This is a genomic window from Pedobacter frigidisoli (genome assembly GCF_032678525.1).
Taxonomy (GTDB): domain Bacteria; phylum Bacteroidota; class Bacteroidia; order Sphingobacteriales; family Sphingobacteriaceae; genus Pedobacter; species Pedobacter frigidisoli_A.
The window spans coordinates 57,672-115,342 of sequence record NZ_JAVTSE010000007.1 but is presented as its reverse complement, the minus strand read 5'-3'; the positions used below and the strand labels follow the sequence as shown (position 1 = coordinate 115,342).

The 57,671-nt window shown below is 40.0% G+C and carries 39 protein-coding genes (2 of these 39 cut by a window edge); 8 read left to right on the top strand and 31 right to left on the bottom strand.

Annotation, left to right across the window (positions count from 1 at the left end; genetic code table 11):
- Together R2Q80_RS18355 and R2Q80_RS18350 are read left to right on the top strand one after the other, a co-directional pair.
- Positions 1-700 carry the 3' portion of an FKBP-type peptidyl-prolyl cis-trans isomerase gene (locus R2Q80_RS18355; RefSeq protein ID WP_316801002.1) on the top strand. Its footprint begins 74 nt before the window's first position, so only the last 700 of its 774 coding nucleotides appear in the window; its start codon lies beyond the left edge, outside the window; it ends in the stop codon at positions 698-700.
- A gap of 60 nt (positions 701-760) precedes the next feature.
- The gene (locus R2Q80_RS18350; RefSeq protein WP_316801001.1) at positions 761-937 is read left to right on the top strand and encodes a hypothetical protein; all 177 of its coding nucleotides are present in this window, start codon (positions 761-763) and stop codon (positions 935-937) included.
- Between the two features lie 88 nt (positions 938-1,025).
- Here the strand turns inward: R2Q80_RS18350 and R2Q80_RS18345 are convergent, their stop codons facing one another.
- Both R2Q80_RS18345 and recF read right to left on the bottom strand, forming a co-directional pair.
- Positions 1,026-1,316, bottom strand: a complete 291-nt coding sequence (locus tag R2Q80_RS18345; RefSeq protein ID WP_316801000.1) for a DUF721 domain-containing protein — start codon at positions 1,314-1,316, stop codon at positions 1,026-1,028.
- The gene (recF, locus tag R2Q80_RS18340) at positions 1,309-2,412 is read right to left on the bottom strand and encodes a DNA replication/repair protein RecF (RefSeq protein WP_316800999.1); all 1,104 of its coding nucleotides are present in this window, start codon (positions 2,410-2,412) and stop codon (positions 1,309-1,311) included. Before recF ends, R2Q80_RS18345 begins: the two co-directional genes overlap by 8 nt.
- Positions 2,413-2,455: 43 nt before the next feature.
- Here recF and R2Q80_RS18335 point away from each other — a divergent pair, with 43 nt between their 5' ends.
- Together R2Q80_RS18335 and R2Q80_RS18330 are read left to right on the top strand one after the other, a co-directional pair.
- On the top strand, positions 2,456-2,929 hold the full coding sequence (locus R2Q80_RS18335) for a hypothetical protein (RefSeq protein ID WP_316800998.1): 474 nt from the start codon (positions 2,456-2,458) through the stop codon (positions 2,927-2,929).
- A 121-nt stretch (positions 2,930-3,050) separates the two neighbouring features.
- A complete protein-coding gene (locus tag R2Q80_RS18330) occupies positions 3,051-3,716 on the top strand; it encodes a tetratricopeptide repeat protein (RefSeq protein WP_316800997.1) in 666 nt (221 codons plus the stop codon).
- 113 nt (positions 3,717-3,829) lie between these two features.
- Here the strand turns inward: R2Q80_RS18330 and pth are convergent, their stop codons facing one another.
- The 3 genes from pth to R2Q80_RS18315 form a co-directional block, all read right to left on the bottom strand.
- Entirely contained in the window at positions 3,830-4,390 is a 561-nt protein-coding gene (pth, locus tag R2Q80_RS18325; RefSeq protein WP_316800996.1) for an aminoacyl-tRNA hydrolase, read from the bottom strand.
- 79 nt (positions 4,391-4,469) lie between these two features.
- Entirely contained in the window at positions 4,470-5,054 is a 585-nt protein-coding gene (locus R2Q80_RS18320; protein ID WP_316800995.1) for a 50S ribosomal protein L25/general stress protein Ctc, read from the bottom strand.
- Between the two features lie 84 nt (positions 5,055-5,138).
- Entirely contained in the window at positions 5,139-6,080 is a 942-nt protein-coding gene (locus tag R2Q80_RS18315) for a ribose-phosphate pyrophosphokinase (protein WP_316800994.1), read from the bottom strand.
- Positions 6,081-6,425: 345 nt separating this feature from the next.
- Between R2Q80_RS18315 and R2Q80_RS18310 the strand changes: the two genes are divergently transcribed.
- Entirely contained in the window at positions 6,426-9,452 is a 3,027-nt protein-coding gene (locus tag R2Q80_RS18310; RefSeq protein WP_316800993.1) for a DUF2723 domain-containing protein, read from the top strand.
- Positions 9,453-9,678: 226 nt separating this feature from the next.
- Complete coding sequence (locus R2Q80_RS18305; RefSeq protein WP_316800992.1) at positions 9,679-12,720, top strand: DUF2723 domain-containing protein; 3,042 nt, start codon at positions 9,679-9,681, stop codon at positions 12,718-12,720.
- A 90-nt stretch (positions 12,721-12,810) separates the two neighbouring features.
- On the opposite strand, the gene R2Q80_RS18300 is transcribed toward R2Q80_RS18305, so the two are convergent.
- From R2Q80_RS18300 to R2Q80_RS18240, 13 genes are all read right to left on the bottom strand, one after another.
- Positions 12,811-13,629: a hypothetical protein gene (locus R2Q80_RS18300; protein WP_316800991.1), complete on the bottom strand. Its 819-nt coding sequence runs from the start codon at positions 13,627-13,629 to the stop codon at positions 12,811-12,813.
- Between the two features lie 430 nt (positions 13,630-14,059).
- The gene (locus tag R2Q80_RS18295) at positions 14,060-15,022 is read right to left on the bottom strand and encodes an acetyl-CoA carboxylase carboxyltransferase subunit alpha (protein WP_316800990.1); all 963 of its coding nucleotides are present in this window, start codon (positions 15,020-15,022) and stop codon (positions 14,060-14,062) included.
- Between the two features lie 115 nt (positions 15,023-15,137).
- On the bottom strand, positions 15,138-16,697 hold the full coding sequence (locus R2Q80_RS18290; protein WP_316800989.1) for a S10 family serine carboxypeptidase-like protein: 1,560 nt from the start codon (positions 16,695-16,697) through the stop codon (positions 15,138-15,140).
- 117 nt (positions 16,698-16,814) lie between these two features.
- Entirely contained in the window at positions 16,815-18,695 is a 1,881-nt protein-coding gene (locus R2Q80_RS18285; protein WP_316800988.1) for an alpha-amylase family glycosyl hydrolase, read from the bottom strand.
- Positions 18,696-18,806: 111 nt separating this feature from the next.
- Positions 18,807-20,183 (bottom strand): MFS transporter, encoded by a 1,377-nt coding sequence (locus tag R2Q80_RS18280; protein ID WP_316800987.1) that lies wholly within the window; start codon positions 20,181-20,183, stop codon positions 18,807-18,809.
- A 114-nt stretch (positions 20,184-20,297) separates the two neighbouring features.
- Positions 20,298-22,163 (bottom strand): alpha-amylase family protein, encoded by a 1,866-nt coding sequence (locus tag R2Q80_RS18275; RefSeq protein ID WP_316800986.1) that lies wholly within the window; start codon positions 22,161-22,163, stop codon positions 20,298-20,300.
- Entirely contained in the window at positions 22,160-24,478 is a 2,319-nt protein-coding gene (locus R2Q80_RS18270; protein ID WP_316800985.1) for a glycoside hydrolase family 65 protein, read from the bottom strand. Before R2Q80_RS18270 ends, R2Q80_RS18275 begins: the two co-directional genes overlap by 4 nt.
- Before the next feature lie 116 nt (positions 24,479-24,594).
- Positions 24,595-25,281 (bottom strand): beta-phosphoglucomutase, encoded by a 687-nt coding sequence (pgmB, locus tag R2Q80_RS18265; protein WP_316800984.1) that lies wholly within the window; start codon positions 25,279-25,281, stop codon positions 24,595-24,597.
- A 44-nt stretch (positions 25,282-25,325) separates the two neighbouring features.
- Positions 25,326-27,245, bottom strand: coding sequence for a glycoside hydrolase family 13 protein (locus tag R2Q80_RS18260; RefSeq protein ID WP_316800983.1), 1,920 nt, complete (start codon positions 27,243-27,245; stop codon positions 25,326-25,328).
- 62 nt (positions 27,246-27,307) lie between these two features.
- Complete coding sequence (locus R2Q80_RS18255; RefSeq protein WP_316800982.1) at positions 27,308-28,315, bottom strand: SusE domain-containing protein; 1,008 nt, start codon at positions 28,313-28,315, stop codon at positions 27,308-27,310.
- 17 nt (positions 28,316-28,332) lie between these two features.
- On the bottom strand, positions 28,333-29,922 hold the full coding sequence (locus R2Q80_RS18250) for a RagB/SusD family nutrient uptake outer membrane protein (RefSeq protein ID WP_316800981.1): 1,590 nt from the start codon (positions 29,920-29,922) through the stop codon (positions 28,333-28,335).
- A 54-nt stretch (positions 29,923-29,976) separates the two neighbouring features.
- Positions 29,977-32,958: a TonB-dependent receptor gene (locus tag R2Q80_RS18245; protein ID WP_316800980.1), complete on the bottom strand. Its 2,982-nt coding sequence runs from the start codon at positions 32,956-32,958 to the stop codon at positions 29,977-29,979.
- Positions 32,959-33,407: 449 nt separating this feature from the next.
- Positions 33,408-34,418, bottom strand: a complete 1,011-nt coding sequence (locus R2Q80_RS18240) for a LacI family DNA-binding transcriptional regulator (protein ID WP_316800979.1) — start codon at positions 34,416-34,418, stop codon at positions 33,408-33,410.
- 344 nt (positions 34,419-34,762) lie between these two features.
- On the opposite strand from R2Q80_RS18240, the gene R2Q80_RS18235 reads away from it, so the two are divergent.
- Together R2Q80_RS18235 and dinB are read left to right on the top strand one after the other, a co-directional pair.
- Entirely contained in the window at positions 34,763-35,122 is a 360-nt protein-coding gene (locus R2Q80_RS18235; protein ID WP_316800978.1) for a PleD family two-component system response regulator, read from the top strand.
- 118 nt (positions 35,123-35,240) lie between these two features.
- On the top strand, positions 35,241-36,341 hold the full coding sequence (gene dinB, locus R2Q80_RS18230; protein WP_316800977.1) for a DNA polymerase IV: 1,101 nt from the start codon (positions 35,241-35,243) through the stop codon (positions 36,339-36,341).
- Positions 36,342-36,399: 58 nt separating this feature from the next.
- Here the strand turns inward: dinB and R2Q80_RS18225 are convergent, their stop codons facing one another.
- The 13 genes from R2Q80_RS18225 to R2Q80_RS18165 form a co-directional block, all read right to left on the bottom strand.
- On the bottom strand, positions 36,400-38,874 hold the full coding sequence (locus tag R2Q80_RS18225; RefSeq protein ID WP_316800976.1) for a glutaminase family protein: 2,475 nt from the start codon (positions 38,872-38,874) through the stop codon (positions 36,400-36,402).
- A gap of 165 nt (positions 38,875-39,039) precedes the next feature.
- Positions 39,040-39,885, bottom strand: a complete 846-nt coding sequence (locus tag R2Q80_RS18220) for a PKD domain-containing protein (RefSeq protein WP_316800975.1) — start codon at positions 39,883-39,885, stop codon at positions 39,040-39,042.
- A 12-nt stretch (positions 39,886-39,897) separates the two neighbouring features.
- Complete coding sequence (locus tag R2Q80_RS18215) at positions 39,898-41,337, bottom strand: PA14 domain-containing protein (RefSeq protein WP_316800974.1); 1,440 nt, start codon at positions 41,335-41,337, stop codon at positions 39,898-39,900.
- Between the two features lie 28 nt (positions 41,338-41,365).
- On the bottom strand, positions 41,366-43,012 hold the full coding sequence (locus tag R2Q80_RS18210; RefSeq protein ID WP_316800973.1) for an alkaline phosphatase family protein: 1,647 nt from the start codon (positions 43,010-43,012) through the stop codon (positions 41,366-41,368).
- Positions 43,013-43,099: 87 nt separating this feature from the next.
- Positions 43,100-44,719 (bottom strand): DUF5008 domain-containing protein, encoded by a 1,620-nt coding sequence (locus R2Q80_RS18205; protein WP_316800972.1) that lies wholly within the window; start codon positions 44,717-44,719, stop codon positions 43,100-43,102.
- Between the two features lie 28 nt (positions 44,720-44,747).
- Positions 44,748-45,473: a hypothetical protein gene (locus R2Q80_RS18200; protein ID WP_316800971.1), complete on the bottom strand. Its 726-nt coding sequence runs from the start codon at positions 45,471-45,473 to the stop codon at positions 44,748-44,750.
- A gap of 21 nt (positions 45,474-45,494) precedes the next feature.
- Complete coding sequence (locus R2Q80_RS18195; protein WP_316800970.1) at positions 45,495-47,027, bottom strand: RagB/SusD family nutrient uptake outer membrane protein; 1,533 nt, start codon at positions 47,025-47,027, stop codon at positions 45,495-45,497.
- A gap of 12 nt (positions 47,028-47,039) precedes the next feature.
- The gene (locus R2Q80_RS18190) at positions 47,040-50,189 is read right to left on the bottom strand and encodes a SusC/RagA family TonB-linked outer membrane protein (RefSeq protein ID WP_316800969.1); all 3,150 of its coding nucleotides are present in this window, start codon (positions 50,187-50,189) and stop codon (positions 47,040-47,042) included.
- Positions 50,190-50,212: 23 nt separating this feature from the next.
- Positions 50,213-51,301 (bottom strand): DUF5007 domain-containing protein, encoded by a 1,089-nt coding sequence (locus R2Q80_RS18185; RefSeq protein WP_316800968.1) that lies wholly within the window; start codon positions 51,299-51,301, stop codon positions 50,213-50,215.
- Between the two features lie 36 nt (positions 51,302-51,337).
- Positions 51,338-52,447: a fasciclin domain-containing protein gene (locus R2Q80_RS18180; protein WP_316800967.1), complete on the bottom strand. Its 1,110-nt coding sequence runs from the start codon at positions 52,445-52,447 to the stop codon at positions 51,338-51,340.
- Between the two features lie 11 nt (positions 52,448-52,458).
- The gene (locus tag R2Q80_RS18175; RefSeq protein WP_316800966.1) at positions 52,459-53,970 is read right to left on the bottom strand and encodes a RagB/SusD family nutrient uptake outer membrane protein; all 1,512 of its coding nucleotides are present in this window, start codon (positions 53,968-53,970) and stop codon (positions 52,459-52,461) included.
- A 31-nt stretch (positions 53,971-54,001) separates the two neighbouring features.
- Complete coding sequence (locus R2Q80_RS18170; protein WP_316800965.1) at positions 54,002-57,016, bottom strand: SusC/RagA family TonB-linked outer membrane protein; 3,015 nt, start codon at positions 57,014-57,016, stop codon at positions 54,002-54,004.
- Between the two features lie 430 nt (positions 57,017-57,446).
- Positions 57,447-57,671, bottom strand: partial view of a SulP family inorganic anion transporter gene (locus R2Q80_RS18165; protein WP_316800964.1) — the end only. It continues 1,305 nt past the right edge of the window; only the last 225 of its 1,530 coding nucleotides appear in the window; its start codon lies beyond the right edge, outside the window; it ends in the stop codon at positions 57,447-57,449.

Below are 57,671 nucleotides of genomic sequence, written 5' to 3'. Positions count from 1 at the left end.
AAAAAAACCTGTTGCAAAAAAAACCAGCCTGGCAACGAAAGCTAAACCTGCCGCCACTCTTGGATTAAAATCAGGTCTTGACTCTACAAGTTATGCTTTTGGAACATCCATAGGATCAAGCCTTAAATCAACAGGCCTCTCCACATTAAATTATGATCTTTTACTAAAAGGATTAAAAGATGCATTCAATGGCGCAAAGACTACCCTTACGCAGGAGCAGGCACAACAATGCATCAATGAAGCCATCTCAAAAGCATCTTTTGTAAAAAACAAGGCTGAAGCCGAAGCAAATAAAATTAAATATGCACCCATGATAAAAGAAGGACAAACATTTTTAGAGGAAAACAAAAAACGCGCTGGTGTTCACACTACTGCAAGCGGGTTACAATATGAAGTTTTAACTCAGGGAACAGGAATTAAGCCTGCAGCTACTGATTCAGTTCTTGTACACTATAAAGGTACTTTATTGAATGGTAAACAGTTCGATAGCTCTTATGATAGAGGCGAGCCAATCAGCTTTCCGTTAAACAGGGTAATTGCGGGATGGACCGAAGGAGTTCAATTAATGCCTGCTGGTTCCAAATACAAATTCTTTATCCCATACAACCTGGCTTATGGCGAACGTGGCGCTGGTGCAGATATTCCACCATACAGCGCGCTGATATTTGAGGTTGAGTTATTGAAGGTTAACGGCAAATAATACGCCTATTAAAACTTTTTTCTGACACTAATGTTAGGACTATACAAATTGACATTAATTATGAAAAGAGTATTACCTTTAGCACTGATCGCATTTTTATGCACTACCTTATCAAGTTGTGAACTTGTAGGAGGTATTTTTAAAGCCGGCGTTTGGTCGGGTATTATTATAGTTGTAGTAGTGGTTGCATTACTGATATGGATTCTTGCAAAAGTTTTCGGAGGCGGTAAAAGCTAGTTTGAGATCATTCAATACAAACAATTACAAGATATAAGTACAAAAAGTAAAGGGGCTGATAAATTATTCATTTATCAGCCCCTTTTTATTAAAGAAAAATCATTTCCACAATTACCTCGCTGCCTGCATGCTCATTAAGCTTTTGGATAATCCCCTGCCGCACCATAACCAGTTCGTTTTTAATCACTGATGATTCTATTCTGATAAACAACTTCTTATCACGAATATAAATTTGGGTAGTTCGGTTAGCAATTGCGGTCCCCATAATTTCCGGCCAAATCGCAACAATTGATGTTTCATCGAATTTTCGACGCAGTCGGTACACGTCCAGCATCTTGCTAACGGCATCTTTCATGGTAATATCATTTGGTTTACGCATTTTTTATCTGTCCTTCTGTTACTTCGAATATAGTCACTTGTACTGCAATCTCTTCAAAAATAGATTTAACTCTTTCCATCCCGGTATCTGTAATAAATATTTGCCCAAAATCATGGTGAGATACCATCTGCATTAACTTCTGTACCCTTTTATCGTCAAGCTTGTCAAAAATATCATCAAGCAAAAGAATAGGCTTGAAACCCTTGTTTTTCGACAAATAAGCATATTGCGCAAGCTTTAAAGCGATAAGGAAGGATTTCTGTTGCCCCTGCGAACCAAATTTCTTAAGCGGCATTTCGCTAATGGTAAAAACCAGCTCATCTTTATGTATCCCTGTAGTAGTACGCTCCAGAACACGATCCTTTTCAACAGCTTTTTTTAACAGCTCCTCAAAAGCAGTGTCATTCAGCTGAGATTGATACAGAACTTCTACAAGTTCTTTACTTTCGGTAAGGTAGTTATAATATTGGCTAAACAATGGAATAAATTCATCCATGAAAGCTTTTCTTGTCGCAAAAATCCTTTTGCCGGCCACTACCAGTTGTTCATCCAGTATTTCCAGCAACGTCGGATCATACCTGCGCGTGATAGCAACCTGCTTCAGGAATGAATTCCTGTTTTGAAGGATACGGTTATAAATAATTAACTGATCCAGGTATTGTGAATCAGTTTGCGAAATTACATTGTCAATAAATTTCCGGCGCTCCTCACTGCCCTCCATAATCAGGTTAACATCATACGGAGAAACCATTACAACAGGGAAAAGTCCTATATGATCAGCCAGCTTTTCATATTCCTTTTTATTCCGCTTGAATTGTTTTTTCTGATTCCGCTTTACACCACAACTGATCTTGTCATTCTTTTCGTTACGATCAAAATCTCCCTGAATCATAAAAACCTCTTCGCCGGTTTTAATCTGTTGGGTATCGATAGGGTTAAAGTAACTTTTACACAAACAGAGATAATGAATCGCATCAAGCATATTGGTTTTGCCTGATCCATTGTCTCCGGTAAAAACGTTTACGGTTTCTGAGAAACGAACATCCGCGTCACCATAATTCTTGAAATTTAAAAGGGTAAGATTCTTTAACCACATAGATATGTCACAAATTTACCGTTTTTTAACCTGTTAATATCCAATGTTAAAAATTAAGGTTGATAAGACTAAAAAAAATTGTACTTTCATTGCAAGTATAAACGATATGGTTGCACAAAAAATGCTCGAGGGTAACGTTCTTTGGTCATACGATCATGAGCTTACTGAAGATAAAAGCTTAAACTGGTACGAAAAAATTGCAGGTCTCTTTTCATTTTTAAAACCCATACATAAACATGAAGGAAATATCCTGCTGGCGTCCAATGGTATTTTTATTACCGGTGATAAACAACTGGAATTGCCCATATCGCACATCGAGGAAGTTTACATGGGTTTCGATGAACTTTTCCCTCCTTCTGCCGTAAAAAACTTTGGCTTATTCTGGCAACCCCTACGCATCAGGTCAACCATAAGCCGTTCTGAAAGTCAGACTGTATACCTGGTCATTAATCATTCGGGCATATTCAGCGATAATCAAACCTGGTTTAATGCACTCATCAGCTTGCTGCGCAAATAATCTTTTATTATTTGATTTTCACACCACGCTAATCCATTAACGATTAATTAAATACTTCAAAATAAAGGTTGATACTTTGATTGAAAAATGTATTTTTGCAATCTTAATTTTTTAAACAAACATGTCTACAACAGATAATCAGACAATTCAACCCGTTAAAAAAGGTTCTTTCTTACAGGAAAATAACAAGAGCATATTGTTCATTACAGGTGCTGTAGTTTTATTAATCTTAGTATATCTTTGGTATCAGGGTGTATATTTAAAAGGCCGTGCTGAAGAGGCTGCCAGCAAAATGTACAAAGCCGAGCAATATATTGGTGTAGACTCATTATCTAATAAAGCCATCAAAGGTGGAAGCGGATATGAAGGCTTAGAGCAAATTGCCAAAGAATACGACAATACTAAATCAGCAAACTTAGCTAACTTATACCTTGGGGGCATTTACTTACGTAAAGGTGAATACAAACAGGCTGTAGATGCATTAAGCAAATATAGTGCTACAGGTAGCCCTGTTGCTGATCCATTGGCTTTAGGTTTATTAGGTGATGCTTACAGCGAATTAAAAGATTTTAAACAAGCAGCAACTTACTATAAGAAGGCCGCTGATAAAGCGAGTAAGTTTACTTCCCCTATGTTCCTTAAAAAATTAGGCCTGGTAAACGAAAACCTTAAAGATTTTAACGGAGCAGTTGATGCTTATACTAAAATCAAAACACAATACCCTGAAAGTGCCGAAGCTCAGTTAGTTGATGCTTACATCGCACGGGCACAGGAACAAGTTAAATAATCATTAACTCACTATAATACTGGAAGACCATCGGAAGATGGTCTTTTTTTTGTTTATAAGCTCAGCTAATCGCCATTTCCCTTTCTAAAAAGCCTGGCTAGGCACTTTCTGATTTACTTATTGAAAGCAGTCATCGTATGTGCCGGCCCTACAGTAACAAAGCTTTTAATCAGGTCAACACTCTTATCAATCAATGCCGGAAGTTCCGGTTCTTCATTTTTATCAAACAGTCCTAATACGAAGTCTACCTGCCGGCCTTTAGGATAGTCGTTACCAATGCCGAAACGCAAACGTGCATAATTTTGCCCCCCACAAACTTCCTCGATGCTCTTAAGACCATTATGACCAGCACTCGAGCCCTGCAGTTTCAACCGAAGCTTACCAAGCGGCAATGCCAGATCATCAACAATAACCAAAACATGCTCTGGTGCAATCTTAAGCTCCTTCATCCAGTAATTCACAGCCTTCCCACTCAAATTCATAAATGTAGTGGGCTTAATCACATGCAGCTTTTTACCTTTATAACTCACTTCAGCATAATAAGCCAAACGAACATTATCAAAGCTTCCGTTTAAACCTTTAACCAATTCATCCGCAATATCGAAGCCAATATTGTGACGGGTATGTGCATAATCAGGGCCAATATTACCTAAGCCAACTATAAGATACTTCATGCCGCAAAGGTAAAAAAAAACGGTGCAAAATTCATTTTGCACCGTTTAATCCTGTAAACAGGAATACTTAAAAAGCTAACTATTTCTTTCCTTTAGCAGCTTCAGTTTCTGCTTGTTTTAATGCTCTTGACATTGCAACGGAAACGATAGTATCTTCAGGAGTGTTGGTAACTGTATAACCTTCAACTTTAAGGTCACGAACGCGGAATAAATTTCCAACTTCTAACTTCTCTAAGCTCACTTCAACATTTTGTGGCATGTTTGCAGGTAAAGCTTTAACACGAAGTTTACGTAATTTCTGAATTAATTTACCCCCCATTTTAACACCTGGAGAAGTTCCTGTTAATTTAACCGGAATTTCCATGATGATTTCTTTGTCATCAAATAACTGAAGAAAATCGATGTGCAATAATACATCAGTCAATGGGTGATATTGAGTGTCTTTTACGATAGCTTTAGTTTTAGCTCCGTTAACATCAATCTCAACAAAGTTTACTTCCGGAGTGTAAATAACATCTCTTAAATCAGCAATAACCACAGATAAGTGTTTTTGCTCTGTTCCACCATACAATACCGCAGGAACCTTACCTTCGTAACGAAGTTCCTTGGCATCGCGTTTCCCTACGTTCTCTCTTGGAGAACCGCTAATAGCGATTGTTTTCATTTTATATATATTTATTTATTAGTAATAAGCATTGCGTTCGGGTATCAGGCCTAAACCTTTTAACCTTAACGTTCTGCCTAAATATTAAACTCTAAACAGGTCACTGATCGAACCGTGCTCATTCACATTGGCAATTGCCCTCGCAAATAAATTCGCGGTACTCAAAACCCTGATTTTTCCACTCTCCCGTTTTAAAGGTATTGTATCTGTAACAATCAATTCAGTTAAAACCGAATTTTCAACCGTTTCAATTGCCTTACCCGATAATACAGCATGTGTACAAACCGCTCTCACACTGGCTGCACCATTCTCCATAATCAAAGCTGCCGCTTTTGATAATGTACCCGCAGTGTCGCAAATATCGTCAATTAAAACCACATCCTGCCCTGTCACATCGCCAATGATCGACATCGACTCAATTTCATTCGCGCGCTTACGGCGTTTATCACAAATAATCACCTCTGCGTTGAAAAATTTCGCAAAGGTACGGGCCCTGTACGAACCACCCATATCCGGAGAGGCAATCGTTAAATTTTTTAACCCCAGGCTCTTGATGTAAGGGACAAATATAACCGATCCATCTAAGTGATCTACCGGTATATCAAAAAACCCCTGAATCTGGGCTGCATGCAAATCCATCGTCATAATACGGTGAATACCAGCAGACTTCAATAAATTAGCAACTAACTTAGCACCTATCGCCACACGTGGCTTATCCTTTCTATCCTGACGGGCCAAACCATAATAAGGAACAACTGCAGTAATGTAATGTGCCGACGCGCGTTTAGCTGCATCAACCATCAACAAAAGCTCCATTAAATTATCACTTGGCTGGTAAGTAGACTGGATAAGAAAAACATCGCAGCCGCGTATAGATTCATCAAAAGAAGGTTGAAACTCACCATCACTGAATTTGTGGATGGTTACATCACCAAGTGGTTTACCGTATTGCTCGGCAATTTTAAGTGATAGTCCTCTTGAACCTGTTCCGGAGAATAATTTTACCGGGTTAAACTGCAATGGCATGATCCGTGTAGTTTACGGTTAAAAAAAATCGGATCATATCTGTTAAGATACGATCCGAACTAAAATTTAGTTGTCCGACCTGGATTCGAACCAAGACAAACGGTACCAAAAACCGTTGTACTACCCTTATACTATCGGACAAACTTTCAAATTTTCTTTTGAGATTACCTCCTCAAAAGCGAATGCAAATGTAGGCAGCATATTTTAATTATGCAAGAGTGTATTTAAAAAAAATTAAAATTTATTGCTAACTGATTGAAGATCAAAAAATATTTTTTCTTCCATGCAACGCTGCGTTTCAAATTCCGACTATTAACAATAACCTATAACTGATTAACTGAAACTATGACTTATTCTAAAATTAATAACCTCGCCGGATGGATTTGTTTCTTCATCGCCGCAATAACCTACACCCTCACCATGGATCAATCGGTAAGTTTTTGGGATTGTGGTGAATTTATCGCCTCAGCCTTCCGGTTGCAGGTGGTACACCAGCCCGGAGCCCCCATTGTCTCCATGATCCAGCGAATTTTCTCTACCCTTGCACTAGGAGACAAAACCATGGTCGCATATTTTATCAACCTCTCCTCGGCATTGGCAAGTGCCGCCACCATATTATTCCTGTTCTGGACAATTACCGCACTGGCAAAAAAAACAATCCTTAAACCAGATGAAAAGCTAAGTAACGCACAAATAACCGGCATCATTGCTTCAGGATTGGTAGGTGCCCTGGCTTATGCATTTTCAGATAGCTTCTGGTTCTCCGCTGTTGAAGCAGAGGTATACGCCATATCCTCATTATTTACAGCCGTCACTTTCTGGGCGATTTTGAAATGGGAATCCCAGGCAAATGAGCCACAAGCAGATCGATGGCTGCTTTTCGTCGCTTATTTAACTGGCTTATCCATTGGCGTACATTTACTGAACCTCCTGGTCATTCCAGCCATCATTTTTGTTTACTATTTCAAAAAAACAGCTTCAGTAAGCTGGCAAAGTATTTTAAAAACATTTCTTTTATCTATCGCCGCACTTGCATTCGTTCAGTTCGGCGTAATACAATTTCTGATTTCGCTGGCCGCCGGCTTCGACTACTTCTTTGTGAATTCAATGAACTTCGCCTTCGGCACGGGAATAATATTTTATTCCCTGTTAGTAGTAGGCGGGCTATTTTATGGCATCAGATATTCCATCATTAAAAACAAACGTACGCTAAATCTGCTACTGCTCTCCGTTTCTCTTATCATTTTCGGATACAGCTCTTTTGCATTACTCATCATCAGGGCGCAGGCGAAGCCTAACCTCAACAATTACAACGTAGACAATGTCTACTCATTTTTAAGGTATGTAGGCCGTGATCAGTACGGCGACCGCCCCTTACTTTACGGTCAAAACTATAACTCACCAAAAACAGATATTCAAACCACAGGACAAATTCTCCGTAAAGGAAAAAACAGATATGAATCAGCGGGAATTAAATCAGAGTATGTATATGCCGACAAAACCCTCGCGCCTAGAATGTATAGCGATAAACCTGAACACATCAGCTTTTATAAAAACTACATGGGCTTCGATGATGAACATAAACCAACCCTTTTAGACAACCTGAAATATATGTTCTCCTTTCAAACTGGACAAATGTACATGCGCTATTTCATGTGGAATTTTGCCGGCAGACAAGACAACCAAGACGGACAACGCGGTGGCCGCGATGGACAATGGTTAAGTGGCATTAAGCCCATTGATGCCTTACGACTGGGAAATCAAAATAACCTACCCCCTTCAATCACCGAAAATAAAGCCTATAACAGATTCTTTTTTCTACCCCTCATCATGGGGATTATTGGTGCACTCTGGCATTTTAAACGCAACCAGAAAGACGCCGGCGTAATTGGCTTACTCTTTGTATTTACAGGGGTAGCCATTGTAGTGTACCTGAATTCTGTTCCCGTAGAACCGCGCGAAAGAGATTATGCTTATGTCGGCTCTTTTTACGCTTTCGCCATATGGATCGGACTGGGCGTTTTAGGCTTGAAAGAATTGGCATCCCGGAAGCTTAAGCCGATGAGAGCAAGCCTTGTTGCCGCCAGCATCGCCTTACTTGCCGCGCCAGTAATCATGGCTAGCCAGGGATGGGATGACCATAATCGTTCTGACAGTCACCTCGCCCACGACATGTCTGTAAATTATCTGAAATCCTGCGCACCGAACGCTATTCTCTTCACTTATGGCGACAACGATACCTATCCTGTTTGGTACGCGCAGGAAGTCGAAAACATTCGTCCGGATGTACGCGTGGTCAATCTGAGTCTTTTTACAGCCGACTGGTATATCGACGGAATGAAAAAGAAACAAAATGCCTCCGCCCCGCTACCCATTTCCATGAAACCCGAACAATATGTGGAAGGTACCAGGGATATCATCTATTACCAGGACTATAAAATTAACCAGCATATAGAACTCAAAGAAATTCTGGATATTTTATTATCAGATAACGATGAAGATAAAGTGGTGATGAACGATGGGTCAAAATACAACGTTCTGCCGACAAAAAAACTGAAAATAACGGTAAACCCGAAACAGGTGCTCGATACCGGCACAGTACCCAAAGAAGATGCAGGCAAGATCGCAGATAGCATCCAATGGACATACGATAGCGACTACGTAACTAAAGGTACGCTGGCCCTGTTTGACATCCTGACACACAATAACTGGAAAAGACCAATCTATTTTACAGGTGCCATGCCCGATGCACAGTATATCGGACTAACGAAGTACCTGTATACTGAAGGACTTAATAAAAGATTATTGCCCCTAAAACCCAATCCCACCATTACCGAAGATTTTGACAGGGTGAATACAAAACCACTTTACAAGAACCTGATGCAGGTATATAGCTATGGCAATATGAAATATGCCAATCATTTAGACAGGCAATCGGCCGACGATGTAAACTACATTTCGACCATGTTTAACAGCTTGTTAACAGGTTTAATAAATGAAGGAAAACTGTCGGAAAGTAAAAAAGTCGCCCGTAAATACTTTGAAGTTATTCCGGATAAGTTCTACACCATGCGCCAGGTCATGAGCACTTACTATTTCACAGAAAATCTCTATCGGATGAATGACCTTAACGGCGCAAATGCCTTGATTAATAAATCGGCGGAACACATCAACAAAGAACTAAATTACCTAACCGAATCCTCAGAAACCAACAAACGCCTCGTATCTGAACAGAATATTCGCTTTTACCTGGCCTACCTTGGTCAAATGGTAAAGCTAACCGAAGCATTTAAACAGAATGAAATGAGTAAAAAACTCGAAGAACAGTATAACGGATTCATCACTCGCCTTACACCTTTTGCCGGATCATAGTGCTTAAAACATTTTCACTTCAGCCCACAGGTATGTTTTTAAACTTCACCTGTGGGTTTCCCCGTTTCGTCAAATTAAAATCGCCTTAAATCTTGTGTATTAACCACTAATTGCAGTTAAATTTTGTTAAATCAATCTAAAAAATTACCTGTTTTATCGACTAGAATAGTTAATTTCGGCAGCATTTTTATGTGAACTTTATTTTTTAATATCATTATACAAACCAATGAATTATTCAAAAGTCAATAATATAGTAGGCTGGATCTGCTTTTTAATTGCAACAATAACTTACGTTTTAACTTTAGAGCCATCTGCTAGTTTTTGGGATTGTGGTGAATTTATTGCCTCAGCATTCAGAATGCAGGTTGTACACCAGCCAGGAGCACCACTGTTTTTGATGCTTCAACGCTTCTTCTCTATCTTCGCAGCAGGCGACTTAACCAGAATCGCCTACTGGATGAACGTGGGTTCTGCCGTGTCAAGTGGAGCAACTATTTTATTTCTATTTTGGACAATTACCGCCCTGGCTAAAAAAACCCTTGTTAAAGCTGGAGAAGAGCTTACAACAGCTAAATTAATCAGCATCATGGGTGCGGGAGCTGTAGGTGCTCTCGCTTATACCTATTCCGACAGTTTTTGGTTTTCAGCTGTAGAATCTGAGGTTTACGCGCAATCATCTCTATTTACTGCTATTGTATTTTGGGCAATATTAAAATGGGAAGCACATGCAGATGAGCCACGAGCTGATCGTTGGTTGTTGTTCATAGCCTACATCATGGGACTATCAATTGGTATCCACTTACTAAACTTATTGACTATTCCGGCATTAGCCTTTGTTTATTATTTCAAAAGAACTGAAAAAGCCACCGCTACCGGTGTAATTAAAACCCTGATCGTAGGAATATTAATACTGGCGGTTATCCAGTACGGTATCATTCAGTACCTGGTTTCATTCGGCGCTTACTTTGATTTATTCTTTGTAAACACATTAGGAATGGGCTTCGGAACAGGGGTACTATTCTTCGCCATACTGCTTATCGCCGCATTAGTATTCGGAATTAAATATTCAATAAAACACCAGAAGAAACTTTTAAACTTAGGTTTAATTTCTACCGTTTTAATCATTTTCGGATATGCTTCTTTCTCCATGATTATCATTAGGGCTAAGGCAGATCCAAATCTAAATAACAGTGCACCTAAAGATGCTTTTTCATTTTTAAGCTACCTGAACCGTGAGCAATATGGCGACAGACCTTTGCTGTTCGGGCCAAACTATAACTCTGAACGCGTAGGCGTTACTGACGATGGTAAAACTATCTGGAGAAAAGGTAAAGACAAATACGAAGTTGCAGGCAAGAAAACAGATTACGAGTATAACAACAATACGTTATTACCACGTATGTATAGTGACGATGCCCGCCACGCCGGCTTCTACAAAGAATGGATGCACTTAGATGATGCCAAAAATCCAAATCTGGTTGATAATGTTGGATTTTTATTCAGCTATCAGATCGGCTACATGTACATGCGTTATTTCATGTGGAATTTTGCTGGCCGCCAGAATGATGAGCAAGGTCAGGGAAGTGGTTACGAAGGCGAATGGATCAGCGGTATCAAGCCAATCGATGCCCTTCGTCAGGGATCTCAGGCAAATCTGCCGCCCTCAACGGTCGACAATAATGCTTACAACCGCTTCTTTTTCTTACCATTGATTATCGGCTTACTTGGAGCTGTTTGGCACTTCAAACGCAACCAGAAAGATGCGGGTGTGGTTGCCTTATTATTCTTCTTTACGGGTATAGCCATTGTATTGTACCTCAACCAAAAGCCATTGGAACCACGCGAGCGTGATTACGCTTATGTAGGATCATTTTATGCCTTTGCCATCTGGATTGGTTTAGGCGTTCTTGCAATTTCTGACTGGCTTTTCAAAAAATTAACTCCTACAACCGGTGCGATAGGTGCAACGGTTTTAGGCTTATTAGCCGCTCCGGTGATTATGGCCGAGCAAGGTTGGGATGACCACGACCGTTCAACAAAACTGGTGCCACATGATATCGCTTTGGATTACCTGCAATCCTGTGCGCCGAATGCCATCTTATTTACTTATGGCGACAACGATACTTACCCGCTTTGGTATATTCAGGAAGTTGAAAACGTTCGCCCTGATGTACGCATCGTAAATTTAAGCTTATTCGATACCGATTGGTACATCAATGGCTTAAGGCAAAAACAAAATGAGTCTGCACCATTACCAATCACCATGAAACCTGAACAATATGTACAGGGTGAACGTGATGTAATGCCATATGACGATTATAAAATCGCAGGTGCAATAGAACTTAAAAATATAGTTGATTTATTATTATCTCCAAATGATGATGATAAAGTAGCCATGCAGGATGGAACAAAATCAAACTTCCTGCCAACCAAAAACCTTAAAATTACCATTAACCCTCAGGAAGTAGTGCGTACAGGAACAGTGCCGGCAGCTGATGCTTCGAAAATTGTTCCTGAAATGGACTGGACTTTCAACAAAGGTTATGTGACAAAGGGAACTTTAGCCATGTTTGATATCCTAGCACACAATAACTGGAAACGTCCGATTTATTTCGCTTCAACGGTTCCTTCAGAGCAGTATATCGGTTTAGACAAGTACCTGTATAGCGAAGGACTTGCATTACGCTTATTGCCTTTAAAACCAGATACCACAACCACAGAAGACAAAGCAGAACAACTAAATACACCTGCCTTGTATACTAATGTGATGACGAAGTTTAAATGGGGTAACATGAAAACAGCCAGGTATCTCGACCCACAATCATCTGATGATACCTTCATTTTCACAAACATCTTTAGTAACTTAACAGGAAGCTTAATCAAAGAAGGTAAACTGGGTGAAGCTAAAAAGGTCGTAGATAAATACTATGATGTAATGCCGCAGAAATTCTTTGGTATTCGTACAGTGGTGGTGAAATTCTACATGGCTGAAAACTTATATAAATTAGGAGAAACGGCCAGAGCGAATGAGATTGTAACACAGTCTGGCGATTATATCAATAAAGAACTTAGCCATTTGGCAGATGTCTCCCAAACCAAAGGCTTAACAGGTTCTCAAAACATTCAAACCGGACTATACTATCTGGATCGAATGATCAGAACAAGTAAAGCTGCTGGCCAGGAAAAGGTGAGCAATAACCTGCAAAAGATATTCACCGGTTTAGAAAGCCGTTTATCGATGTTTTTTCCGCAGCAATCTCCTCAATAGGAACTACAAATAATGTATTAAAGCAGCTGTAATTGATTACAGCTGCTTTTTTTTTGAAATTTAGAGTCAACTTTCTCTCTTATTAAATCATCAATCCTCAACAACCCAGCTCAGGGCCTCCTCTTCCTCTGCTATTACAGCTTTTTTGCCTGGTTGAGCAACAAAATCAACTACAACTCCGTCTTTTAAATGCAGTGCATGTATAATCTTACAAACGAAATACTTCTTATCGCCCGAATACCCCGATCCTCCAATATTAAAACGAATTCCCATAACGAAAACTAACGCCTTATCGCCGTCGTGATTCAGTTTGATAGGCAATACAGTTTTCGGAAATTGTTCCTGATCTAAGGGAACAATCAGATCTTTAATCTTGATAATCTCATATGCTTCGTTTCCACCCAGATCGAAATGAAAGCCACGTACCTGCAAACAGGCTTTAACTGCTTTGGGATGCGGCTTTATCAGCTCACGCGTCTTTTTCTTTGATATAATCAGTTTAACCAAGCCATCCGGCTCAATCTGAAGCGCCGGAAGACTTCGGAACACATCTTCAAAAGGCTTTGATTTATTGAATTCAAATCCCTGAAGCAAGGCAATATTGCCATCAGCAAGTTTCTTATTGCCTGTATGTTCAGGAGGAATAGTGTTAAAAATCGACACTAACTGTTTGTTAAGCCGATTCACCAGGCCATCGTTTCCATAAAACTCAACCAATGGTGCAAATGCTTTGCGAAGCTGTGCAGCAGTCTTACTGGCCGAACCAAAATCCTGGCTGCTTTTTTTACTGTTTTCCGACTGCTTTTTGTCTGAGACATTCTGCCTCATTACATACTTGCCATTGCGCTCGTAAGCGACAAGATCGCCCAGCTTCCCTTTAATTTTGATCACTCCGTTTTGTATAGCCATAATTTTTTTATATTAGCATAGTAAAAAGGGATGATCACTAAATTTAATCAATCAGATTACAATTCCAAAATAATTTTTTCAGCCCACCACACCTCCAACCCACATTCTACCCACCTTTTCGCCACCTTTTATCCACCCATGGCTGTATACTACTGTACACTTTCTTTACTACCGCTTAACATCTTCCTTAGGTTTAGTAACCAGGGCAATAACCCTGGCTCTACCTGATCTGAACTACTCCTTCAGTGAAAAGGTTAACAAAGGGTAAACAAAAGGTAATAAAAGGGTCAGGATGCAGTGAGGATGCTATAGGTAAAGAATCAATAAAACCTAATCAAAACAGGATAATATGCTTGCAAATTTCAATAAAATAAAAAACCCTGTCAGGCCAATGCCAGACAGGGTTAAATCTTATATGGTTGATAATCGATTATTCGTTCACCACGCCCATGTCACAGAACTTTTCAATCCGTTGTTCAATCATTTTATCGGTCTTCAGCTTGCCCAAGGCAGCAAGATCTTTTAAGATGTATTCTTTTAAAGTTTTGCCCATTAACTCCGGATCCTGATGTGCGCCTCCAAGTGGCTCAGGAATAATTCCATCAATTAATTTGTTGCCAAACATATCATCAGAGGTTAGTTTTAAGCATTCAGCAGCTTTCTCCTTAAAATCCCAGCTTCTCCATAGAATGGAAGAACAAGATTCAGGAGAAATTACAGAGTACCAGGTATGCTCCAGCATATAAACCTTATCACCAATGCCTATGCCCAATGCTCCACCTGAAGCACCCTCTCCAACAACAATACAAATAATAGGCACACGAAGTACCGACATCTCTAATAAGTTTCTGGCAATCGCCTCACCTTGTCCGCGCTCCTCAGCTTCTAAACCCGGGTAAGCACCCATTGTATCAATGAAAGAAACTACTGGCTTATTAAATTTCTCCGCCAGACGCATCAAACGTAAAGCTTTACGGTAACCCTCAGGGTTAGCCATTCCGAAATTACGGTACTGGCGCTCTTTCGTGTTTTTACCCTTCTGATGCCCGATAACCATAACGGTCTGACCGTTTATGGTTGCAAATCCACCAATAATAGCTTTGTCGTCTTTCACCGTTCTGTCGCCATGCAACTCAATGAAATCATCACAAATCATGTTGATGTAATCAAGGGTTTGCGGACGATCCGGATGACGACTCATCTGAACCTTGTTCCAGCCGGTTAAGTTCTTATATAAGTTATTGGTGGTTTCTTCTAATTTACCATCAAGCTCGTCCAACGTAGCAGACATGTCTACTTTAGTTTTCTCGGCAACTTGTTTAACCTTTTCTATCTGCTGAACCAAATCAGCAATAGGTTTCTCAAAATCGAATGATGTTTTTATCTGTTGCATAATTGAACCACAAAAATAGGTAATTAATCAATACGATTACACAGATTTAGTATATTGGATACATTTACTCCAAGGCTCTCTTGCATCGCACACCATAATACCCCTGTCTTTACCATTAAAATTTTGCCGCTTCACCAGCCTTTGGTAAAGCTTTTTTTATAAATTCCCGGATATGGGCATTTGCAGTTTTCAGGTCGTCTTTCCTTAAATACATCATGTGCCCGCTCCGATAACCTTCCCAGCTCATCCGATCCTGCAGTTTTCCCGCTGCATCCAGTTGCCACATGCTGTATTTCGCATTGAAATAATCGCAGGCTCCATCATAATAGCCCGATTGAACCAGCAAATGCAGGTATGGATTCTGTGCCATTGCCTGGCGCAAATTGTCGCCGGTATTGTTACCAGAGTTATCCCAGGGATAAACTGAACCGAACATGTTGTATTTCAAATCAGTTTTATAATTCAGCTCATTGCGGATATACATGTTGATTGCTGGTGTAAAGGAATGTAACCAGGAGGTTAGTTCTGCATTGTAGTCAGGCCCCTCGCCGGCACTCATTTTATCTATCCCGCGATACCTCGAATCCAGGCGACCAACGGTGAAACCTTTATCCCTCATCAGTTCCTTCCAGAAAAAATCTGTTGGCACATTCAGGTTGTAATCCATGATCACTTTCTCTGATAACCCCGAATAACGGGCCATTTTGGAAGCGATCAGTTTTTTCTTGTCAGCACTCAACATCCCGCCCTGCGAAATAGCAGGAATCAATTCATTTATGGTGAAGGTTTCCACTTCAGGGAGCATAGTGGTAAGATCTTTTGATTGTAAATCCTGAGGAAGCACTTTATGGTACCATGCGGTCGCGGCAAAATAAGGCAATCTTAAAGCAGCCTCTACAGGCCCTCCCCGCTCTATACCAAGCTCCGTTGGAGATACCAGCACAACCCCATTCAAATACATCCACTGGCTGTTTTGCAGTTCAAGCGCCAAACCCGAAACGCGTGTTGTACCATAGCTTTCACCAATTAAAAACTTTGGCGAAGCCCAACGGTTATTCCTCGTTACAAATGTATTGATCCACTCAGCAAGATATTTGATATCTGCACGCACACCAAAAAATTTATCTTTTGGAATATCCTTATTTACGGCACGCGAATAACCGGTATTTACCGGATCGATATACACAATATCGGCGACATCCAAAATCGAATAAGGATTTTCCTTGTAACCATAAGGCTGAACAGGGTATCCTTCGTCGTCAATTTTCAATACAACCGGACCAGTATAAGCAATGTGCATCCATACCGAGGCAGATCCCGGACCTCCGTTAAAGGAAATAACCAAAGGGCGTTGATCACGGTTCGATACATCACTACGTTCGTAGTAAGTATAAAACAATCCGGCTATGGCTTTTCCTTCTTCATCCCAAACAGGTAAGGTTCCTGTTGTTGCCTTATAGGGAACAGATTTACCGCCAATATTTACCGAATGGCTGGTTACCACACTGCTTTCTACTCTTATCGTACGTTCGTTAGCAGAAGGTTTTACCTCATCCTTTACGGCTACCGGCACCTCTGGCAACCTTTCTTTTGAAACTGTTTTCCTGTCCGACTGCTGCGCATGAACCGCACAGCTGTACATCAATAAAATCGTGAGTAAAATTTTAAATTTCATAAAGTTTAGTTTGGATCATAAAGATCAAACTAAAGGGGCGTTATTCAAAAATCACATTACAAATGTTACGCATCGATAACCAAGAACAAGCGTGCCGCTATGATCGGGAAGCACTAATTATTTCAAGGCTGTTTTGCTGAATACATGATACTCGCCAGGTACTAATGTTGCCGTGTAAAAAGTACTGCCCATTGTGATACCATTCCCGACAGCATCAGCCCATGTTCCTGATGTTCCAAAGTCGATGTTTGCCTGTTGACTCACCACATCAAAATTACCTACTACCACCACGGTATTTGTACCCTCAACCAGTTTGATATATTTAATACCCCCAGCCAGATTATAAGTTGAACTGGTAGAATTAAATATCGGATTATTCTTTTTCAAGCGGATAAATTTTGCATATGCATCGTATAAGGCTTTACGGTTTGGATCACTGTAATAATCCCATTTAACGGGCTTTTCACCTGTCCTGCCGTTGTAATCAATATTGATATCGTAACCAAGCTCACCAAACTGCCAAACCATTTTCGGCCCGGGAATCGCAAATAAAAATGCAGCAGCCAGTGCCTCTCTCTTCAAAGAAGTCGCAAGATTTCCTTTAATCACATAACTTCCTGATGCATTGCCATAGGTGATGTTCTTATAATTCAGACGTTCCTCATCATGGCTCTCGCCATAACCAACCAGATTTTCTGATTTTGCAAAACCATGATTCGCATAAAATCCCCATTGAAAGTTAGAATTATCCAACCACCCCATCGTAGCCTCATTCATATTATAATTCATATTGTTCCAAAGCATCATGCCATCACCTGCCAGAACTTTCTCTTCAGATTCTTCTGCGAAATGCTCTAATATCACATAGAAATTAGGGTCGATAGATTTGATATACGCATTATAATCTTTCCACGTTGCAATGCGTCCTGAATCATACAAACGAAATTGCGCGTCATCAACAGACGATTTCTGGGTAAAACCTTTCGACAGATCGAACCTGAAACCATCAATTTTATACTGCTGCATCCAGAACTTCATCACATCCTTCGAAAACTTTTTTGTTGCTGAACTTTCATGATTAAAATCATAGCCAACATTAAAAGGATGTTTCGCATCTACATTAAACCACGGACTGCTTGAAGTCGGTTTCGTCCCATCAAAATACAGTTGAACCATAGGCGACTGACCAAATGAATGATTCAACACCATATCCATGATCACTGCAATTCCCCTACCGTGACATTCATCAATAAAATTCTGCAAAGCTGTTTTTGTTCCATAATACTTATCAGGAGCAAAATAAAATGATGGATTATAGCCCCAGCTTGAATTTCCTTCGAACTCATTAACAGGCATTAATTCTATTGCATTAATCCCCAAACCAATCAAATAATCAAGCTTTGCCAGGGTCGAGGCATAGGTATGTTCAGTAGTAAAATCACGAATCAATAATTCATAAATAACCAGATTATTCTTTTCGGGGCGACTGAAGCTACTGTACTTCCAGGTATAAACAGCTTGATTGGCCTGCATTACACTCACGATACCTGTTGTTTTACCGGTCGGGTAGGCTTTCAAACCAGGATATACAGTTGAAAAGATGTACTGATCATTATCCGGATCGAGAACCTTTTCACAATAAGGATCAGCTACTTTTAGCGTACCATCTACGTAGAACTGATAGCCGTATTCAGTTGCAGGATTAAGATTATCAATCTGGACCCACCAGGTATTTCCGTCAGGGGTATTCTTCATCACAGAAGCTGTGGCCGACCAGTTATTGAAATCACCAATCAATGATACAGACTTTTTTCCCGGAGCGTATAGCGTAATGATTGCCGACGTACCGTTGTTGATAAATACAACTCCATCTTTGGCACCCGCAGGTAAATCCGCTACATTACTTACAGGAACTTCTGCTCCGGCATCGGTTGATGATTTTTTACAGGCCGTGTTAAATGCGGTCACCAGCAATAACAGGTAAAATAGTTTTTTCATTTGGTTAGAATATTATAAGATTTTCGTCAGTGCTAGGCATATCTTGTCCCATATTTCGGGACAAGCTATCTTTCTAATCAGATTGCTTCGTACCTCGCAATGACGATTTATTTAAACTGATCTGTTCTCTTCGATCGCGATCTCTGTAGCCAGCTTTTCGTCTGTTTTCTTAGGCTCTCTGATAAATAAATAACAGATAACAGCCGCCAGAATCATCAATCCGCCACCAAGCTGAACAGCTAAAAGCCGGTCATTGTTAAGCACGTTACGCATTAACCAGCCAAAGCCCAATGAGGCAATAATTTCAGGCAATACAATGAAAAAATTGAATATCCCCATGTAAATGCCTATTTTATCTTTTGGCAGTGAGCCGCTTAGCATAGCATAAGGCATTGATAAAATACTTGCCCAGGCAATACCCACGCCGGTCATACACAAATACAACATATTCTTATCATGTACCCAGGCTACACTGATTAGACCAATGGCGCCACAAACCAAACATAAAGCATGCGTTGTTTTGCGCCCAAGTGTATCTGCAATCTTTGGTAAAACCAAAGCAAACAGGAAAGTGATCACACTGTAATAGGCTAAAGTTAAACTACCAAAATCCGCACCATGTGCATAAACAGGGTCGGCAGCATCTTTGCCGCCAAATACATTCACCGCAACAGCTGTAGTGTAATAAAACCACATTAAAAATAGCCCGGGCCAGGTAAAAAACTGCACAAGGGAAACAATTTGCATTCGCTTAGGCATGTTCCGCAAAGCGCCAATTATCTCCGCAACACCTCCCGCAAACCCCTTACCGCCCTCTTTAGATTTTTGCTGGAGTTCCAGATCCTGCGGGGGATATTCTTTCGTAGTAAAAACTGTCCAAAGCACAGCTGCCAGGAAGAAGAATGCTCCTATGTAAAAAGAGAATTTCACATTTTCAGGAATGTTACCCTGTTCAGCGGTATTCTGCAAATGAAACAAATTGTTCATTAACCAGGGTAATGCAGAAGCCACACTTCCACCCAAACCGATCATCATACTTTGCATAATGAAACCCCGGTTAACCTGGCTATCTGGTAACTTATCAGTAACAAATGCACGGAAAGGCTCCATCGCTATGTTTCCGAATACGTCCAGAATCCAGAGCAGTCCCGCTGCCATCCACAAAACACTGCTGTGTGGCATAAAAATTAAAGCAATACTGCTTACAATGGCCCCAAGCAAAAAATAAGGTCTCCTCCTGCCCCACTTCGGATGCCATGTCCTGTCGCTCAGGTAACCGATAACCGGCTGTACCAGCAACCCTGTCAGGGGAGCGGCCAAAAACAGTAATGGAACCTGGTCGGGATTAGCACCGAGGTTTTCATAAATGCGTCCCATATTGGCACGTTGTAAATCCCAACCGAATTGAATACCAAAGAATCCAACGCTCATATTAATGATTTGTGCGAGAGTTAACCTGGGATTCTCGAATACTGTTTTTAAGCTCATTGCATTTGGTTTTATTTTTCCCACAAGGCGCACCTGGGTTTACACATAAAGCACGGAGGCTTGAAATTTACGCTGCTTTCTTTGTGAACTTTGTGGTTAATTCTTTTTATTACTCTAAAATTCTATTACTTGCGCCGAAACCGGACCAAGCTTTACCGGAATACTCGTTCCAGCCGGGATGTTTAATTTCCGATCTGTCAACAGATCAGTAACCGGAGAGGAGTGTTTTACCTTCAGGATATGATCAGGAATTCCGATGTTGGCTTCGAGCGTTTCATTACGGTCAAAATTAACCACCACCAATAAACGTTGCTTGCCAGAATAGCGGATGAAAGCATACATGCGGTTATTCATATTTCCCGCTTGTGGAACATCGTAAATCTCACCGTTTATAATGGCATCACTTGCAGTTGTTACCTTAAACAGTTGTTTGTACCAGGATCTCAGCTTTTGCTCACCGGCACTTAATTTTTGTCCATCAAATAATCCACCATTCATCCATTTCTGATGACTTGGAACACCCCAATAATCAAAAATGGTGGTACGGTTATCATCGCCTCCAAAACCTTCTTGCCCTTGTCCCTGCTCTCCAACCTCCTGACCGAAATAAAGCATCACCGGGCCTGAACCTAATGTTGCCGAAACGACCATTCCGGGTAAAGCCAGCTCAGCTTTTCCTGCAAAGCCAGCAGATGCGATACGTTCCTCATCATGATTTTCCAGGAACCGTAACATGTGTTTGCCAAAACCTGCGCTTTCTATCTGCCATACATGACGGATGTCTTTTACATCGGCTGATGACTCGTTTCTGATCAGTCTTTTCAAACCATCATACAAACCAACTTTATCATACAGATAATCGAATTTACCTTCTTCTAAATACTGTTTATAAACCTGCGGATTATAAGCTTCTCCTAAAAATATTAAATCAGGATTAACTTGTTTTACCTGTGGTATAACCCAGTTCCAGAATGCAATAGGTACCATTTCTGCCATATCGCAACGGAAACCATCTACACCTTTTTTAGTCCAGAAGATCAGGATGTCACGCATCTTCGACCATACCGGAGGAATCGGATCAAAATGGTTTTGTTTGCCGTTCTGATAATCCACACCATAGTTCAGCTTAATCGTTTCGTACCAGTCGTCATATTTAGGTGATGCCGTAAAAGCATCATTCCCGGTAGCTTTAGCCGGATTTTCATTAAACCTCCCATCCTGCAGAACAGATAGAGGCGTCTTCAGTCCGTTTATAGGCACCACAAAAGGCTGACCAGGTACATAGTAGAAGTCATTTTTGGCACTAAAGCTCCTGGTTACATCATCATGACTACCAAAATCAGCTACGCCTTCCGGCTTTGCATATGAATGGTAACTCCTGGCCACATGATTAGGCACGAAATCAATAATCACCTTCAGGTTTTTCCCGTGCGTTCTTTTCACCAGCGCCTCAAATTCCTGCATGCGGTTCTTCACATCAACCGCCAGATCAGGATCTACATCATAATAATCGCGGATGGCATAAGGCGAACCAGCACGGCCCTTTACTACGTCAGCATCGTCAACCTTAATGCCGTATGCAGAATAATCGGTCAAACTCGCGTGCGCAATAGCACCTGTGTACCACACATAGTTGGCATGGAGTGCTGCAATGCCGTCTAGAGCTTGATCAGTAATGTCATTAAACTTGCCAACACCATTTTGCTCAATGGTACCATAAGGGATATTCGTACTATTTTTATTCCCGAATAAACGGGGCAATAACTGATAAATAACGATTTGCTTATCGTCCATTTTGGGATGTTTTTTTTGTGCAAAGGATAAGGTTGAAAGCATGGTAAAGATGAATAAGAGAACGAAAATGATCACCATACCTGTTCTGAACAGGGGCAAACATGGTGCCGGAAAACGCGCGATATCTGATAAGGGTTTCGGTTTTAACCCTCCGCCCCCAGCCTCTAAACCATTAGCCTTTCTCATACCAACTCTGCGTTATTCACTTCTATTTCAGCATTTCCTGCCAATTTATAAACCTGATCTTTGATTCCGATTTCCAAATCCACAGCATTGTGGTTTTTAATACTAATTCCGTTTGCTGTAATATTAATTTTTAGCGTTGCACCTCTGAAACCAATGGTAAATGAGAATGAATTCCACTGCGTTGGCAGGAAAGGGTTAAACTGCAACTTGCCTTCCCGAACACGCATGCCCGCAAAGCCTTCCACCACACTCATCCACGTGCCGGCCATTGAAGTGATGTGTAGACCATCTTCGGTATCGTTGTTATAATCATCCAGATCTAAACGCGCTGTACGCAAATAGAATTCATAAGCACGGGCTTCATCATTTAATTTAGCGGCCAGAATGCTGTGTACACAAGGCGATAAGGAACTCTCGTGAACGGTACGTGGCTCATAGAAATCAAAGTTTCTTCTGATGGTTTCCAAATCATAATCTTCTTCGAAAAAGTAGATACCCTGTAGCACATCAGCCTGTTTAATAAAAGGCGAACGCAGAATTCTATCCCAGCTCCATTTCTGATTGATTGGTCTTTCGCTTGCGGGTAGGTCTTTAACCAGGAGCTGTTCTTTATCCAGATAACCATCTTGTTGCAAGAAAATGCCCAGGTTTTTATCTTCCGGTAAATACATTTTCTCGATGATATCTGCCCAGTCTGCAAATTCCTTTTCATCGAAATTGACAGACGATAACAGCCTGCTATATTTTTCGGGCTGCTGGGTTTTAACAATTTCAGCAGCTTCTGTTGCATATTTCATGCACCAAACGGCTAACATACTGGTGTACCAATTGTTGTTTACGTTATTTTCGTACTCATTCGGGCCAGTTACGCCGAGCATTACATATTGCTGTTTATCGCTGCTCCAGTTTACGCGTTGTTTCCAGAAACGGGCAATACCGATCAAAACTTCCAGACCATAATCAAACAGGTAACTTTCATCACCCGTGTAACGGATATAGTTGTAAATAGCAAAAGCTATGGCTCCATTACGGTGGATTTCCTCGAAGGTAATTTCCCACTCATTATGGCACTCTTCACCATTCATGGTTACCATTGGATATAGAGCAGCGCCATCTTTAAAGCCTAATTTAGCCGCATTTTCAATGGCTTTACCCAGTTGTTTATGGCGGTAAACCAGCAGGTTTTTACTTACTTCCTGAGGTGCAGTTGCCAGATAAAAAGGAACGCAATAAGCTTCAGTATCCCAATAAGTAGAACCTCCGTATTTCTCACCGGTGAAGCCTTTTGGTCCGATATTCAACCTGTCGTCTTTACCTGTATAGGTTTGGAACAGTTGAAAAATATTGAAACGGATAGCCTGCTGAGCAGAAACATCGCCTTCAATCACGATATCGCTTTCCTCCCATTTGCTTGCCCAGGCTTCAGTTTGTTCTTTAATCAGTGTATCGAAGCCCTTAGCTGTTGCTTTAGCGATCACGGCTTTAGCTTCTTCTAAAAGTGATTCTTTCGGATAGTTTTCTGAAGATAGATTTGCGGCGATTTTTACTAAGGTTACTTCTTCATTTGCTTTTACATCAACAGAAAAAGTCTGACCTACAAATTTTTCCCTACGGATAGCTTCCGGATTGATGGCCACTTCATCCGAATTTCTGTATAATGCGATATGGCTTCCGGTGCAAACCTCGAACTCCGTTTTCTTCGTTCTTAATTTAAGGTAGGCCTCAGCTCCGGTGATTTCGTCCGAAACCATCGTCCAGAATTTTTCATCGTAATTACTGTCCTGGTTTTTGATGTCGCCATCAATAAAGGGTGTCAGTGTAATTTCACCATCAAAATCTACAGCAGTAATGCTATAGCGGATAGCACCAACCTCATCCTCAGCAATACTACAAAAACGGGTGGCTTTAACTTTAACCGTTTTACCACTTTCCAGTTTCGCGGTAAATGTTCTTTCAAGTATACCCGTATGCATATTCAAAACGCGTTTGAAATCCAATACTTCTGCTTTGGCCAGATCAAGAATCTCATCATCGATCTTCACTTCAATACCTACCCAGTTTGCTGCATTTAAAACTTTGGCGAAGTATTCTGGATAGCCATTTTTCCACCATCCCACACGGGTTTTGTCAGGGTAATAAACACCTGCTACATAGTTCCCCAACAGGGTTTCGCCGGTATAGGTTTCCTCAAAGTTGGCACGTTGACCCATGCGGCCATTACCCAGACTGAAAATACTCTCTGAAATTTTATTTAAATGTGGATCAAAGCCTTCTTCGATAATGTTCCACTCATCTGCTTTAATGTAATTCTTCATTTTCTATACTTTCGTCATTGCAAGGCGCGAAGCAATCTCTTTTAGAGTGTTCATCCCCCGCAACTGATTTGAATTTGTTTTGTTTAAATTGCTTCGTACCTCGCTATGACAGGCAACTACAAACTTTCTAAATCTTTAACCGTTAATTTATCTAATCCGCTTACTACTACATCAGCATCTGTAAGCACACTTTTTTCACCAATCCCTATTGCCTTCATTCCACCACGCTTCGCGGCTTCAACTCCTGCAACGGCATCTTCAAAAACCACACACTCATCGGGTTTAAAACCCAAAAGCTCCGCACCTTTCAAAAAAACTTCCGGATCGGGCTTCGATTTGGTTACCATGTTTCCATCTACAATTTCGTCAAAGAAATGAGCAAGATCAGTACGTTCTAAAATGATTCCAGAGTTCTTACTTGCCGATCCCAATGCCAGTTTATAGCCTGCTTTATGTATTGCCGTCAGGAAGTCTACTGTTCCAGGCAAAACCTCCGCCGGGCTCATTTTAGTAATCATCTCTACATACCAGCTGTTTTTTAACGTAGCCAGTTCTTCCTTTTCAGCATCTGTTTTTTCTACACTGCCCCATGCAAGGATTTTATTCAGACTCTCTACACGGCTTACACCTTTTAGCTGCTCATTTTGTTCTTCTGTAAAATCGAAGCCCATCGTGTTGGCCAAACGTTTCCATGCCTGATAATGGTAAACAGCAGTGTCTACCAACACACCGTCCAGATCAAAAAGACACGCTTTAATTGGAGATGTTGGATGTGAGATATGAGATTTAAGATTTTCTTGCATGCTCTATTTTTTAATTGTTGACTGAAGTCAACGGCAATGAATGATTAATTTAATTCTAAAACCAAAGTTGTTTTTGCAGGAACTTTGATGTCTTTTAGCGATACAACATCATTGGTAACAATGTTCTTAGCGGTTGAAATTCCTGCTGTACGTTCTGCAAATCTATCTGTTGCTAATGTTTTTTCTTTTTCAGTGTTATTGGTAATCACCATAACAGTTCCTTTAATGTTATTGTTGTAACGGAAATAAACATAAATATCATCTTCAGGAACAAACTGCATCAAGTTTCCTGTTTTCAGCGCTTCACTATTCTTACGAAAATTCGCAAGCTTTTTCACAAATTCAAAAGCCTCATTTTCCTTCTTTGTTCTGCCATCCGCGATAAATTTATCCTTTTTATCACCATCCCATCCACCTGGAAAATCGAAACGAACCAGGCCATCAGGGTTTGAAAAGTTTTTCATCAGAATTTCTGTTCCATAATACATTTGAGGAATGCCGCGCATGGTCAGTAACAGCGCCATACCCATTTTATATTTATCGAAATCTTCATTCACGATCGAATAAAAGCGGCTCATATCGTGGTTATCCAAAGCAATACAGTTTCTGGTCGGATCCTGATAAAGAAAATCATGTGCAACCACATCATATAAACGGTTGATACCATCTGTCCAGCCATTTTTGCCGTTTAGTGCTTCATAAATGGCATCTTTAACAGCCATATCCGTAATCCCCGGCAAGTGGGTATCAAAGCCACGGTTAACCGTGTTTCCCTGGGTGAAGTACGCCTGATTGGCTACTCCATTAACAAATGTCTCACCAAAAATAGAGAGCTTCGGAAATTCTGCCTTTACTTTAATTGCCCAATCAGCCATGTAAGCCGGATCGTTATAGGCGTAAGTATCCAAACGCAAACCGTCTATTCCTGCATATTCAATCCACCAGATATGGTTTTGAGTTAAATAATTCTGAACATAAGGATTTGACTCATTCAAATCGGGCATAGAAGGTACAAACCATCCATCTAACATTTTTTTGCGGTCTCCAGCCGATGCATGGGTGTCCATAACTGCCTGGTCACGGTAGCTGGTCTGCGTGTATTTCGTCCACTGGTGAACCCAGCTTTTCATGGGCAGATCCTTAAAAAACCAATGCCCCGTTCCAATATGATTGTGAACAATATCTTTAATTACCTTCATACCTTTGGCATGAGCGGTTTCTACATATCTGTTATAGAGTTCGTTAGTTCCGAAACGTGGGTCTATCTTATAGTGATCGGTAACAGCGTAACCATGATATGAGGCATGGGGCATGTTATTTTCAATTTCGGGCGTCATCCACACGGTGGTAATACCTAAATCTTTCAGATAATCCAGATGGTTAATTACACCCTGAATATCTCCACCGTGACGATAATACATGCTATCCCGGTTGAGCGTAGTTTCGGTTAATCCCTGAACTACATCATTACTTTTGTCGCCATTCGAAAAACGATCGGGCATCAATAAGTAAATAAAATCTTTTTGCGTTACACCCTGAATTCTGCCAGCGCTTTTATTGCGGCTTTTCAATTCGTAAGTATAACTGAATATTTTTTTTCCTTTTAAAGCAAAGTTAATCGGGAACGTTCCCGCTTTTACCGTTGAAGAAAGTTCCAAATCCACGAATAAATAATTGGGATTTTCGACTTTGTTAACCTTAACCAGCTTCACTCCAGGATAAGATAATGAAACAGTGCTTGCCGAAATATTTTCACCGTGAACAAGTAACTGTAGTTTTGGATTGTGCATGCCTGTGTACCAGAACATGGGTTCGATGCGCTCTAATTTCTGAGCGAAGAGATTCACGGTTGATAACAGCACCAGAAAACTCATCAGGAATATTTTTTTCCCTGTCTGAGCGGGAACCTTAGTTTGAGCATTAAATAAATGGAACTTAGCGAAAATGGTGGTGAATCTGAACATGCCGAAACCTTAAAGATAAGAAGCCCTGTAACAAATAAATGCTACAGGGCAGAAGTTAATGATTAGTTTTTTACTACTGTATATTCAAGTGTCTTAGGATTTAACGAAATGGTATAGTTACCCGCAGCGGCAATTTTCAGGTTATCGCTATTAGATGTTGCTAACTTCCCATCCTTTATTCCAATATTATTATCCCATTTGTGATCTTCTCTGAATTTGTACTCACTCGCAGTAAGATTTAGGGTTACCCTCCAAAAGCCTTTACCATCGTTTACGTATTTCATGTCTGTATCGTTGTCCCAGCCTCCGGGAGTAGCCGCGCCGATAATTCCCCATACTTTAACGTCTGATAGTTTAATCGTTAAAGTATTGAGGTCAACAGTGACCTCCTTCAAGCCAGCAGTGCCAGAACTGATATCGCCACCTGTAGTACTGATTGTTCCATTACCTGCGTTTCCATAAGCAAGATCCCAAGTCTTCGCAGGCGTAATTTTAAAACCACTTCCGTCAAATTTTATAATTCCTGTATAAATTTTATTACTCGTTGGGGAAACAAGGCTATCAGCTGTTGACGGTACCCAACCTTGGTAATTTCCGGGAACGTAAATCCATGCTGAAGCCAGATATGCTGTCGCATTTAAAGTAACTACATTCGAATAAGTTAAATCATTAGCAGCAGCACCAGACTTTAGTCTGACTTCAATTTGCGCTGGCACACCGATTTTTGCACCTAAAGCCAGGATCATATTATTGAAATCCGAAACAGTCGGCGCATAGCTTTTAGTCGTTACAACAATCTCCCGCGGCGAAGCAAAGTTTTTTCCCTTTAAAGCAAACTGAAGTGTTGATGCTACGGGAACAACATAACCAGAAGATGTTGCGAGCGGATATGTTAACGTAAGCGCCGCATTCGCACCTCCAACTTGAGTGAGCGTTACATTTGTGGTTGAGGCAGTAAGCGTTCCTGCTGGCATAACATCAGAAACAACCAAAGTCCCCTCTTTCTTGCAAGACCAAAGCGAAAGGGAAATTAAACCCAATGCGATTGATTTTAATAAAATTGATTTCATCTTTTATAGAATTAAGATTAATAACCTGTGTTTTGAACCAGATTTGGGTTAGCAATCAAATCTGCTGCTGGAATTGGGTAGATATTACGGTAAGCTGGCACATTCGTTCCGGCTTTAACCCCGCCTTTGAATGGCCATAAGTAGGTGGATCCCGTAAATTTACCATAACGTACCAAATCAGTACGGCGATGGCCTTCCCAGTATAATTCCCTGGCGCGTTCATCCAGATAGAAATCTGTTGTCAGTGCTGCAGCCACAACGTTGCCCGACGTATTACCGTAGGCCCTGGAACGCAATGCATTCACGTAAATTAATGCCTGAGCTGCTGATCCACCCGAACCGCCGCGTGCAACCGCTTCACCATAAATTAAATATTGTTCTGCCAGGCGGAATAGCGCGAAATCCAGTGAGCTAAATGTACCATTTAGTGAAGCAGGTGTGATGCCCGCAGATGTTACGTTTTTGAATTTGGTAACGCGTAGTCCGTCAGTAAATACACCGATTTCATCAACGGTACTTTTGGTTCCAAAGAAGGTACCACGTTTATCTGTCGATCCGGTAGTATTTGGGAACAAGGCAGGCAAGTTCTGACGTGTCCTGTTTCCACCCCAGCCGCCATTAGGTACACCGTAAGATGCAGGAGTCATATCAGCGTTGATAGCAGCATTGATCAGGAAGGTCGTTCCGCCATAATTGGTACCATTAACACCATCATAGTTGATTGTCAGGATATTTTCTGTGTTATTCACATTATTATCCGCTTTAAATAAATCCAGGTAGTTTGCTTTTAAAGAATAACCTGCTGCGATTACTTTGCTAGAGTAGGTAATCGCCTCTGTATATTTGGCGGTACCCGTGTAAACCTGAGCATTCAGATACAACCTCGCTAATAGAGACCAGTCAGCAGCTTTATCAGCACGGCCATATTCATTTTGTCTTGCATCAACTAACTCACCTTCAATGGCTTTTAACTCAGATTCGATGTAGTTAAATAAAGCTGTTCTGGTGATTTGTTTTGGTGCAACTTTCCCAATAGCGTCATCTTCAGTTACAAACGGCGGATTACCAAAACCATCCATCAATACCCAATACTGATAAGCGCGTAAAAAACGGGCTTCTGCACGGTATTTAGCAATGTCAGCTAATGCAGTTCCTGTAATATTACGGGAAGCTAATTTGTCAGCGGTACTTTCACGCAGAAATTCGTTGCATAATGTGATTTGTAATATGCTACGAGAATATAATCCCCGTAGAAATTGGTTGTCTGTTGCCCAGGTAGAGTTATCTAATTCCGGAATTCCGGTATCGCCCCATGCACAGATCGCCTCATCAGTTGTTAGCTCTTGGGAGGTCCAGAATAAGCGTAGGAAATCTGCGAAACCAGAGTTTAAGCCCCCAATCTCACTTGCATCCGACCCTTGCGAACTTGTTAAGCCATAACTTGCATATAATTTCACCAAACCAGTTTTGTAACCTGCAGCCGTAGCATAAACTGTTTCGGCTGTAACGTCGTTGGTTGGCAGTAAATTAAGATCTTCCTTCTTGCAGGAATTTAATGATACCAGCAACAATCCTGATATCAATATTATTTTAAATGAATTTTTCATTTTTGATATGTTTTGTTCTGGAACATGTTTAAGAACATGTCCCTTTATCATTGCCTAATTAAAACCAAGATTTAATCCTAAAGTAAATGTGCGGGGACGAGGATAAAGGTTGTTATCAATACCTGAAGTTTGTTCAGGATCGATACCTTTATATTTACTTACCACAAACACATTCTGACAGTTAGCAGTCAATCTCAATGTTGCATTACCAGATTTCGATAATTTACCGGCATCAAATGCTAAACCAAGGTTATCCATTTTCAGGAACGACGCATTTTTAATGTAGTAATCACTTAAAAACTGTGTATTCTGGAAATTAGTGAAAAGGAAATCTGATCCTGCATTGTTGATCACTCCTGCAGAACTTAAAATATTTGCTCTGACGCCGAAGTTAGACGAAACATTGTCATAGATATAGTTGCCAAGGTTTGCTCTCAATACAGTGCTGATCGTCCATCTCTTGTAATTGAAGGCCGTATTAAAACCAAACGTAAAGTTAGGATCAGGAGATTTATAAAAGTATTGATCACTTGTATTGATTACACCGTCACCATTTAAATCTTCATAAACCCCTTCTAAAGGTTTGCCAGCTGCATTATATACTTGTTTATAAACAAAGAATGCCCCCGGAACCTGGTTCACTGCATTGTATTTCAGCGTAACTCCTGTTCCTCCGGAAATATCTCCGGCACCAACTTTAGACGCTGGATCTGGATTTAATGTAAGGTTTGTGATCTTTCTTTTATTATAAGCTGCATTGAAACCGATATCCCAGTTCATATCATCCGTTCTGATGACCCCGAAGTTAATGCTCGCCTCCGCACCTTTAACTTCCATGTTACCAACGTTAGTTGTTAACTCGTTATTAAAGTTAGTACCTACCGGGATGTTCACTTTACTTAACAAGTCTTTTGTCTTTTTGTAGTAAACATCGATTGCTCCATAAATGCGCCCCTTTGCAAAACCATAATCTAAACCAGCATTATAAGTAGTTGTCGTCTCCCATTTCAAATCCGGATCATAAGCCGCAGGGCTGTAATAATCGTAATAGGTGTTTCCAACCAGATACTTACCTGTTGTGCTGTTATTATAATATTTAGATAAATAATCATAATAACCAATACCATCCTTGTTACCAGTTTGGCCATAGCTTAATCTCAACTTCAAATCAGAAAGCACCTTGCTGTCTTTAAGGAAGTTTTCACCAATAACTCTCCAGGTGAAACCGGCAGATGGAAAATAACCCCATCTCTGAGACTCTGAAAACTTCGATGAAGCGTCAGCTCTCATTGTTCCTGACAGGATATATTTATCAGCTAAAGTGTATACAAATCTTCCATAATATGAAAGAAGCTTATCTCTCGGAATATCAAAAGCATTAGCAGGTTTTACCAGCTCTGCGCCTAATCCATTGTAGCTTGTAAAGTTATAATTGGTTGTTTTATTATCGTAATAACCATAACCTGCCGTTACATCAAACCGGCTTCTGATACTTTCAACATTTTTGGCGTAGTTCAAATAAAACTCCGATACCTTGTTACTGGCAGTAGCCAGAGAACGTGTAAATGATCCGTTAGTGGATATACTTTGTGCTGCAAAAGCAGGAACTGATATTTTACCGTAACCCTTGGATACATCGTAACCAAGGTTCAGGTTAGCATGCAATTCTGGAAGGAAGTGAAATGAGTAATCAAGTCTCAAGTTACCAAAACTCCTGTCAGCATTTCCGTTGTTATTCTGCAAATTGATTAAAGCGACCGGGTTTCGCGGTGCATTTGGATTAATGCTCCCATCAGCTAAACGAAGCCATTCAAAATAGTTTCCAAAACTATTCGATGCGTTAACTGATTGAGTCGGATCGAACTGAATTGCACTTGCAATTGCGCCACTGTTAGCAAAATGCGAATTGGTCAATGTTCCTTTTAAATTCAAATCAACTTTTAAGTGGTCTTTGAAAAATTTTGGTGATAAACTCAATGCACCTGATGCACGTGTAAATTTATCGGTGATTAATAAGCCTTCCTGCTCTAAGTAACCTGCAGAAACACGGTATGGAACATTTTTGAATGAGCCTGCTATACTTAAATTATTATCTGTCGTGTACGCATTACGATAAATTTCATCCTGCCAGTCAGTATTTGATTGACCCAATAAAGCAGTAAATGTTTTGCCATCATCGTACGTTGCGTTTGGATTTGCATTTACAAAGTCACGAATTTGGCCGGAAGAAAGTACATCCACTTTTTTGGCAACTGTTGCAATTGAATTATTAGTACTGAAATTAAATACAGGTGCACCTGATGAGCCTTTCTTTGTTGTAATCAGGATTACTCCATTTGATGCACGTGAGCCATAAATAGCTGTTGCATTTGCATCTTTTAATACGGTAAAGGTTTCAATATCGTTTGGATTAATTAACGATAAAGGACTTGGCGCATTATTAATAGAATTACCACTAAAAGGAACTCCGTCAACCACAATAAGCGGATCATTACTGGCATTCAGTGAAGCCCCACCTCTAATGCGGATCTGGCTTCCGCCTCCAGGTTGCCCGCTGTTTTGGGTAATGTTAACCCCGGCAACTTTACCCTGAATTAATTGTTCAGGATTGGAGATCGTACCCTTCTGAAAATCTTTAGAAGAAACCGTAGTGATTGATCCCGTCAGGTTTTTCTTTTCAGCCGTACCGTAACCAATTACTACAACCTCATTTAGTTTCTGTGCATCGGGCACCAGTTGAAAATTCAATGTAGCATTCGCTGAAACCGTTACTGGTTTTTCCAGCGTCTGGTAACCGATAAAGCTGGCAGCAATTGTGATAGAACCATTTGAGAGTGCGGCTAATTTGAATTTTCCATTAACATCTGTTGAAGTACTTCTGGTTGTTCCTTTAACAATTACAGAAGCACCTGGCAAGGGCTGTCCAGTTTCATCAAGCACTGTACCAGATACCGATCCGGTTTGTGCTTTTACGATCAATGCTGAGAAAACCAACAGCACCAAAAGCCCCTGTTTTAACAGGTAAAATACTTTCATATTCGAAGCTCGTTTAAGTATAAAAATTTGGTTAAATATTATAGTGAATTACACACTGGACTAATTTACAGAGCGAAATGATAATTCAAAATTTATTTAAAGAATATATTTCACAACCAAAAAAAACAAAACGAAACCAGCGATATTTTCACATTTTTTAACACAAAAAATTTCATATTATCAAACAATCCAAAAGTCAAATAATTGATTTATAGTTATTTGAAAATATATTTATCTGAAATAAAGTGTAATGTTTACACTAAGTATATTTTAAGTACTTTTTCGGGAACGTTCCCGATGATTTAAAGCAAAAACAGTCAAGTTTTTCGGGAACGTTCCCGATTTTGAATCGAAATTCTGCTTATTTTACACTAAGTGAAGATATTTTTTGAAAAAAATCAGGCTAAAAAAAGGAATACAAAAGGAATAGTTTTCCGCCTTTTTTAAGGCTATTTCATGGTAGAATTTCTGGCAATAATTTTTGAATTTAAAACCACTTCATTGTCGTGGTTTCCTGTCTCACGGTTATCCAGAATTCTGAACAAAAGATTAGCGGCTTCCTCTCCAATTTCCGCCGCAGGTTGAGTGATGGTTGTCAGAGATGGATTCAGCAATGGTGCAATTTCCAGGCTTGAAAAGCTAATGATTTTTAAATCCTGTGGGATTTTTATGTTTAGATCATAGCACGCATAATAGGTAGCAAAGGCTAAACGCTCAACAGAAGTGAAAACACCATCAGGTTTTAAATCAATTAATGCCTGCTTAACGATTACGCTATTTTCATCATAACTATTACTGCAATCAATAATTAGATGTTCTTCAAAAGGAATATGATGCTTCGAAAGCGCGTCTATATAGCCCTGCATACGGGTTTTGCCAATAGACAAACTTTTATTGATCACCATATAGGCTATTCTTCTGCACCCCTGTTCTATTAAATGTTCAGTAGCCGAAAAACTACTCTCATAATCATTGGTAATTACCCTGGGCGTTTGAATGTCTTCATAAATCCTGTCAAAGAATACCAGCGGCAAGCGTTTAAGGCCGAACTTATTCAAATAATTATGGTCATTGGCTTCGCCCGACACCGACATCACAATCCCATCGGCCCTCCCATTGTGCAAGTGACGAATAAAATTAACTTCCTTAGTATAATCATCGTCAGTAACGTAGATCAATATGTGATAGCCTTTTTCCCTTGCTACACGCTCAATTCCATGTATAGCCTGTGAAAAATAGTTGTTTGCCAACTCGGGTACAATTACGGCAATAGTTTTACTTTTCTGCTCCCTTAAATTACTGGCATAATGATTTGGTTGATAATTCAACTCTCTGGCTTTGGATAGAATACGCTCTTTGGTAGCAACACTAATATCGCTATTATCCCTAAAAGCACGTGAAATTGTAGAAGTAGATAAATTTAACGCTTCAGCTAATTCTTTAATATTGATACTATCCATTGGTGGCCCTAAACCTTTTAAAACGTCGATTTGATGAGGTAAATATAAACGATAAAAATGCTAAATACGCCACAATATTTTTTAAATCATTGACCAACAAACCATTTAATCACAAATTAAATAAAATGCACTTCTTATTGACTATAATCAATGCTTTATTCAGTACCAGATATTTTAGTTATAGATGATTTTTAAGATAATTGTATAATCAGGCAAGCATACATTTTTATTCGAATTAATCTCTTTTTTTAAAACAAATACATGCATATCGATATTACTACTATTGTAGTATCGATCGGGCTTAAGCCGGAAAAAAAATCGCTTGATGGAAATAACTTTTACAAATGGGAACTAAGAAAATATTCATCGCCGATGACGATGAGGGTATAGTGGACGCTGTAAGGATGATTCTGGAGGTTGTGGGCTACGATGTTAACTATACTTATGATGGAGGGGCGGTAATTGAAGCGGTAAAAAACAAACCAGATTTAATTCTTCTTGATATATGGATGAGCGGCTATGATGGTCGCGATATCTGCAAACAGCTAAAAAGTGATCCGGAATTCAAGGACATTCCAATTTTGATGATTTCTGCCAGTAGAGATATCAGACAATCCGCGCTCGATGCTGGTGCAAATGATTTCATGGAAAAACCATTTGAAATGGATTCCCTCTTAAATAAGGTCGACCATCTGTTAAATTAGCCTATCGAAAAATTATACACTTTAATACCCTTTTGAAGGTTTTGAGCAATCACCACTACCTTCGACAAGGTTTTGTGTTCCAAAAATCGAGAATAAATTCCGACATTTATTCATTCAGATGACTGATCAATCAACTACAGTTTTAAGAAAAATCATCCATATCGATATGGATGCCTTTTACGCATCTGTAGAACAGCGCGATTTTCCTGAATACCGTGGAAAGCCTCTTGTTGTAGGTGGAAAACCCGATAGCCGCGGGGTCGTTGCAACAGCAAGTTACGAAGCCAGGGTATATGGGATTAGATCAGCAATGTCCTGTAGTAAAGCTTATCAATTATGCCCTACAGCAATCTTCGTTTATCCACGGTTTGATGCCTACTCTGCTGTATCAAAATCCATAAGAGAAATTTTCAGCCGTTACACGGATCTCATCGAACCTCTATCTCTGGATGAAGCTTATTTAGATGTAACTGAAGATAAAATGGGTATTGGTTCGGCTATCGATATCGCCAGATCAATAAAGAATGCCATTAAACAGGAATTGAATCTAACTGCTTCTGCCGGCGTTTCTATCAATAAGTTTGTCGCAAAAGTTGCATCCGACATGAATAAACCTGATGGATTAACTTTCATTGGCCCCTCTAAAATCAAATCATTTATGGAAAAACTTCCTGTAGAAATGTTTTTTGGTGTTGGCAAAGTAACGGCCGCCAGGATGAAGGCCATGCAGGTCAATACGGGGGCCGACCTGAAAAATTTAAGCCAGGAACAACTCATCGCACAGTTTGGGAAATCGGGAAAGTTCTACTATCAGATTGTCCGGGGCATTGACGATAGGCCTGTCCGAGCACACCGCGAAACTAAATCGGTAGGCGCTGAAGATACGCTTGCCGAGGACACTAATGACGACGCAGTTATGCATGATTTGCTGAGACAAATAAGCGAGACGGTAGCAAAGCGACTGGAAAAGTACCAGCTTAGCGGCAAAACGGTTACACTTAAAATAAAATTTGAAGACTTTAAACTCATTACCCGCAGCCGTTCTTTTTCTTTTTCTATCAACAAAGCTGAAGCTATATATGCAGAAGCGATAAAACTTTTAGAGGAAGCAGATCTTGGATTGTCAAAGGTAAGATTATTGGGCATTACACTTTCGCGGTTTTATGATGACATTCCAGTGGAAAAGTCAGAAAGTAATCAATTGGAATTTGACTTTTAAGCCGGCATAAAAAAAGCCCGCGAATCTGCAGGCTTTTTTTGTTTTGTTTATAAGCATTTTAATTGCCACTTAACTTATCAGCAAGCATTTTCATATAAAAACCACCCACAACACTCCTCGCCTTAAAGTTGTCGCGAATCCCGGTATTGGAATCATAAAAGTCATTCAACGGAACTCTTGATTCAGTTTCAATGGCATGTTTATAAACCGGATGTACCAAAGCTTCAAAATCTTTACGTGTTGGAGCAAAGGTAGCCGTCCATAAAATCCAGTCATTTTTGGTATATGCTTTTCTGCTATCCAGCGGAATCCCATATCTGTTTTGTTTCTTCAGGTAATAAGCGGTTTCCGTATTATAGATTTTCTGTGGAAACAAATTTAAGTTTAGCACTTTATCCCAAACCAGATTATACTTCTGGCTCCAGGTATTTTTATCATCAAAAGTCAGTGCATAGTGGTCTCCTGCTTCTGCCATTTCAATCCATTTTGGCACCATGCCTTCCGCAATAGCCCTATATTTTGTAGCTGTCTCTTTATAACCTAAGGTTTCGGCCATTTGTGCATAACAAGCTATTCCAACAATTGCCTTCACTGATAAATTTGCATTTCTCGCCAGGTGTCCGGCAAAGTCATCAGTACATAATTGTGTTTTAGGATCTAGCCCTTCTTTGGTTAAATAATCAACCCAGGTAGTCAAGGTCTTCCAATGTAGTTTCGCATAATCAGCATTTCCCTGTGCTTTTGCAATCGCGGCAGTCAAAATAATCATGTTACCAGATTCTTCTACCGGCATAGGCTCACCGTAAGTCTGACCGTTTGCCAGAGGGTAGGTTCCTAAATCGTGAGCTGCCCATGGATGAGGATATTTTCCACTTTCACTAAAATAGAAAATGCCATTGAGCATCCCTTGTAATAAAGATGGATTGTAAATTAGATAAAGAGGGGCAGACGGATAAGTAACATCAACCGTGTTAATAAAGCCACCACTATTATTCTCTTTAGATAACCACAAAATTTCGCCCTGCTGACTTTTCACCAGAGTATGAGCAGCAATACTCTGACGATAAGCTAAAACACATAAATCTGCATATTCTTTACCACCAGATTTTAAAGCATCAGCATAAACAGACTTATTGAATGCCTCGCATTTAGCCATTACCGCATTATATTGTGCTGCTGCATCACTTAGTTGTCCTTCAATAGTTTCTTTACCTGAAGTATTCCACCATGGTCTTAAGTTCTTATTGAAATACTGAACTGAATAAATTTCATCATATCCCAGCTCCACAAATTTTTCCACTTTATTTTTTCCTACATTACCAAAAGGAATTATGGTATTTAATGCCAGCATCTTTCCTTGTTTTGCTGTTGATGCTGCATTACCTTTTCTGAAAGCATTAGCTGCATCTTTTTCGCTGGTTACGAATTGAATACTCCCTGAGCTTTTCGGAGCTGCCACATAGAAATAACCCCAATCAATCCGCATATCATCACTTGCTTTTTGTAAAACCGGTTGTTCTAAAGTTCCTGTTTTTAACACTGATAGATTAGCCGTCGCATATTTTGTTGCGCTAACTTGCTGTGAGGGTCTATATACGGCAATGTTCGATGAAGCACTTAAATAAGCTTTAACCTGATGCATTTTATTATCATTGGCCTTAACCTGATAGGTGATGTAAGAAACAGGTCTGGCGAGTAGTCCCAGATCGTTCATTAACAATGGAGAGGTGAAGGTTAATTTCAAATCAACCTTACCACAGGTAAAATTATAAATGGTTTGAGTAGCTGTTACCTCAACACTCTTTTGTTTAGCCAGCTCAACTTTTTGTGCCTCATCTTTCTCTTTATTGACCAAACCAAAGTCCAGATAACGCCCACCTGCAGTATTCAAAAGGTGGATAGCAATTACATTCTCGCCAGCTTTTAATGCGTTTTTATCACTAGTACTAAGTGCTATATATTGGAAGCTATTAGTCCATCCTTCCTTATCGTATACTTTCTTGCCATTCAAGAAAACCTCAATATTATCGTCGTGGTTAATTTTCAGGAAAAGTTCGTTTATAGCAGCAGGATTTGCTACCGAGAAATTCCTCCTTACCCAAATATCATGAGATTTCCATAAAGTCTTCACATTCTTTTCATCATCACCTATAGGAGCAGAACCGGTTTTCCAGCCGGTTGCAGAATAGCTAAATGCATTCCACTCCCCCACCGGTTTATTTTCTGTATATTTTACCTCATAGCCTTTCTCGTCAGAGGTTCCCAGGATTGTTTTATAGCTTGGTGTTTCCTTTCCCAAAAAACGGTAGATATTTCCGTCTACATTGATTAACCCTAATAGAGATTGATCTGCACCAGTCCAGTGCGCTGTTGGAGATGCGGTGAGTTCATCTGTATTAGACCAGATACTAAAATAAGTGTTATGGGTAATTAACGGGTAAGACGGCGCCTTTCGATCCTGAGCATGGAGTAAACCACTCAAAAATACGCAGCCGACCAGGCTTAATAATCTCAAAGTTTTAATTCTATTCATAATTGCGTGTGTATGTTTTCGGTTAGAAAATTGCAGTAGTTAAACGTTTTACTAATGTATAAAATTTTATCTGCTATCCAATGTAATTTCTGCTTGACATGAAAAAATACATGAGGTTTTTAGGCCCCATGTATTCTCCATTTGCATGTAAAACCAAAGCGTTAACTAGGGCTGTTTCTTATTAATGGTCCATTCCGATAGCTGAAATACCCTTGCAGATCTGGTCTGTTTGATGTAAAGGCGGTAAAACTTATAGGCAACGTAGTTGTCAAAATGAAATAGTTTCGTTTGATTTCTACTGGCACCCGTATCGGTATTTTCCCAAGGGCAAGAAGTTACTGTATGTAAATCCCGATATTGAATACCATCCGTTGAACCTTGCAAAATCCAGTATTTAGGATCACGGTCTGCTGCATCATTACCTGAGGTTAATGTATAGGCTCCGACAATCTGTGGTGTTCTTAATTCAAAAGTACACCTTTGAGTACCATCAAATCCGGCCTGCAAAAACTTGGTTTTAGTATCTCCATCTACTAACTTCTTAGATCCCTCGGCACTGTCCGCGCCAGCGCCAGCCTCTAAATTTACCGAAAATACGCCTCCTATGGTTTGCATATAATTTTCGCCACAAATAGAATAATTTATCGTTGGATCAACCACTGTGATGTCAATCTCTTTCACAGCAGTATAACCCTGTCCGTTCCGGGCAGTTAATACCACATGATACTTTCCGGGAAACCGGTAAACATGCTTGGGTGAAACTTCGACTGATGTACTGTCATCGCCAAATTGCCATAGAAGCGATTTATAGTTTTGTGGAGTTGCATTGAATTTAACCTCCAAAAACTTGGTGGGATCTGGCAGGGCATAATCAAAAGCCACAACCGGCTTTGGTTCCTCAACTTCCTGCACAATTTCAACTGCCTCATCTTTTTTACATTTAACGGTTAACAACACAGTGAGCAGCAAAAGCGAAAATACGCTGAATAATTTTTTTATATTATTTTTCATATCTGTCAATTTTTAAGGAGTAGGAAATAGTTGACTTTTTGGTATAACACGTTTGCTTAAAACATTCGGCACTTCAATTTCCAGGTAAGCCTGCTGTCCGCCAACATTTTCTCTGTGATGCGCTTCAATTCTGTACCGTTTGCCCCTTTCCAGAAATATGGTTCCTTTTCTGGTATCTTTATCCCACTGGGTAGTATAGTCGTTTACCAATGCTACTCCATTGACATATAACCTCGAACCATCATCCCAACGGGTTTGGTAAAAGGTATAGGTTCCCCGAACCGGAGCCAGGAATTCGCCTGTCCATCTGCTTGCGAAGTTGTCGCGACTTAAAGAAACGTTTGCACTATTCTTAACGCCGTCAGGCCATCCATCGCCACTAAAGTTGATACTCTCATCGATTCTGGTTACGAAAGGCGCTCTTCCATCATCTGGATCTAACTGATAATTGGTATAGTACTTTGCAATTAAACCGGTACCGTTACCAGTGATGTAAGAGTTGTTATCCAGATTCACACTTGGATCAACCACCACAATTAATTTGCTTTTAGTTGAGTGTATCACATGATTTGTAGATTGCTTGATACTAATCGCGAAGACAAACTTTTTATTTGCCGTAATATTGGCATCAAAAACCGGCCAAGGTATAGATAAACGTACCGTTGCACTTGAAGCGCCTGTTGCAAAACGCACTAAAGTATCCAGTGTAAAGTCCGTTGAGGCGAGGTGAATCGAATTCGAAGGAATGGTGCCAGCACCAGCTAGTGTAGCAACTGTATCGACATTGTCTTTAATGCTGATGTTGAAAGCACCGGTTGGTGTATTTTCTAAACTTACTACCAGCGGAATGGTCACCCCGGCAGGACCGATAATATAATTTGATCCCTGTACAACATTGAAAATCCCACCACCGTTTAAAGTGAGGTAATGAATATCCGTTGCCTTGAGTAAATCAGCAGTATTAATAACAACCAATATCGTCGATTTTCCGGAAGCGATTTTATTTCCTTTTCCGGGCGTTGAAAGCTTTAAAGCGAATACAACTTTTTTACCAAAATATTTTTCAAGAGCGGCCCGTCTAACCGTAGCAATTCCTTCACCATTATCAGCTCCGTAAGCTACATTGATAACGTTCGGATATTCAACTGACCCTGTAGGCATCAACACAGCATTAGTCAGTGTTCCGTTGTTGATTAACTGGGTTACCGTATCGTTATTTAACGTTAACCCTACCTGAAAAGCTTCTTCAGCCACACCAGATAATGATATTTTAAATGGAACCTTTACGAACTGGTTATCGATGCTCACATTACCTACAGAGATTCCTTCACCTGTAATACTTCTTGTAGTTGCATCAGGCTGTTTTAGATCCTCTAATTGAGATTCTTTACAGGAGTAGAATACCACCATGGTGGTGAATACTACCAAAACGGAGTATATAATTTTTTTCATTGCTGATATATTAATTATCAAATATTACTTATTGATCTAACCAGACTCTACCATCAAGTCCCCAGGTTTGCCTGTTGGCGATTTTTAGCCAATTGAGTATCTGGGAAGGAATGTCTGACGTTTGCGGAACCAATACGGCCAGTGTGCCTGCATCTGGAGGACAGATTAAATCGTTGAAATTTTCCCAGGTAAACGCACCTATAAGAGTAAAATCATGAGCCTGTGAGGAAAGATCTGCCATTTTATTGCCGTTACCGTCAGTTGCCGGCCAGTAACCCACTAAATAGTTATAGGATGGGTGACTCTGGTCAATCGATGTTTCGCAAGCATAGTTACCAATTACTCCATCAGGAACACTGAGTTTAAAAAATCTGATGTCAGTAACATAATAGTCGGGTACACCGTGTCCTGTCCCGTTTAAAAAGCCTAGCTTAAGCGGACTCGAATTGGCTAAAGATCCGGAAGCAGTAATTTCAACCTCATTATTATAAACACCATTGGTGTAAGTTCGTATAAAACGTTGATTTCCCCTTTGCTCCAGTTTTACCGAAAGATTTTCCCATCTGCCTTTTCTAATATCACCGCCACGGCATTGCTTGTAATCGCTGTCTTTAGTACCGCGCCACTCAAAATACCAATACCCTTCTTCAAGATATATTACCCAGCCTACACCAGGGTGTCCACTTGACCATTCATTTCTTTTGCCTAAAACACTGGGCCACCTGAATATATCCTGGTTCTTTTTGACTTTAAGTTCTATAGTCATTTTAGTGGTATCATCAATATTGTAAACCGCAGCATCTGCCCCTGCAATTTCAGCTCTTGGTTCTTCTCCAACAAACTTGATGGTTTTCCCCAGGTAGCGGTTTCCCGTAAAAGGTTTCACGATAATCCTTTTTTGATAAGTAGGGCTATAATAAATGATAAATGAATTATTGGCGGGCTTGCTAAAAATGGTTTGGTCATCTGAATTAGGAGGCAAAGCGTATGCGCCACCATCGCTAGACGCGATAACAACAAGCCAATCTTCATTAATATAGTTAGCGCGTTTCTTTAGCACCGCCAATATCTCTCCTACGCTCGAATCAAATTTCTCAATCGCAGTTTTATAGGCCGGAAAGGAGTTATCATAGCCAACAGAAGCTCCTGCTTTTTCAACGTCAGTAAAATGACCTAAAATAACGGAAGCGGTGTCGGTGTTGAGTTGGTTGATCACAGCAGCTTTAACAGCGTCGTCATTAGTTAATAAACTATTAATAGTTGCATCAGCAGTAAGCTTTTGGAACACCGACGAAGATGTGTATGAGGCGATCTTAGTACTCGATTTGTTCTCCTTTATCCGTTTAAAAACTGCCGGATAGTTTTGTAGATTATTGTTTGTAAGATCATTGTTAGTCACCATGTGTTTGGCTTTCTTCACACCAGTAAGCATACTGGCCCAGTTGGAGGCATCCAAGGTAACCTCTGGTTCGTTAAGGCCGACCCAGCTATAGATAGCATTGGGAAGTAAGGCCGTAATGTTCGGAATGTTTGCAGTTGACACAGACTGGCCTCTTGCTCCATCAACAACTAAGTACAAAACCTTCCGATTTCCATACCTCACATTTGTGGTATCTTTCCCATCTTTCTCGGTAAGAGTTTTATCGAAATCTTTATTACAGGAAAATATTGCCATGGTCAACATTGTGGACATAAGGCCAAACCATAATTTATATTTTTTCATCTTGCTCATCTTTTATATTTGATTAGGCTTCTGCTTCAGTTATTCAATAGTCATTCTGATAATATTATTATAGGGCTGGTTATCAAAACGATTAAAACCACCTATCAGCAATAATGCTTTCTTACCATCGGCCGATTTAGTTTCAATCACATCAGATAATCCCCCATTGAAAGGGCCGGTAGTATTATAACCAGGGGCAAGGGTTCCCCCAGCGGTGAGAATCATAAATCCATTTCTGGTAATGTTATCATATTTTCTAAAATCGCCACCAACAACAATTAAACCTGTAGAAAGCTGGCGGGCAAAGTATGGATATCCCCCTTCGTAGGCTTTTGCACTGAATGATTCATCCAATGACCCGTCCTCGTTCAATAATGCAATACCATTTGCTGGTTTACCATTATATTGAGTAAAAGTACCTGTGATTAAATATTTCCTGGTGGTAGCATTATAAGTTAAAGACCCAATACCGTTGTTGGCACCAGTTCCTGGATTAAACGATGGATCTTTAGCCCCTGCAGCAGTTAAGCGCAAAATTCTTACAGCAGGCTGATCATCAAATGTGCTGAAGTTACCCCATACCATTAGCTTCTCAAAGTTTGTTGCATCAGTGTGCATATAAGTATCAATAGGTCCGTTTGCACTAACAGCTCCTTTATTGGTCGAGGCGTTGAAACGGAAAGTTTTATCCAGCGATCCATCTAAGTTAAAACGTAGGATTTGCCTGATATCCGTACTATCTAGAATCACAGTATCTCTGGTATTATCATAATTCGCTCTTCGATAGTCCCGCTTCACATAATACCTGAAATCTCCGGTAGCCAATATCTTACCCTGATGAGGATAGACACGATTGATGTAAGCATTTGTTCCGCCATTGAATTTTGGAAACCATTTATGCGTCGTGGTATCGGTTAATGTTGGTCTGCGTTGTGTGCGGATGTAAACTGTGTCAATTGCTCCATTGGGAAACAAACTGGTGATATTACTGATATTTTCTGTGCGCTGGTTATAGCCGCTAAAACCTCCGGCAACAATAAAGCGCCCACCAATTTCCATAATTCTGGAAAGCGAACCATTGGCTCCCCGACCGGTTCTGAAGGTTCGGTCATACTCGCCATCCAAAGAAACCCTTGCAATTCTATTTATCGGAGTTACAATTCCCTTATTGTCATAATTGGTAAAAGAGCCAACAACAATTGCCCGGCCATCATTCATTTCATAGAATTGACTTACGTATCCGTTTGCTCCCAGGCTCGCCTTCCAGGTAATGTCATTTTTCACCAAGCCGGTTACGGTAAATTGTGGGCCTACAACCAATTGATCACCGATGGCAATGGAAACATTTCCTGTGCTGCCGGCTGCAGGAACTTTTACAGTGATTTCTGTAGCTGTTACACTCACCACTTCCGCCTTTTCACCATTAAACATAAAGGTCAGCTGATCTTTAAAAGGCATCAGTCCGGTTGCTTTAATGGTAACAGTAGTTCCCACTATTCCTTCTGCCGGAACGGGTGGCGCTGTCTGACTGATCAAAACTCCGAGCGGCTGTTTGCCTACACCATAAGGCTCTTCTCCAAGTTCTTCTTCCTTTTTACAGCCTTGAATAATCAAGCCAATCAGGAAAAATATTGTAAGAATGTATTTAATTTTTTTCATGTTCAAATTCCTTTAATATTAAACCTTATTATTTGGATGTACTTTGAGTTAAACCAGTAGTGTACACATCATTGAAAAACTCATACAAACTGAAGCCTAAATAGGCTCCGGAATAAGCTAGCGAATGTACAACACCGTTGGTAGGCTTGATATCCGATGATGCAATGTTCACAGAAATCCAGTTATCGTTGGGTTTGGAGATATCGGGGATATAGGAAAATACCAGGTTTCGGTAACCGATATATCTGATTCCATTCGCATCACCAAAGGAAACCCCAATATTGGACACCGTATTATTGTAATCATAGTATAGAGCTCCGGGATAAATCGATCTGAGCCCCAGGTCAATCTGGGTATAATCTTTCAAACGATTTACCCCCTTAAACATATAACGCTGAAGGTATTTTTTCCAGATTAGCGGTGAGATCTGATCGAGGGTTTTCACCGTATCTTTGCCTGAATAAAACAGTAAACTGTTAAGGCCGTTTGTTCGAACAGTCCCAATCGTCCTTTTAATTACATCATCATCAAAGGCAAAAAAAGTAAAGTCTTCACTACTGAACTGTTTCTCCATCCCTGCAAGTTTTACAATTTGGGCCACGGTATCAAATGGCACTTTTTTAGCCTGCAGGTATTGCAGCATATTCCCCTGATAATCTGGATTTGCTTTACCACCATCTATATAATACTCATCACGTTTACAGGCACTAAAGACCAGTAAAAATGCTGCACATATCATTATTAGCTTTTTCATATCTTAATCTTTTCTAATCAATTAGTTACCACCATTTACCCAATAGTCATTTAAAACTACATAAGGATTATTGTTTCTGGCATTTGCATTCAATGGCCAAGTCCACGCCCCGCGATTGAATTTATCAGCCGTTAAAACATTATAAGACCATTGGTTACTTAAAATCCTTTTTGTCCGGACCAAATCAAAATAATGGTGCCCTTCACCAATCAATTCTCTCGATCGTTCATAAAAAATGAAATCTTTAAGTGCTGAACCGCCGCCGCCTGAATATTTTGAAGCCTGGGCACGATCCCTAATCATATTCACCATAGTGATCGCATCCGCATCCTGACCGAGTTCAGCAAGCGCTTCTGCGGCAAGCAGAATTTCGCCACCGTAACGGAACACCATAAAAGTATTATCTGGATTGGCATTCTCTTCTCCTGTAGCAAATGCATTCTGCGCGTATTTTAACATCATAAACTTTCCGTTATCAGCAAAAATATCCTCGTTAAACCATGCGGTTATCCTTCTGTCGCTTCCATCCTGGAAAAGCTTTTGCATGTACTCTCCACGATAATAAGCAAAGCTCACGCGGTGGGTATATTCCGGCCGCTTATAGGGATAGTGAATAAACATATCAGCAATTGGTGACACACTTGAATTGGCATCTCCATAGTTGATACTTCTGTAAAACTCGAATAAACTTTCATCTGACCTTCCTTTAATTACTGTTGCCCATTCGGAAATCGGCAATAGCCTGAACGCCTTACTTGCAATTAGTTCTTTTCCTAAATCAGCAGTTTCCTGGTAATATTTATTGGCATTTGCCGGATCAAAACCTGCATTCCACATATTCATCTCCATGATTAAAGCAACTATGCTTCCACGGTTTGCCCTCACTCCTTTGATGGATGGGTCAGTATAAGTCCATGCAATATTGTTTTTATGGGTTTTTAAATCGGCAATACATTTATTTAATACTGATACAAAATTCTCCCGTGGAAGGGGTGTAGCATGAAAAGCATCAGTGTAATAGACCACATTACCGTAAAGGCGCACCATAATAAAATAGCTCAATGAGCGGATGAATGCTGCTTCGGCCTTAAATGCATTTTTTTCTGTTTCCGTTACACCTGGAACGCCTTCATCCAACTTGGCGATTAATATGTTGGCGCCCTGAATAGCTTGATAGTAAGCCCGCCAGTCAGTAATTGAATTGAAGTTGTAATTAATGTCACTCGACCAGGGAAAGGAATTATTAAGAACAGTTAACAAATCATTTCTACCCAAATATTCGACAAATGCACGTGCTGGTGCATGGTCCGATTGACTTTCATACTGTACTTCGCCCGACCTGTATTCGCCTGTGGCGCCGATAAAATGTGTTTCGTTGTACTTCCCAAAAACAATTCTCGATAAATCGTAAATGTTTGCAACCACATCTTCCTTAGACTGGAAAAAGTTGTTTCCTGATAATTTATCCAAAGGCTGGATATCAAGAAACTTTTTACACGATGGCAAACAGAATGATGCCACTAAGAGTAATGTATATATAATACCTTTTTTCATAACAATAGTAGATTAGTTGCCTGTATTAAGTTCTAAGTTTAAACCAATATTATAAGTTCGTGGAACCGGATAGCCCGTGGAAATATCTCGCCCCAGGGTGGTTACGTTTTCCGGATTTGGTCCGCTATATCTAGAGAACGTTATCAGGTTATTTGTAGACGCGTAAATTCTCAATTGATTTAGCCCGAACCGCCGGATCAATTTCTTATCGAACATGTAGGACAGCGTGACGTTATTGATCTTCAGGTAACTGCCACTTTCTTGCCACAGGGTTTGATCAGCTCTTAAAGGCTGAATCTGATTGTACCGTTTATAATCGTATGGATATGGATATTTTGCCATATCACCCGGAGCTCTCCAGATATTAAGATCATTTAATGGCACCACTGATGTTTGAGAGAATGGGTCGCGCATAATTGCTATCCTATCTGCGAGCGCATTGTTCAAAATTGTACGGTCTGCAGTATAAACAGCATAGATATTTAATCCCCAGTTCTTGTATCTGATATTGGTAGAGATACCTCCGGTAATCAATGGCTGTGAATTTCCGGTGATTTCATAGTCCCGGTCATCTAGAATATAATCGCCGTTAACATCTTTCAGTATTGGATCCCCACCAAGAAAAAACTGTCCGTTCGATTGATATCTCTTTCCGGTAACCGGATCTACAGGCACATCTCCATCAGTTTTATATACCCCCTGATTAATGCGTAAATAGTTTGACAAAGTATTTCTTCCAACGCGGTAAACGACATGTTGTAAATAACCGGATTCGTCAAAACGAATATCCTGCCCATTATATTCTGAAGGGAGGCGAAGCAATACATCCCGGTTAATTGCTCCATTCACAGAAATGGAGATATCCAGATCTTTTTTTACCACAGGCCTGAAAGTGATCATCACCTCCGTACCATAATTGGCAATAGCAGCGTCGTTGCTAGCTAAAATATTAAAACCTGTAATATTGGATAAGCGGCTTTCATAAAGAAGGTTGTCAACCTTTTTATAATAGGTATCGAAATTGATTGCTACACGCTCATTGAATAAACCTAAGTCAAAGCCCAGGTTATACTGACTGGTAGTAGTAGGTTTAAGAGATGGATTAGGAATGATGTTATAGTTAATTCCAATCGTAGGGTTATTGTTGAAGTTGCCGTTTAGATTGTAAATCCCGTAGATGCTTTCCAGGTTACCGCTTGGAACAATATTTTGTCCCCAGGTTAATCTTAAACTACCATAAGATAGCCATTTTTTATCTGCTAACCAGTTCTCTTTATTGAAGTTCCATCTCAAACCCACTGAAGGATTTTTGGAATACGGATTATCTAAACCAGTTGACGAGGTACCATCCAGACGATAAGAAAGTTCAGCGACGTATTTTTTGTCGTAGTCGTACGAAACTGATCCAGCAAAAGATGCAATGGTAGCATTTCTATAATTCTCTAATACACCTCCCCCTCTGGAGTAATAGGCATCATAACCAACAGGTCCCTGGTATTGGTCGTTAGGCGTTCTTTGCTGTAAAGTAATACCAGCTTGTTTTCCCTGTTTATAAATTTCGTTAAATGTGTTTATAAACAGGTTGTGCTTTTCACCAAAGGTTTTCGCATAGGTAATACCATTACGGTTATACAACTGATAGTTTCTACCCACATAATCATAAAGTTTAGAAAACTGGCCATTTGCGGCGGCAGGGGTAAATGTCGATTCTGTATCAGATGTATAGTCGTAACTTAATGTTGACGAGGCAGCCAGACCAGGAATGAATTCATAGCGTGCTTCCACATTTGTTCTTAAGTTTCGGGAATTGTTATCATTTAACGTTTGCAATGCAGATAGTACACCTCCTGATGCCTGATAAAATGATGGCGGGGGAAGTAAACTGGATGCCTGGCCATTTTGAGCAACTCCTGATTGCAATAACCCTACTCCGTTACCTTTATTCTGCTTACCTACTGATCCATTAATGAATCCGAAGAACCTGAACTTGTCATTAGGTTTGAACTCCATGTTCATGTTAAGGTTATAGCGGTCATACCCTGTGTTTTTAATCACACCTTTTTCAGTGTAGTAGCCCACATTGGCTTTATAATTAAACTTTGGATCACCGCCATCGAGTGCCAGGTTATGACTTTGATTATAGGTACTTTGGTAGAAGATGCTTTGCCAATCCGTTGAATTGTTCCAGTAGGCGTTCAAGCTGTCAGATAGGAAGGGTGTATTTGAGATCCTTCTTATATCATCTACGTTTGATGCATTGAGAATAATCTGCTGAATTTTCAACTGTCTTTCTGAATTACCTCCCAGAGTTTCACGAAGTTTTGGCGGGGCATTCACAAAAGCGTTGGTTACGTATCTAATCCTTGGAACTTTGGAGTTACCTCTTTTAGTGGTGATGATAATAACACCGTAGGCCCCTCTTGAACCATACATTGCAGTGGCCTGTGCATCTTTTAGAATTTGAATATTCTCAATATCTTCCTGAGGTATGAGTGAGAGTGGACTTACACCAGGTCCCTGAGTTTGAAAACCAAATTCAGCAGCCTTGTCTGCATCCAGAGGAACACCATCAATGATGTATAATGGTGAGGTAGGCTGCAAGAAAGATTCATTACCACTGCCTGAAATTGTAAGGCTGGACAAACCACGAACCTGTACAGATCCCCTGAATCCCGGGGCACCAGTGTTATTTTGTATGTTCAATCCTGGTACTTTACCCTGAAGCAGTTGCTCGACGTTTGATACCGGAATATCCTGAACTTCTTTCGCCTGGATTAAGACTGAGGAACCGGTCGTCGTCTGTTTCGACCGATTCTGGTATGCCACAATGATTACATCATCAAGTGCAGTACGATCTTCACTGATAGTAACTGTCACATTATTCGAGCCGGTAACTTTATATTTTTGGGTATTGAAACCCAAAAACTTAAATAATAGTGTTGAACCTATTGGTACATTGACAGTAAACTGTCCGCTACCACTTGTTTGTGTCAAACCCTTATTCGTCTCCTCAAGAATTACAGAAACCCCAGGAACTCCTTGTTTGGTTTCCTTATCCACAACCTTACCGTTGAGAATCATGGTCTTTTGCTGTGAATAAGCATGAGTACCACAAATTATACATACAATAAGTATGATATAAAAAAATATATTTCTTTTCATAATAAATAGCGTTAAACCTTACCCTATTCGCTAGCGAATTTTGGATTCTCTGTTTTAAAGTGAAAAACAATTTCCCAGTCTCCGGCCTTGTAGATGGCGAAATCGATACCGAAATTGGCAACGGTACGACCTCCACCGAAAGCACCCCTTGAATAGCTTAGATTTACCCTTGCTCTGGAGCCACCTGTAGCATAAGAGGTTGGAATTTCAACCAGGGGAATCGGATAGGCTACATCGTACTGAACATACTTATCAGTTTTCTGAAAATTAAATCCATGAATCATTTTATCCCATACAGTCTCATTGAAGAAAGCCGGATTGATCTCTACAAGATCTTTATTTAACACTTTAATTCTAAGCGAATGTCCGTTACCGCCAGAAAACGGACGGATATAAACAACCACATCCTTTTTATCATCATTACTAACCAGTGCCTGGTTTGATGTTTCACCAATTACATTAGTTAAAAACGGCCGGATATAATCCCTGAGCGTTTTATCCAGAGGAAATTTTGGGTCTGGCGCAGGTAGTCCGCTGTATAAATTGATGTCATTTGAGGGTTCATACGGACGCTCCCTCCATGGCCTGATCTGAAAATCACGAATCAGTCTTTCCCCGCCCGAATTTTTCACCTTAACATCGAAAAACCGGGTATCCTGAGCAAAATTTGTACTGTCGGTTGGTCGCGGGGAAACCAGTTGATTGGTTGACGAGCCCCAAAGAATAAATTCTCCTGAAGGGCGCATCTCAAAAAGCTGATGAGATTCAATTTTTCTTTTGGCTTCGATTTCAGCCAGTGATTTTTCCAAACCTGTATAGGGAGCAGTCCATACATATGTGGGCACCTTCTGAAAGATATCAGTCACTGCTCTTCCATCTCCCCATCGTGGATTTACAATTTCGAAGGTAATTGGCTGAGTAGAGTTATCTCCGTTAAAGCCACCGATTAAATTATTTCTGCCAATAATCGGTTCAAGGATCTTATTGCTAAAGTTTACATTATTACTCAGATAATCTTTTTCATCTGGAAAGTTGTAAAGCTTCTTACAGCCACTTAAGGCAACAAAAATAAAGAGTATCAATAGAAGATCTTTTTTAGCAATTAACTTCATAAGTTTTTTTGATTTATTGTTTCCGTAATCCATCTTCTATTTCGTTTTGTTAATGGTCCATTCTGCCAATTGGAATAAGCTGCCATTTCTTAACTCGGTAATGTTTATACGGTAGTATAAGTATGGCGTAGTGTTAGTACATCTAAATACCTTCTGCTGATAGCGTTCCTCAAAAAAGAAATTGCTTACCCGATGCAATTCAGTCCAGTTAACGCCGTCATTTGAAGCTTCATAAGTCCATGCTTTGGGATCACGTTCATTTGCATCATTCGCTGAAATCAAAGTATATACAGATGATACATCAGCTGTTTTAAGTTTATAGGTCATCGTTAAAAAACCTTGCAAATCACAAAGAAACTTGGTATGATCGTCGCCGTCAATCACTTTCCTTGAGCTTTCTCCAGCGGTAATCCCTCCGCCGTTTTCACGGTTTGTAGTCAGTGCCCCACCGACGGTAACCATTAAGTTTGGCGGTGGCGGAACAAATGTTAACCGGGTTACAAACCCATCGAAACCAAACGTATGATCAGGACTGATGACATGCACAATCCCATTTTTGGTTTTGATGTTATTGGATGCTGTGGTACTGGTTGCCCAGTTTCTGATGAACTGACTTCTTTTAGTGTTACTAAATTCAATCACTTCTGGTCCGGCGCCAACCAATCCGCTTGCTGATGTCCTGATGGATTTAGCATGCATCGGATAGCCAACTTTAACACTGGTTAGGTTTAATCCATCCTGAAGTTTAAGTGAATCTGTCGGTTTTTTTCCTCTGATGATGTAGTAAGAAACCATAGTATCAAGTTGTACGCCATCGATATTCGAGAGGAACAATGGATCTTTATCTGATTGTTTCCTGAGGGTGTTGAGGTTTCTAAAAGCCAGCTGAAAACTTGGATTGGTTACCGCGAATAAAGTAACATTACTATCAGTTAAGGTTTTCTGCAAACCCATCCTATCAATTGCAACAAGTAGAGAATCATAAACACCAGGCTTGCTTTTCAGGTATTCATAGGTATTTCCGGTAAATGGTGCTGTAGATTCTTCTGCATCGTAAAAGCCACCATTCTTTTTACAAGCTGAATAAATTAAGGTGAGCATCAACAACGTTGCAGCTACTCCCACATATTTCATAAAATTCTTCATACATGTATTATTTAGCGCCAGTAAGGATTCTGAGTTAATAAATTATTTTGAGATATCAGCTTGCGGGAAACTGGCCAATATATACCTCCGGAATTAATGAGCGCCATAAATCTGGAGTCGTTTTGTCTGATCTTGTTTAATCTGATCAGGTCATACCACCTTTGCCCCTCGCCCAGTAATTCACGATGTCTTTCTTCAAAGATCACTTTAATCAAATCGTCGGTTGTGCTATAAGGTGAGTCGGTACCACTGGTAATTCTACGTGTCACAACATTATTCAACTCAGCCAGCGCACCAATCTGATCACCCAAAACTGATAAAGCTTCGGCGCGCAGTAGAACGATGTCTTCTAACCTTGTGAAAATAAGGGCACTTGTAAAATATCGGAAATTCGGATCTGTGCCACCACCCTGAATCACTTTAATCTTACTGAAGATTGGATACTTGCCATTCAGATTGGTAAAATATCTATCAAATTTGGATTGACCTAGTGTATCAATGGCAAACCTTTCATCCTTTGCCAGATTAAAATATTTTAAGATAGAATCTTTTGGTAAATAAATGTCAGGCACTGTTTTAGTAAGGATTGGCTCTGCTAACGTTAGCTCCTCGATGTGCCCGGTTGCCGAACCATCAACGTGACCATAATCTGAATTGAAACCGAACATCTGACGGGTATTCTTATTGTAGAAAAACCCATTGGAGTTGCTCAGATCGGTTACAGAAGTATATCCACCCTGTGATTTGCCATAGTTGTCTTCAACAAATTTAGCATATTTTGATACGTTCGAATAATCGGCTTTCCAGGCAGCGACATGCGCTAAAACGGCGTATGCCGTGACTTTAGTCGCCAGGGCACCTCCCCAACGGTTGCTGTCTTCGTTATAATAATTACTGGGCTGCTGAACATCTCCGCCGCTATAGATAAAAGGTAAATCTACTGCAGCCCTAAGGATTTCAGACTCTACCCAGGCCAGAATTTTTGCCTGGCTCTCTCTTGGCTTATTTTCGAATCCAGTTTCTCCCGAAGAAATTACAAAGGGCACATCACCCCAGATACGAACCATATAGAAGTAAGCAAATGCCCTTAAAAACCTTGCCTGAGCAAGATCAACTGTCATGTTATTATCTGAATAACGCTTGTCATTAGCCTTTACATGAGCTACATTTTCCATCAGAACATTTGCTCCGTTTACAATAGCGTAAAACCTGGTCCAATCTGATAGCGATTCAACTACAGGATAAGAGGCATTTAAGTTGTTACTGATAACCGCTTTGAGATCCTGCCTTTTAGGACTGGCAAATTCACCTGGTCTTACGTCTCCATAAATCCAGTGTCCATTATTGTCCGATAATGCTGAACGGGTAAGCGCATAGACGCCCATTATACCTGCTCGTGCGTCCTCAACCGTATTCCACATATTCTTCTCCCCCACTGTCCGGGTAGAATCAACGTCTAATGCTTTATTACATCCAGAGAATACGAAGGCCGAAAGCAGAATGATGTATAGTATATTTTTCATTTGCGATGTGTTAGTATTACTTTTTCCCATATTATAATTCCATTTTAATACCCAATGTATATGTCCGTGGTATTGGCTGACCGTAACCAGTATCGACACCATCGTAGTTTACCAGTTCAGGGTCCTGCCCTGTATATGGTGTTACCGTGAACACATTGTTAACTGAACCGTACACGAAAATTTTCTTGATCTTAATGTTATTTCTTTTAAGAACCTTAGCCAGATCATAACCTAGTGACACAGACCTTAACTTTAAAAAGGAAGCATTTTCGAGAAATAAATCCTGATCAACCCGATAAGGAATTACAGTACTCCAGGGGTTGTACAAAGGATACTTGCTATAATCCCCGCGCTTTTCCCAAAAAGTAATTTCTTTTACCGAGCTTAAATCGGTATTCCCTTCACGGTTCACAAAATCGAAGCGGTTTGCCATCTCCTGGTTGATGATTTTTCTTCCCAGATTAAAATAAAGGTTTGTTCCCAGCGTCCAGTTCGCATAACTGAAGGAGTTATCAAATCCTCCTGATAACAATGGCATGATGTGACCCTTTAAAACTTTGTCCTTCTCATCTATAATATTATCACCGTTTTGATCCTTCCATCTTGGATCTCCGGCTTTTAACGCCTGGCCATTGTATTTCAATGGCTGCCCATTGACTACAGGCACTTGACTGTTAGCAGTGTAAATACCTTCGTTTTCAAGCAACCAGTATTGATCTACAGGCTGACCGACTTTTAGAAAGCGATTACCGATTACAATTTCATTCAAACCCCTGGGTAGCGCATTAAGCTTATTGATATTATGGTTGACATTTAAAGCAGAATTCCATTTGAACTTAGCATTTGAGATAACCAACGTACTGATTGTTAAGTCCAAACCAGTATTGGTCATATCGAGTCCACTTTCTATAGATTGTCTGTATCCATATTCAGCATATGATGGAATACCGATAAGTTGATTTTTCTCAGCTTTAGTGTAAAAATCTAAAGATGCATGCAGTCTATTCTTGAGCATCGAAACATCTAAACCAATATTCAATTGATCAGAATAAGACCATGGAACATGATATCCAACCCATCCGAATGAGTATGGTCTGGTTAATACTCCAATAGCATTATACCCTGGTACCGTCAGGTTGCCGGTGTAGCCCACGGTTGCGGTATATTGCGGACCTTGTGCATAATTATCGTAAGTAAATGTTCGGCCCATACGACCAACGCTCGCTCTAAGAACAGCGTCGTCAATAGATTTGAAATCTTTAAGTAATTCATTTTTTATGTTCCAGGCTGCTGACAATACTGGTGAATAGAACCACCGTGTTGTGGGCTGTGCATTGGAAGAACCATCCAGGCGTAAAGTACCTGAAAGGAAATACTTATCACTAAATGAATAGTTAACTTTACCGTAGAAAGAAACCAGATTATCCTGTGTTTTATCCAGAAAACGATACGTTAACTCCCTTGGAAAGGCGGTAGGAACAAGATAATTTGGATTGTCACTCCCGTTGGGAAGTTTAGGATCTGAATCCAGTAAATTAATTTTGATGTAATCGTTCGCACCTTTGTAAGCATAGGCATTACTGTATTTATACAGATCCCACATGGTAGATTGACCCAACTCAAAATGAAAGTCATGAACGGTATTGATATTCAAATCGTAAGTAGCCTTGTTATCAATCATCAACCTTTGGTTGAAACCATAATAGTTGGATGCATAGCTTGTTCCCTGCAATAATGTTCTTGCATAGAATACATCACGGTAGCCTTCATTATAATCTACATTGAAAGTAGAAGAAATTTTAAACTTACCTAATGTAGCCAAAAGTCTGGCATAGCCTTGTATAGAATTGGTTTTGTTATCATCGAATCCTTTATCATATTGCGCCAGGTAATTACCATAATATTCTTTATTTGGGGCTAGTGGAGCACTTAAATCAGGAAAATAATTTAGTTGTGTAAAACGATCTCTCAGGTTTCGGTTACGCGTTCTGTTCAATCTGTTCCCATTGATCATCGCAGAAAATAATAACCATTTTACCGGCCTCATATTGATGTTAAACATCGCACTATAGCGGTCTAAACCGGCACCATCCGCTACGCCTTCACTTTTGGTGTTACCAAGTGAAAATCTGAAACTTGCACGGTCGGAACCACCTGTCAGCCCCAAATTGACACCATATATAAGTGCATTTTTATAGTACAGATCGGTCCAATCAGATTTTCCACTGTAGACATTATTAAGTGAGTCACTAAGGTAAACCGGATATTGCTCATCGTCTGAGTAACGTCCGTTAGTAGTGTAGATGTCATAAAATCTTTGTCGAAACTCATTCTCATACTTGCCGTTAATGGTATTCACTGTCGGCTTTTGCACCAGACCAATATAGGAGTTAAAGCTTATGCTTCTGTTCGTCCCGTCCGACGTTTTAGACTTCAATAAGATTACACCATTGACGCCCCTTGGACCATAGACCGCAGTACTTGCTAAATCTTTTAAAACCTCTACTGAGGCGATATTGTTGATGTCTATTCCAGTCAGCAGATTTGTCGCCGGACCGATACGATTGAAATCATATTGCTGTAAATCGAATGCAAACGGATGCTCCCCAACAAGGGGAATACCATCCAATACTACCAAAGGCTGAGATGAATACACATCCCTTTTGGAAAGTAATGGCGTCGGGGCTCCCCTTAAAAACATATTTTGTATTGTTCCAGGCTCTCCCGTTGTCTCCTGAACATACAAACCTGCATAGTTCCCTTTTAGATTCTGCTGTAATGAAATAGCAGGAAAAAGTGATAAATCCCTGGTATCTTTTTGAACTGTTCCAACCAACTTGCTATAAAGCGTTTTCTGTTTGATCTTTTCCAGACTGTCTTTTCGCAGCGAATCTCTTTCAGATACAATTCTGACTTTTGTTGTATCCTGACGAATAAAAGGTCTGTTTTTCAGACTTGTGTAAAGCTTAACAATTGTTGCATTGCATGGTAAAACGTTTAACGTAAGCATTGCAAAAAAGCCACAGCACACCCATAAGTATCGCATAATAAATGGATCGTTAATTAATAAAAAAAATGATTTTTAATATTTACTTTTTCGGAAACAGCAAAATCTGACTTGTGTCAAAAGGAATAGTACTCAGGTTGTAGTAAGTGATTAGTCTCATAATTAGTTAATTTGGTTAAATCAAATATATATAATACTAAAACGTTTTATTGCTAAGCAAACACTTTTACTATAATTTCAAAAAATTAATTTTTTAAATATCAATTTGACAATTAAAAAAGACTTTAAATACTATTTAATGAATTTTTGGCACATAATTTCACAGTTTTCAAAGGATTGAAATGTGTTTTTAAGCAACTTTTGAAGCTCGGATACAATTAATTACGATATATCGTAACCTAAGTTCCGGCAATGCTGAGGAGAATTATTAATGCTTGACAATGAAGCAATAACATATTCTGATCTGGTTTTACAAGGTATTTTTACCAGATGAATTTTCAATTATGTTTACCGTTATAATATCAATTGCATCACCAAGCAGACGCCGGCTTTCTGGACTTAAGGATTGGAGATGAATTTTTTTGTTCAGCGTTCCATATTTTTCTGTTAGCCGGTGAAGTGCATCGATACCGGACATATCATAGACACTGCTATTTTTGAAATCTATTATAACGACAGCACTATCGCCCTGCGC

What these genes read in the sequence shown, in the direction of transcription:
- R2Q80_RS18350 (WP_316801001.1), top strand. Translation starts at nt 761, where the DNA reads ATGAAAAGAGTATTACCTTTAGCACTGATCGCATTTTTATGCACTACC.
- R2Q80_RS18345 (WP_316801000.1), bottom strand. Translation starts at nt 1,316, where the DNA reads ATGCGTAAACCAAATGATATTACCATGAAAGATGCCGTTAGCAAGATG.
- recF (WP_316800999.1), bottom strand. Translation starts at nt 2,412, where the DNA reads ATGTGGTTAAAGAATCTTACCCTTTTAAATTTCAAGAATTATGGTGAC.
- R2Q80_RS18335 (WP_316800998.1), top strand. Translation starts at nt 2,456, where the DNA reads ATGTTAAAAATTAAGGTTGATAAGACTAAAAAAAATTGTACTTTCATT.
- R2Q80_RS18330 (WP_316800997.1), top strand. Translation starts at nt 3,051, where the DNA reads ATGTCTACAACAGATAATCAGACAATTCAACCCGTTAAAAAAGGTTCT.
- pth (WP_316800996.1), bottom strand. Translation starts at nt 4,390, where the DNA reads ATGAAGTATCTTATAGTTGGCTTAGGTAATATTGGCCCTGATTATGCA.
- R2Q80_RS18320 (WP_316800995.1), bottom strand. Translation starts at nt 5,054, where the DNA reads ATGAAAACAATCGCTATTAGCGGTTCTCCAAGAGAGAACGTAGGGAAA.
- R2Q80_RS18315 (WP_316800994.1), bottom strand. Translation starts at nt 6,080, where the DNA reads ATGCCATTGCAGTTTAACCCGGTAAAATTATTCTCCGGAACAGGTTCA.
- R2Q80_RS18310 (WP_316800993.1), top strand. Translation starts at nt 6,426, where the DNA reads ATGACTTATTCTAAAATTAATAACCTCGCCGGATGGATTTGTTTCTTC.
- R2Q80_RS18305 (WP_316800992.1), top strand. Translation starts at nt 9,679, where the DNA reads ATGAATTATTCAAAAGTCAATAATATAGTAGGCTGGATCTGCTTTTTA.
- R2Q80_RS18300 (WP_316800991.1), bottom strand. Translation starts at nt 13,629, where the DNA reads ATGGCTATACAAAACGGAGTGATCAAAATTAAAGGGAAGCTGGGCGAT.
- R2Q80_RS18295 (WP_316800990.1), bottom strand. Translation starts at nt 15,022, where the DNA reads ATGCAACAGATAAAAACATCATTCGATTTTGAGAAACCTATTGCTGAT.
- R2Q80_RS18290 (WP_316800989.1), bottom strand. Translation starts at nt 16,697, where the DNA reads ATGAAATTTAAAATTTTACTCACGATTTTATTGATGTACAGCTGTGCG.
- R2Q80_RS18285 (WP_316800988.1), bottom strand. Translation starts at nt 18,695, where the DNA reads ATGAAAAAACTATTTTACCTGTTATTGCTGGTGACCGCATTTAACACG.
- R2Q80_RS18280 (WP_316800987.1), bottom strand. Translation starts at nt 20,183, where the DNA reads ATGAGCTTAAAAACAGTATTCGAGAATCCCAGGTTAACTCTCGCACAA.
- R2Q80_RS18275 (WP_316800986.1), bottom strand. Translation starts at nt 22,163, where the DNA reads ATGAGAAAGGCTAATGGTTTAGAGGCTGGGGGCGGAGGGTTAAAACCG.
- R2Q80_RS18270 (WP_316800985.1), bottom strand. Translation starts at nt 24,478, where the DNA reads ATGAAGAATTACATTAAAGCAGATGAGTGGAACATTATCGAAGAAGGC.
- pgmB (WP_316800984.1), bottom strand. Translation starts at nt 25,281, where the DNA reads ATGCAAGAAAATCTTAAATCTCATATCTCACATCCAACATCTCCAATT.
- R2Q80_RS18260 (WP_316800983.1), bottom strand. Translation starts at nt 27,245, where the DNA reads ATGTTCAGATTCACCACCATTTTCGCTAAGTTCCATTTATTTAATGCT.
- R2Q80_RS18255 (WP_316800982.1), bottom strand. Translation starts at nt 28,315, where the DNA reads ATGAAATCAATTTTATTAAAATCAATCGCATTGGGTTTAATTTCCCTT.
- R2Q80_RS18250 (WP_316800981.1), bottom strand. Translation starts at nt 29,922, where the DNA reads ATGAAAAATTCATTTAAAATAATATTGATATCAGGATTGTTGCTGGTA.
- R2Q80_RS18245 (WP_316800980.1), bottom strand. Translation starts at nt 32,958, where the DNA reads ATGAAAGTATTTTACCTGTTAAAACAGGGGCTTTTGGTGCTGTTGGTT.
- R2Q80_RS18240 (WP_316800979.1), bottom strand. Translation starts at nt 34,418, where the DNA reads ATGGATAGTATCAATATTAAAGAATTAGCTGAAGCGTTAAATTTATCT.
- R2Q80_RS18235 (WP_316800978.1), top strand. Translation starts at nt 34,763, where the DNA reads ATGGGAACTAAGAAAATATTCATCGCCGATGACGATGAGGGTATAGTG.
- dinB (WP_316800977.1), top strand. Translation starts at nt 35,241, where the DNA reads ATGACTGATCAATCAACTACAGTTTTAAGAAAAATCATCCATATCGAT.
- R2Q80_RS18225 (WP_316800976.1), bottom strand. Translation starts at nt 38,874, where the DNA reads ATGAATAGAATTAAAACTTTGAGATTATTAAGCCTGGTCGGCTGCGTA.
- R2Q80_RS18220 (WP_316800975.1), bottom strand. Translation starts at nt 39,885, where the DNA reads ATGAAAAATAATATAAAAAAATTATTCAGCGTATTTTCGCTTTTGCTG.
- R2Q80_RS18215 (WP_316800974.1), bottom strand. Translation starts at nt 41,337, where the DNA reads ATGAAAAAAATTATATACTCCGTTTTGGTAGTATTCACCACCATGGTG.
- R2Q80_RS18210 (WP_316800973.1), bottom strand. Translation starts at nt 43,012, where the DNA reads ATGGCAATATTTTCCTGTAATAAAGATTTCGATAAAACTCTTACCGAG.
- R2Q80_RS18205 (WP_316800972.1), bottom strand. Translation starts at nt 44,719, where the DNA reads ATGAAAAAAATTAAATACATTCTTACAATATTTTTCCTGATTGGCTTG.
- R2Q80_RS18200 (WP_316800971.1), bottom strand. Translation starts at nt 45,473, where the DNA reads ATGAAAAAGCTAATAATGATATGTGCAGCATTTTTACTGGTCTTTAGT.
- R2Q80_RS18195 (WP_316800970.1), bottom strand. Translation starts at nt 47,027, where the DNA reads ATGAAAAAAGGTATTATATATACATTACTCTTAGTGGCATCATTCTGT.
- R2Q80_RS18190 (WP_316800969.1), bottom strand. Translation starts at nt 50,189, where the DNA reads ATGAAAAGAAATATATTTTTTTATATCATACTTATTGTATGTATAATT.
- R2Q80_RS18185 (WP_316800968.1), bottom strand. Translation starts at nt 51,301, where the DNA reads ATGAAGTTAATTGCTAAAAAAGATCTTCTATTGATACTCTTTATTTTT.
- R2Q80_RS18180 (WP_316800967.1), bottom strand. Translation starts at nt 52,447, where the DNA reads ATGAAGAATTTTATGAAATATGTGGGAGTAGCTGCAACGTTGTTGATG.
- R2Q80_RS18175 (WP_316800966.1), bottom strand. Translation starts at nt 53,970, where the DNA reads ATGAAAAATATACTATACATCATTCTGCTTTCGGCCTTCGTATTCTCT.
- R2Q80_RS18170 (WP_316800965.1), bottom strand. Translation starts at nt 57,016, where the DNA reads ATGCGATACTTATGGGTGTGCTGTGGCTTTTTTGCAATGCTTACGTTA.